Source organism: Pseudomonas sp. S36 (assembly GCF_016647875.1).
Taxonomy (GTDB): domain Bacteria; phylum Pseudomonadota; class Gammaproteobacteria; order Pseudomonadales; family Pseudomonadaceae; genus Aquipseudomonas; species Aquipseudomonas parafulva.
This window is the reverse complement of the sequence record NZ_JACVVG010000028.1, coordinates 1-56388: the sequence shown is the minus strand read 5'-3', so window position 1 is coordinate 56388 and position 56388 is coordinate 1. Positions and strand designations below refer to the sequence as shown.

Here is a 56388-nt window from a genome sequence, read left to right as displayed (position 1 = left end):
TGTCCACTGGGTGGCTATGTTGCCGTAGACGTGGGTGCGGTCCTTGTCCTGTGGCGCCAGTTCGGTGAGGTCGGTGCGGTATTCGCTGAAGCGCTGGGCAACGCCCAGGTCGGCCTTGAGCAGGGTGGTGTCGAAGGTCCAGTTGAGGGCTTCGATGTTGGTGTCCCGCCACATGCCGTCATCGCTGCGCAAGCGCTGGCGGCCCAGGCGCAGTTGCTCGCCGGGGTAGGCGGTGAGGCCGCTGTAGCCTACCCAGAACTCACGCATGGCCAGGTAGCTTTTGTCTGGCTGACGGCTGTCTTCAGCCGTGTCGGTGGTGGTGCCGTCGTCGTTCTGGCGCAGGGTGTCGGTTTCAATGGTGTCGGTAGCGGTGACCGCCTGGCCCATGGCGTAGGCGCTCCAGTTGCCGCGCTCGCCGTACACCCAAGGGCGCAGGTCCAGGCCCAGGCCATTGACGTCGCCACCGGGGCGGGTGCCCAGGTCGCGGTCGTCTTCGGACTGGCCAGTGACTTTCACTTCCAGGCCGAAATTCTTGTCGGCGGTCAGCTGCGCCAGGGTGGGGCAGGACCACAGCAGGGCGAAGCTCAGGCCGATGCCGGCTTTCATGAAGGCATTGAGCGTCATAGCGAATCCTCGGCGTCTTCGTCTTGTTCATCGCCCTGCAGGGCCTGGAGGGCCAGAATGCTGTTGGCGCCTTGCGCCATGGCACTGCGGGCCTGGGTTTCCTGGGCGAGCGTGTGCTGGGCCTGGTCGCGCTGCTCGCGCGTGAGCTGCTGGTCGAGTTGCTGCAGCAGCTCGGCAGACTGCGGCGTAGGGTTGGCCTGGGCCAGTTGGGCGAACACCCAGGCGTCGGCGGGCTGCGGGCGTACGCCGTGGCCTTCGCTGAACAACTGGGCCAGGGCATAGTCGGCGCTGTTCTGCCCGCCGCGGGCGGCGGCCAGCAGGTTGTCCAGTGCCTTCTGCGGCTCGACGTTGCCCAGGTAGCCGCGGCGGTACAGCTGGCCCAGGTAGTAACGGGCGCTGGTCTCACCGGCCTCGGCGGCCGCTTGCAGGTGCTGTTCGGCCTTGGCCGCGTCGGCGGGTACGCGGTTGCCTTCGTAGTACAGGCGGCCCAGCAGCAGGTCGGCGCGAGGTTGCTGCGCATCACGGCCTTTTTCGAGGTAAGCCAGCAAGTGGTCGGTATCGCCCAGCTCTGGGAAGTCGTACAGCAACTGCGCCAGGCTCACCCAGGACGCCGGGTTGGCCGGGGCGATGTGTTCGAGCAGCGCCTGGGCGGCTTTCTCGTCGGTCTGGCCAAGGCTGCGATCAGCCAGCACCCGGGCCACGCTGTCTACCCGGGTGCCCGGTACGGCGCCGCGGGCGTAAGCCGACTTGAGTTGCTTGAGCAGGGCGGCCTGCTGCTCGGCCTGGCCGCGTTTCTGGTAGACGGTCGCCAGTTCCACATAACAGCTGTCGGCAGTGGCCAATGCGGCCTTGCACAGCTGTTCTACCTCGTCCAAGTGCTGGTCGTAGGTGCCCTGGGTACGGTACAGCAGCACCTGGGCCACGCCTGCCTCCGGGTAACCGTCGGCGCGCCACTGGTCGATCTGTTTCTGCGCATTGATGCTGGGGAAGCTTTGCGGGTACACCAGGTACAGCATCGCCAGCGGGATCAGGGTGTTGCCCTGGCCCTGGCGGGCGGCGAGCTTGAGCAGGGTTTGCGCCTCTTCGCGTTCGGCCTGGGTGCTGCCGGGCTTTGCCACCAGCAGGCGGCCCAGGCGCGCCTGGGCACGGGGCGAGGTGGCTGCGGCAGCGCGGTAGGTCGCCTCGGCCTGTTCGAGTTGCGCCGGGTTGCCGGTGGCCACCTTGATGTCGGCCAGCCCCACCTGGGCATCGCTGTAGCCTAGGTTTGCCAGGGCCTGGTAATTGCGCTCGGCCAGTGCGGTGTCCCCGCGCTTGAGGGCTTCGTTGGCCAGGCGCTGGTCGGGCAGGCCCGCGCAGCCGGCCAGGGTCACGGCCAGGGCGAGCGTGCACCAGGTGAAGGGGCGAGGGCACAGCCCTTGCAACGGCGGCATGCAGTTCATCACGCGTTCCCCTTACAACCCACGGGCTTGAGCGCTGTCGAACAGCCCGTTCAACGAGGGCCCACGGTCGCTGCTGACCGCCACCGGGCGCCCGGCCAGTTCTGCCGGCAAGCCGCTGTCGGGTTTGATCTGCACGCGGATGTCGGCAGCCAGGTCTTCGCTGTTCAGGCTGCTGCTGCCGACGATCTGGCCAGTTCGCACCTGGTCTTCACCGGCGACCTGGAAGTTGACCCGAGTGCCTGGCTTCACCTCGTCGAACTGGCGGTAGCTGAAGCGTGCTTCCACGGTCGGGGTGGTGGTGCGCGGGATCAGCTGGAAGATCGGCTGGCCCTTGGCGGCGTACTGGCCGTCGTCCACCCACTGGCGGGCGACCACACAGTCGCAGGGGCTGGTGAGGGTGCCGGACAGCTGCTTGCCGAACAGCTCTTCGATCTTGGCCGGTTCCAGCTGTGCGTCGTCCAGGCTGCCCTTGAGCATGTCCAGCATGCTGGTGGTGAAGCTGGCCAGGGGCGCACCCTTGCCGATCTGCCCGCCGGCCTGCACCAGGCTGTTGACGGTGCCGTCACGGGGCATGGTGATGGTGGTGGCGGGCACGGCGACCACGCCGGCTTCGGCGCGGCTGACGAAGTACATGCCGTACAGCGACTTGGCGACAAAGCCAAAGGCGGCGATGCCCACCACGAACACACCCAGGGTCACACTGACCGCCTTGAAGCGGCCAAAAGGGGTCAGGCCGCTGCCGCTGTCCTTCTGCTTGCGCGCCTTGGTGAAGTTGTCGCGTTGCAGGGTGCTGAGCACGTCGCCCAGGGTGATCAGCTCACCGGACAGGTGGCTGGTGATGAGGTGGCGCAAGGTGGCGATATCGCGGGGCTCCAGGTTCTGGAACTGCGCGCCGGTGCGGCCGTCGCCTGCGTTGTAGGCACGTACCTGGAACTCGATGTCCATCGACAAGCCGAGGTTGTCGACCGTGAACTGCAGCCGCCCGCGCAGCACCTCGCCCACGGCCAGCGGCTGCTGGGTATGGAAGCTCAGGCCACCCGCGGACAGGTCCTCGACCTTGACTTCGTGGGGCTGGCGCTGGGCATCGAGGAAACGCAGTTTGGCTGGGATGCGGACCCGGGCATGCTGGCGCTGGGCTTCGGACTCATGCACGACGTTGACGTTCACGGCGGTATTCATGGGGCTCTGTTCCTGTAAGTTCCGATCCGGGTTGGGTCACACGACCATGAACAGCACAGCGACGAAGATGCTGGCGGCCGAGAAGGTCATGGCCCGCGAGGACCAGGTGTTGAACCATTGTTGAAAGCTGGCGAGGTCACGCTTGAGGGCAGTGGGCTGGCGCGTCCACGACTGCTTGTCGAGGCGGAAGAACACGTAGATCTTCATCAGCGCGCCGATGATCTGGTTGTAATAGAGGATCAGCGGGTAGGCCGGGCCCACGCTGTGGCCTGAGCACAGCAGCATGATGGTGAGGATCAGCCGGGTGATGCCGATCCACAGCAGGTACACCAGCAAGAAGGCCAGGCCGAACTTGAGGCTGGCGATCACCGCTACGGTCAGGCCCAGCAGACTGGTCCACATCGACACCCGCTGGTCGAACAGCACGATGCCGGTGAACAGGCCCAGCCGGCGCAGGCCCAGGCCCAGTGCGCGGGAGTTCTGCCGCAGGTTGTTGCCGTACCAGCGGTACATCAGCTTGCGGCTGGCCTTGAAGAAGCTCTTTTCCGGCGGGTGTTCAACCGTGTTGATGGCTGCGTCCGGCACATAGAAGGTGTCGTAGCCCAGGCGCATCAGGCTGAACCAGCTGGATTTGTCGTCACCGGTCAGGAACTTGAAACGGCCCAGGCGCCAGTGCATCAGCGAGTCGCTTTCCACGTCGGCGATGAACTCGGGGTCGGTCACCACGCTGGCGCGGAACATCGACATGCGCCCGGTCATGGTCAGCACGCGCTTGGACAGGGCCATGGAGCACATGTTGATGTGGCGCTGGGCGAAGCGCAGCTTGTGCCATTCACTCATGATGTAGCCGCCGCGTACTTCGCAGAACTCGTTGGTGGTCAGGCCACCGACGTTGGGGTAGAGCTTGAACCAGGGCACGGTCTTGCGTACCACGCCGTCGGCCAGCACGGTGTCGCCATCGATCACCGCCACCACGGCATTTTCGTCCGGCAGCATGCGCGAGATGGCGCGAAAACCGTAGGCCAGGCCATCCCGTTTGCCGGTACCGGCAATGCGCACGATGTCCAGGGTGACGTGAGGCGGCGGGTTGTACTTGGCCCACAGGCTCTTCACCAGCAGTTCATCGGACATCTCCACCAGCGAGCACACCACGGTGGTAGGGAAGCCGCAGTTGATCGCTTCACGGATCACCGAGCTGTACACCTGGGCGGTGGTCAGCGCTTCGATGCGAAAGCTGGTGACCATCAGGTACACATGCGAGGGGGCGGCGGCCTTGCCCATGCGGTGCACCTTGCGGCGCAGGTACGGGTACACCCCGTAGAGAAAGATCATGCCGCGGATGAAATGGGTGGCGCCCATGGAGTAGCGCCAGATGCCGACTGCGCCGACCAGGAAGATGAAGTGCTTGGACTGCGCGTCGAAGATGTCGGCTGGCAGGGCCAGGGCGATCAGCATGAGCAGGCTCATGTAGAGCAGCCAGCCGGCGCACTGCAACAGCACTGTCTGAAGCCTTTGCATGTTCAGCATCCGTGGAGAATTCAGAAGTAGAGGCGGCGCGGGGAGGTGCCCGCGTCGCCTGGCCGGGCCGTTACCAGCAGATGCCTTCGGTACGGCCTTGGGCGCTGGTTGGCTTGCTCATGAAGCCCACCAGGTCGATCACCTGTTTGCCCGCCGGTGCCTTTTGAGCCAGGGCGCGGAACTGCTCGTCACGGTTGCCCAGCACGATGATGTCGGCGTTGTCGATCACCTTCTGGAAGTCGGCGTTGAGCAGCGAGGACACGTGCGGGATCTTCGACTCGATGTACTCCTTGTTGGCCCCGTGGACGCGGGCGTACTGCACGTTCTCGTCATAGATATCGAGCTGGTAGCCTTTGCCGATCAGGCGTTCGGCCAGTTCCACCAGTGGGCTTTCGCGCAGGTCGTCGGTGCCTGCCTTGAAGCTCAGGCCCAGCAGGGCGACCTTGCGCTTGTCGTGGCTTTCGATCATGTCGAAGGCGTTCTGCACCTGGGATTCGTTGCTGCGCATCAGCGAGTCCAGCAGCGGCGCCTTCACGTCCAGGCTGGCGGCGCGGTAGGTGAGGGCGCGCACGTCCTTGGGCAGGCACGAGCCGCCGAAGGCGAAGCCAGGGCGCATGTAGTACTGGGACAGGTTGAGCGCCTTGTCCTGGCACACCACTTCCATCACTTCGCGGCCATCCACGCCCACGGCCTTGGCAATGTTGCCGATCTCGTTGGCGAACGTGACCTTGGTGGCATGCCACACATTGCAGGTGTACTTGATCATCTCGGCCACTTCGACCGACTTGCGGATGACCGGGGCGTCCAGCTCCTCGTACAGGGCCTGCAGCACGTCGCCGCTGGCGCTGTCCAGTTCACCGATGACGGTCATGGGCGGCTGGTCATAGTCCTTGATGGCGGTGCTTTCACGCAGGAACTCCGGGTTCACCGCCACGCCGAAGTCGATGCCGGCGCGTTTGCCCGAGCAGTCCTCCAGAATCGGGATGACCACGTTCTTCACGGTGCCCGGCAACACGGTGCTGCGGACCACGATGGTATGGCGGCTGGCCTTTTCACGCAGCACATAGCCGATTTCACGGCACACCGACTCGATGTACTCCAGGCCCAGGTCGCCGTTTTTCTTGCTCGGCGTACCCACGCAGATCATCGACACGTCAGTGGCGCGGATGGCTTCGGCAAAGTCGGTGGTGCCGCGCAGGCGGCCATTGGCGATACCCTGTTGCAGCAGCGTTTCCAGGCCCGGCTCGACGATGGGCGACTTGCCGTGATTGATCAGGTCGATCTTGGTAGCGGACACGTCCACACCGATCACTTCATGGCCACGTGCCGTGAGGCAGCCTGCACAGACTGCACCTACATAACCCAAACCAAAGATGCTGATACGCATCGCTATCACCTCATGTGTTTATCATGCCGACACTGTTCGCCAGCGTCGAACTGGGTTGATCAACCGCAATTTCTGGGCGCAAGGGGGCGTGGCAGATGCACACTTCGCCAAGCGCAGATAAAGTAAGTTGTTCAGCGCATTTGAAGATGCACTGCAAGTAGGCAGCATTAAGCCGTTAATTAAAAACAGGCCCTGATCTGTCGTCGTCTTTATTGCAGTGCGCTACCTGGCGCGCTGCAGTGCTTGTTCTTTCAAGTAGAAAAAACCTTTGAAATCAACCACGTGGACGATGTGTTGGGCGCGTTTCTCCTGCATGAACAGCCGTTGCGAACACGGTCGCCTGGCCGGTCAGAAGTTTCAGGTTGAGGCGTCAAAGCCTGCCTGCTCATCTGTACGTCATTTCTCACAACCCGGGGGCATGAAAATCGTTACGGCGTTATGAGCGGCCTCAGGAAGTTAAGTTCCGCGATGGGATTGATTGGCATGAAGGATCTTTCAGATATCGATCTTCATCAGGTGGTTTCAATTTGATAGCACTGTTCGATTGGACCCCCGTATAGACGGGGTGAAATTGTATCGAGATGTATTTTTGCCAGTATCGGTATCTTTTTAATAAAAAAATTGCAAAAAGGGTTAAGCGGTATGATGGCGTTATGAAATTTTCACAGTGATGTTTATTTTTTGGCGTCAAATTTCTGTAGCGCTGACGCAGGTTTAGCGGTGCGCTTGCATATCCTGTTACGACTGAAGACCCTTCGGGCGCTAAGGTTTTTATCGCGATGGCCGTCAACCACACTGGACGTCGTCGAGGATGACTGTGTACGAAGGAGCGTCTCAGGCAGCCCGTGGCCATTGCCATGACGGCGTCTCATCCATAACCACAGGGAAGAGACGAGGCTTCATACCGATGAAAACATTTACCCGAACCCTTTGTGGGGCGGCCGCATTGCTTGCGGCGAGTACAGCGCTTGCCGGGCCACCGGTCGAAGTGACCTTCAGGAACCTTGGCACTGAGCCGGTGAAGCTTCAGCTGACGAATGCCAATGAGACGAGTACGTACCAGATTGCGGTACCCACGCCCGCTCAGGAAGTACAGCCTGGGTCCTCCATAACCTTCAGAGTGCAACGATTGGTCAGCCCCGATACGAATGGCGCCATGCTCCGTTATTCGGTGGGGCGTAAGGTGTGTGCATTCAGCACCACGTTCGTGATGATGATGTCAGGAGGGGTCAAGCAACCCAAGTGGAACAAGACCGCAACGCCCACTGGCGGTGCAACTTGCACCGCAGTGAATTCTGGGTTCAGCGCTAACTATTCATGGAGGGCTGAGTTCACTATGAAGTAGTCAAGTCGCGTTGCATCGCTCGTGTATAGCGATCATGAGTGATGCAACTGCGCAGGCTTGTATTACATCAGGATTGAATCATCAGCCAGATTGGATCTATGTCAAAGATAAGCGATGTTAGTGCTGCGTCAGGCGTCCCCTTGCTCAATTTCAAAGCACTTCCCCGCTCCCGTGAAGTGTCAAGTCAACGTATGGGTAGTTTCAGTAACGAGGCTGACTCAAAACTTGCTTTGTCTGCGCTATCTCGTCAGCTCGCCGGCGCTGCAGAGCGTGCTGCGGTCAGGGACAGTCAGTTAAGCCGCCAAGAGTTGGCAACGTTGGGCGCGCGGATTCAGATGGATCTCGGCGGGGTCGGCTACAGGTTGACTAAACCTTTTCATGACGCCTTTGTACCGGATACTGACGATCAGGAACGCTTGGCGCGGGCTGAGCAAGCGACCGCTTTCGTAAACGGGCGAGGCGATAATCCCTTCAAAGCATTGACCCTCGAACAGCTGGCGCTGATTGGCTACGATGAGGGAGGGGATTTTACATATAACGAGCGGCTTGCAGCCAGCAGAGAACTGGGGCATCGCTATTCACTATGGTCAAGCGCTATTGTCGAAAAAGCGCGTGCTGAATATGAAAGCACGGGTTATCAGGATGAAACCATTCGTGAAGTTATTGCTTATTACAAAGCCTTGCCTCCCATCATGGAGGCAGGCTTCGGTAACTATGAAATCGACTTAACGCTGCTGATCGGCAAAACAGACCAGCGACAAGGCAGCGAAGACGATCCGCTGATCGAAATGATCTTGAAAACGGTGCGTAAACTCGAAGATGAGGCTGAAAAAGCGCATCCGCCGATTGATCCATCGATCAAGCCCGGAGGCCCCGCATGAGCGCCATCGTGAGCCTCACAGAGGTGAGCCGCTTCCATGCCGGGTTGCCCGTGCTCAAGGACGTCAACCTTGTTGTTCCAAGTGGGCAAACGTGCGCCATTGTCGGCCCATCCGGTTCAGGCAAAAGTACGCTGCTGAACCTGATCGGTCTGCTGGACAGGCCGTGCTCTGGCCGTGTGCAGTTGGTGGGTAATGACATGACAGGGGCCAGCGCCGACCAGTGCGCTGTCGTGCGCAATCGTCTGATCGGGTTCGTCTTCCAGAGCTTTAACCTGCTGCCGCGTCTGTCCGCCCTGGATAACGTCGCGCTGCCGCTTTCCTACCGTGGGTTGCGCTTGCCAGCAGCCCGGGTGCTCGCCCAGAACCAGCTGGAAGCGGTAGGTATTGGCGAGCTTGGCCCGCAACGATCTGCCGAGCTATCGGGTGGCCAGCGCTAGCGTGTTGCCATCGCCCGGGCTCTGGTAACCGAGCCCTCGTTATTGGTGGCGGACGAGCCTACCGGCAGCCTGGATACAGGACCTGCCTACCGTTCATGAAGGCCAGCAGGCCCGGGTCACAGTCGCCGGGCAGGTTTTCCAAGGCCGGGTTGCCCATATTGCACAGCTGCCCAGAACCGAGGGGGCGCAAGACGCCTGGTACGACCTGGTGGCGGACATCGATCTGCCTTCGCTGGAGCCCGGCAGACCTCTGCGCTTGGGCATGAGTGCCCAGGTTGAAGTGCTGGTTTCGAGCAAGGACCGGGTATGGGTAGTGCCACCCGATGCCGTTGAGCAAGACAAGGCAGGGCTGAGTTACGTGTGGTTCCGTGAGCACCCCAACCAGTTGCCGAGCAAGGTGCCGGTGAGCATTGGCTCGATATGGCCACAGGGGTTGGAAGTGGCCGGGCTGAGGTCAGGGTACGTGCGACTGCCCTGACACCAGCCCGCTCGCAACCGGGCTCACTCGCCTGGCTGATCCCGCAAAAACACCAGATGATCCGCTTTCGACTGCTCGGCACTGTAGTAGTACCCCTGCACATCGAACTGCTTGAGCTGCGCTGGGTCGCTGATGCGCTCTTCGATGGCGAAGCGGGTCATCATGCCGCGGGCTTTCTTGGCGTAGAAGCTGATGATCTTGTATTGGCCGTTCTTCAGGTCCTTGAAGTCGACGTTGATCACCCGGGCGTTCAACGCGCTGCGTTTGACTGCACTGAAATACTCGTTGCTGGCCAGGTTCAGCAGCACGTCGTCGCCCTGTTCGGCCAGGGCCTGGTTCAGCCATTCGCTGATGCGGGTGCCCCAGAAGGCATACAGGTCCTTGCCGCGGGCGTTGGCCAGCTTGGTGCCCATCTCCAGGCGGTAGGGTTGCATCAGGTCCAGCGGGCGCAGCAGGCCGTACAGGCCCGAGAGCATGCGCAAGTGGCCCTGGGCGAACGTGAAGTCGTCCTCGCCCAGGGTTTCGGCAGCCAGCCCGGTGTACACGTCGCCCTTGAAGGCCAGCAACGCCTGCTTGGCGTTCTGTGGGGTGAAGTGCGGCGTCCAGCTGCCGAAGCGGGCGGCGTTCAGGCCGGCAAGCTTGTCGGAGAGATGCATCAGTTCGCTGATCTGCGCCGGGCTCAGTTCGCGCAGCTGCCCGATCAGTTCCTGCGAGTCGTCGAGGTAAGCGGGCAGGGTGAAACGCTCGGTCACCGGCGGGGTGTCGTAGTCGAGGGTCTTGGCGGGGGAAATCACCGTCAGCATCGGGTCGGCTCCTGGCATCGTTGACCGTGAATTCTACGGGCTGGGCGTGGCAAGTCCAAACTATGGCGACGATAGTGGGCGCTCATGGACCGTGCAGGCGCTATAGTGCCTGTTTTGCCATTGGGGAGCCTTGGACCGTGCGCATAGCCTCAGCCCTGCTGGCCGCGCTGCTGAGCGTGGCCGTGCACGCCGCGCCCAGCGACCAGGTGAGCCTGGACCGCAGCCTGTGGCCCGAGCAGTTGGACAGCCCGGTGCTGTTCGACGTGGCGTCGCGTGCCGAGATACTGTCGTTTGCCCAGGTGCTGCATGAAAGCGAGCTGCTCGACGATGCGGCGCTGGCGGCGCGGCTGGGGCTGCGCCAGATCAACCTGCACAAGGTGCGCCTGGTGCGGGCGCGCATGTGGCAGCGCCTGTGGAGCGGTTACCAGCAGGCCCAGCGCAGTTGCGAGCAGGATGCCTCGTTCTGCTACGCCGTCACCTCCATGGCAGAACTGCGCACGCAAGCCGCTACCTTCGCTGCCGATGTTGGCGCGTTCTACACCGGCTGGGTCGAACCCAGCCACCGCTTCCATGTGCGCTACCTGGACGAGCAGCTGCGCAAGGCGGCGTTGATGCCGCAAACCAGCAGTGAGGTGGAGCGGCTGTCACCGGCCGAGCGCAACGGCGACGAACTGAACGACCGGCTGTTTCTGCTCACCTTCGTCGGTGGGCCGGGGCCGGTGGGTGGCAGTACCGATACGTTGGCCGACTACCTGCGCGGGCAGAAGCTGGAAGGGACTTTTTTCGTCCTGGGCAACCGTTTGCAGCAACGTCGCGAGGGCACCTCGCTCGACGCCCTGCGCACGTTGTATGACGGGCAGTGCGTAGGTATTCAGGGCTGGGAGTACAGGTCCCACGCGCAGTGGAATGGCTGGCAGGACTCGCTCAGGCGCAGCCAGGGGCGGGTGCAGGCAGACCTGCCTGAGCAATACGTGCCATTGTTCAGGCCCCCCTATGGCCAGCGCAGGGCGGATGGGGACGCGTTCATGGCCAGCCAGCAACTGCGCGTGTCACTGTGGGACATCGACGCCCAGGATGACGGTGCGCTGGATGCCCAGACCTCGGCCCAGCGAGTGCTGACCTTGATGCTGCTGTGGCGCAAGGGGGTGATCCAGTTTCACGATGCCCTGCCCAAAGCCCAGCCGGCCGTGCAATGGCTGCTGGAGCACACCGCACAGAGCGGCATCGGCTGGCAGGGCTGCAAGGAATATGCTTATGCACAATGAGCAATCTGACTTCTGACTGTAGACCCGCCTGGCCGCCCCGCCAAGGGCAGTTCGTCAATCGGAAAAATAAACTTCAAAAACGCGTAAAAATGCTTTTTCCGGTCATGCCTTTTGCGGTATGAAGAAACCAGACAGCCGATTCCTGCAGCACAGGTGGCGTCATACAGGCTCACCTGGCCAGGTTCGCTTCCCGCCCGTAACAACGCGGATACGGGGAGACCGGCAGTCACTTTGCGGCGTAACAGACCGCGCCGTGTGGCTTCGACATAAGGTGACCGAGTATGGATGACCAAGGACGCACCCCTTCCTCCAGCAAGCCAATCCTCTATGTGCTCGATACCAACGTCCTGATTCACGACCCTAACGCATTACTCAACTTCGAGGAGCATCACGTCGCCATCCCGATGACGGTGCTGGAGGAACTCGACAAGCTCAAGGCCGGCAAACAGAGCATCGCCGCCGAATGCCGCCAGGCCATCCGCCTGATCGACCAGACCCTGGGGGACGCCTCACCCAGCGTTGTCGAGCAGGGTGTACCCATCCAGCGTGGCAAGAGCGGGCCCAAGGGCTTCTTGTCCATTCTGATGACCCCGCGCAACGAGCCTAATCGCCTGCTGCCGGAAACCCTCAACGACAACATCATCATCAACCAGCTGCTGGAAGTGCGGGCGCGGCGCACCGACCTGGACGTGGTGCTGGTCACCAAAGACATCAACATGCGCTTGAAGGCCCGCGCCTGTGGCATTGCGGCCGAAGACTACAGCACCGACCAGTTGGTAGACGACGTGTCGCTGCTGTCCAAGGGGTACCACTCGGTCACAGGTTCGTTCTGGGACCGGGTGAACAAGGTGGATACGCGCCAGGAACGTGGCCGTACCTGGCACCGTGTGCAACTGGCCGAGAACCTGCCGGCGGTGCACGTCAACGAGTTCATCATCGACGAGCAGGGCTTCGTTGGCTGGATCAAAGGCATCCGTGAAAACGAACTGCTGCTGCTCGACCTGCACCAGGAGCCGCTGCTGCACCAAGAAGCCTGGGGCCTGAAGCCACGGGATATTCACCAGAGCCTGGCGTTGTTCGCCCTGCTGGACCCAGACATCCACCTGGTCAACCTGACCGGCGCTGCGGGCTCGGGCAAGACCATCCTGGCACTGGCTGCCGCCATCGAGCAGACCATGGTCAGCAAGCGCTACCGGCGCATCATCGCCACCCGCAGCGTGCAGGGGCTGGACCAGGAGATCGGCTTCCTGCCGGGAACCGAGGCCGAGAAGATGGAGCCTTGGCTGGGTGCGATCACCGACAACCTCGAAGCCTTGCACATGGATGACGAAAGCACCCATGGCAGCGTGGAGTACATCCTCGAGCGGGTACCGTTGCAATTCAAGTCGCTGAACTACATCCGTGGGCGCAGCTTCCAGCAGAGCCTGATCCTCATCGATGAATGCCAGAACCTCACCCCGCACCAGATGAAAACCATCATCACCCGTGCCGGTGCCGGCTCCAAGGTGGTGTGCCTGGGTAACCTGGCGCAGATCGACACACCTTACCTGTCCGCCACCAGCTCGGGCCTTACCTACCTCACCGAGCGCTTCAAGGACTTCCCCCACGGCGTGCACATCACCCTGCAGGGTGTGCCGCGGTCGGTGCTGGCCGAGTACGCCGAGTCGCACATGTAATATTGGCGTTCTACGTTGCAAGCCTGCTTCTACAGGCTTGCAACTGCTGCTACGAGCCAGCTGTTATCTCATGCTGCAGGTAATAGGCATGTAAAAGAACAGCGCTGATTAATGTTATCAAGCCTGTTGTCATGATAACGCTGGCGGTACTTGTTACTCCTGCTAACCATGCTCCTGCAGCAGGAAGGACAACAAATAGGGAAATTGAACAGCTTCTTGCAGTGGAAAACGCCGTACCTAAAATATTGCTGGGACAGGTGAGCTGAAGAGTCGAAGTGAAACCTTGAGAGGTTAGTCCATAAGCAAAGCCAGCAATCAAAAAAAGAACTGGAAATGAATAATTTCCAAATAACGCATAGTTAAGACCCGCAGTGCCTACGGTTAATAAACAAACGCCAAAAATAGAAGAGGCGACAGTTGCGCAAAGTAGAGTGTGTCGTCGATATAGTTTCGGGAAAGCGAACCCAGCTATTATCCCGCCTAGTGCCGTCGCGCTTACAGCTTGACCGAACGATGTAGAGCTAAGGCTGAGTTCTCTCATGAAAAGACTTAAAAGAGAATCATAGGTCCCCAATGCGGCTGACTGAATTAACATACATAAAAGAAATGCTTGAGCGGTCGTATGAGACACAAAAAAATCAATCACCTCGCGTAGGCTGGATTTTTGCCTAGTGGTGTTGCATTTTTTTGTGTGAGCTGAGTTTGGCTTCAATAGCCACACGAATACTAAGCCGTTAATACTTGTTAGTCCGGAAATTAAAAATCCGTAAGTGCTATTGCTCATGCTAATAGATAGCCCAGCGGCAAGTGGTGCTACTATTTTTATGGTTTGATCAGTGATGCTTACTAATGATGTATTTTTTATTACGCTTTCAGGGGGAAGGAGCCTGGTTGTAAGTACGATTTCAGCTGGAGTGGATCCGAGGTTTGATAGCCCTTTTAGGGCAATAAAGGCCAAGAAAAATTCCAGGCTGTAGGCTTGAAATAGAAAAATTGCGATCACGGCTCTCACACAAAAGCTAACTGCGACAATTGCATGTGGCGAATAGCGATCAGGTAATGATCCAATATATGGGCCTAATATTAAAGAAGGTAGGCCATAAAGTGCCGCTGCAAGCGCTAACGTTTCGGCTTGCGCATCAAATATGAAAGTCAGCGTTGAAAATATCAAAATAAAGTCAAGCCAAACTGTCGCGGAGCTACAAAATCGTATGCCATACAGGTAAAAATATTGTCTAATTCTTATGCTCTCCATCCTCTTTACCCCATCCTCGTGTACATAGTGTCATCAATCACAAATGTCAAAATCTCGTTATCAGTGCAAAATTTTTCCAAATCAGAGCGATTGTTAATGAAGCCTGTTCCACTGAAATTGAGTGATGTGTTACACAAAACTCCGGCGCCACTGACTTCTTTGAAAGCCGTTAACAGGCTATATAGTAAAGGATTGTCGTCATGTGCAACGGTTTGAACGCGTGCAGTGCCGTCAGAATGGGTGATAGCTTGAAGCTTAGGATTAATTACTCTGTAGAATGACAACATAAATTTGCTGGTTTCGCAGTTCTCGAAATGCTGGGGCGCATCTTGTTCTAAGCATATCGGTGCTATAGGACGATAGTTTTCTCTTTTTTTTATTTTGTTCAATTTATGTGTGGTTGTTTTGCAGAATGGAGATGCCAAGATTGAGCGATTGCCAAGTGCTCTTGGGCCAATTTCACAGCGTCCTTGCACCCAACAAATTATTTCACCTTTGAGGATCTTTTTGCAGATAATGTGGAGTTGTAGTGGACACGAAGTGTAGTTAGAGCTTGCAGTAAGTTCACGTTGATGTGAGAAGGGTTGGCCAGAGTAAACACTCCAATCTAAGCCGCACCGTCCAGTCATAAGCTTCTGAGCTAGTGCGGCCGCTCCGATAGCTACGCCAGTGTCATTAGTGCAAGGGGGAACGAATACATCTGTAAATAAACCGCTTTCTTCCCATTTTCTGTTCCAGTCACAGTTCAGTCCACATCCGCCTGAGATCAATAATGGAACACGCTTGTTTATATGTCTGAGTATTTTTGACTTAATATGCTCGAATAGGTTGTTCGATATTTTTTTTGCAAGATCGCAGAAGGGTTGCGTGTGGGGGCCGATATTGTAATACGTTGAATTTGCAAGGTCGGCTTTGCAAAATGTATCTATCGGGGAAGAGGCGTTAATAAGGTAGTCGAGAATTTCCTGTTCTTCGTTGCTCGTCGGTGAGTTTTGTCCAAGACCAGCAAGCGCCATCATTTTTCCTGCGTCGCCCAAGCGGCAATAACCGTTGGGGAGATTGAAAAGAGGGTCTGCTATACCAAATGCGAATGAATACCTTAAGCCAGGACTTTGAGTGATATTTTGGAGTAACTCTACATGTAGGTTTTTATTAATGTAGTAGAGGTTGCCAATGTACCCTTCTAATAGAAGGACATAGCAATCGCTTATGTCTGCGTATTTTGAAAGTGCGTAGGAGCATACTATGTGTGAGAGTTCATGGCTGCAGTATACCCATGTCTTGTAGTTATTATACTCAACGTTGTAATTTAGCCCAAGATATCCGCCATCAATCGGAGTGTTTCGAGGGTCATGCCCTTTTGCCCAGCCACTAATGGCGATGGCGTCATAATCATTGTTGATTGATATAAGAGTTTTTAGAAGATCGCTTGGTGAGTTGGCAGAGTACCTTGGATTACTATCCTTTTCAGCTTCGTGACTAAATAAGAGTTTGTTATTTTCAATTAGGCAAATCTGACCGTCATGACCGAGGTTATAACTTACGATTTTCATGTGTATTCCTTGGTTTGACCCAAAATAAGTACATGTTAGAAAATGCTGTGGGGTTTAGCGATTCAAATGCTTGCCATTTCCGAAGTAATTCTCTAGGTTCTTTCCCGCTATTGAATTTTGTATAGGCGGGGGCGCAAGTAAAATGGTTGTCGAAACCGCAGAAGTCTAGATTATGTGTGCGTAGTAGGTCGTAGATTCTTTTGGGTGTATAATTATACTCGTGAGGATTGAATAATAGATCCATACACCCTTGGTGAGAGTAAAAGTCTCTCGACCAGAGGATGCTCTCAAATTCGTCGGAAGATTGAGTGATCGCTAACCTCCTTATTTCTAGAATGTTGTTTGGAGAATATGCAATTTTGTGCATGATGCATTTTTTCTTCAATGTATCGATGGGTGCTCTGGCTACCTTACTGTAGAGGCCTAACTTTAAAATTCCGTTTTTGCGTAGCACCATCAATAAAGACTTTATGGCTCTGCAAGGTTGTCTAAGATGGTGTAAAACTCCAATGCATTCGATTATGTGAAATTTTATTTTCAGATCCGTTACGTCAAATATACTGCTATGAATAAAAGTGACATTATCAACATTATGCTTCTGTTTCATAATGTTGGCATATTGTAGGCTTGGGAAACTTATGTCTATTCCAATTATTTGAGCGTCCGGATAGTTAAGGGCCACCTGTATTGCATGGCGGCCTGTGCCACAACCTGCAACGAGTATTTTGATTTTGAGTGAAGGACTATTTGTGTTGGTTAACCCCGTTTGAGCGAAGTAGTTATCAATTGTGCTGGGTGAGTGATGTGGCAAGTATCTCCATTTTGGGTAGGGGTTGGATTCGTAAAAAGATCTTAGGGGGTCTCTCGAAGTGGCATGGGTAAGCTTATTAAGCGAATTATTCTGCCTTCTTGGCTTTCGGATAAATATTTTTGATGAGCTTTGGCTGCCTGAGATGATTTGGCGAATTTCAGATCCGTCGCTGTTGAATGCGTGTTGAGATAATAGATGTTGAGAGTCAATAACTGCGGACAGCCAGGCTTTATGTTTTTTATCGAGATCTGGCAAGTGTTTTTTTGAGCGTTCGAGTAAATTCTCAAGTACAGGGTTTGTTATGATGTGTTTAGTTAAAAACTTGAATGCGAGTTTATGTTTGGATAGGTGTTTCACTAGTTGGGATGGCCAATGGGGCTGTGTTATGTCTATTGTAGAGCTTGTTACTATGTTTTTATAATAAATATATAGGAGCAATTCGTGGTCGATTTTTTCAATGTTAGAAATTTTCTCTAGCGTCGATAGCGTTTGTCTGTTACCCGAGGCTGCGTCGGTATTGGAAAGTAAGTCGAGATAATTTACGGCGGTCTCATACGTTGTTGTGCTTTCTGCTTCTATAGTTTTTTCGTATGCCCAGAGGCCCAAACGGGTTTCTTTAATGGAATGGCAGGCGCGTGCTAGATTTCCGTAATATGTATGATCATTTATTGTTTTGTCTTTCAGTTGCGAACACGCTCTTCTGTATAGTTCAATGGATTTTTCTGTTTCTCCTAATTTCTCGTAGAGTACGCCAAGATTATTAAGTGTCTTTATGTTTTTATTGTCGAGGTCTAGGCTTTTGTTGTAGGCGGTTGCCGCGAGACTAAGTTGTTGTTTGTTGAAAAGCTGGTCACCTATTTTTCGTGCAGCTTCGGAGGCCTCACGACGCTGTTGCGTGTAATCCATATGAGCACTCCTAGATTAGCTTCTGCATATTTGGAGATATGGGGTCGGAGAAACCAGGGCCGCCAGCCATTACGAAGAGGGAGTGTTCGTTAATGCCGTCAACTTTCAAAAGCTCATTGAGCATATTGTCAATGAAATACCCGCTTATCCAAGTGTTTAACTTGTACGCAGTTGCGGATAAGTTAAATGTCTGAGAAAGATGGCCGACCTCCAGTAGAGCTGAACGGTATGCTCTTGAGTGAGGATATTTCCACCAGAGCTTGTCAAATCTCGACGTCATCGCAATAAGAAAGGATGCCTCTGTTGCAAATGTTTGATGGCATAGTGTTTTACTGAGTTCGATAACTTCATTATTGATCAGGGATAGTGCGTGGTCTTGTGGTCTATAATGATATACACCTTTCTTAAGGCCATGTACATTAAGAGCAATTAGATAGGCCTCTGTAGCTTGTAAGCATCCGGCGCTGGGCGATGAGCGTCTATAGCCAATCGTTCTTATCCCGCGTGCAGCTAATGCTTTTTCATGTATGTCTCCATGAAATTTTCCAAAAGTGGAAAATAATAAGTCAGAAACAATGCTGATGTCGGTTTCTAAGTTTTTGAAGTGACGACTAGTTTTTCTATTTTTCAATACGCTTAGTAATGGGGTCTCTAGTTCATATAGACAGGGTGCTGGTAACCTCGTTATAGGCCCAGCCCGTTCTATGTGAATCGCAGGCATATTGCCTGCGATACTCTCGCAAAAGTCAACGTAAGCAGCCTCAGGGTTCTCTAGCTCATTAGATAGGTCACATGGGAAGTTATGTTTTGTACCCAAGTGGAATATCTTTGCAATATCGTCCCATCCCCACTGTGAATGTGCTTCATCAATGTCTTTGTTTGTCGTTACTAGCTCTAGTATGCCGGCGTCGATAAGTTCATTGTCAATGTCGTCGACAGCGGCTCTGTATCCTGTCAATGTTGTTATTTCATGAATTCTATCTAGGTACTTTGTGTCGTATATTTGATACTGCTCGCCATTAGTTAAATTCCATAGTGCGAAAACACCTTTTTTGACGGTGAATACGATATCTTCGTTGAGTTTATAATTCATGATTATCTCGAATTTGTGTTTAATAGTCCTGGGCAGGCAAGCGCTGCCCAGGATGTAGAGTTAATCTACCAATGCTTTTGCTTGATCAAAGCGCGCCACAAGAATGTGGTAGGCATTATTGGACAGCGCGCTTAGATGGCTCTGTAAGCTAATTTTTTTCATTCTTATTTCCTCGTTGTGGTTGTTGAAGTCGTTGTGACTTCGGGAGTAAGAATATTTTCCATGTGGTAAAAGTCAACAGTGCGTGAATGTAGGAAATTTATATATGTTATGTAGGATATTTCTTCGGAATTAAATGCTTTGATATCAGGAGGTTAAATGCTTTCCTTATGCATAACGATGTTCTGGGAGAAAAAATTTTTATCGAAAATACGCCCCCTTCCGGAGGAACAATTTTTTCTGCCAAAACTTGACCCACAGGTTTAAGCTTTAGCTTCCCTTCACAGGAGCAGAGCAGTGCTGACACATCTTGATTCCCAGGGGCGGGCCAACATGGTCGACGTCACTGAAAAAGCCGTGACCGAGCGTGAGGCCACCGCCGAGGCGCGGGTGCGCATGCTGCCGCAAACCTTGCAGATGATCGTGGATGGCGCACACCCCAAGGGTGATGTGTTTGCCGTGGCGCGCATCGCCGGCATTCAGGCGGCGAAGAAGACCAGTGACCTGATCCCGTTGTGCCACCCATTGATGCTGACCAGCGTGAAGGTGGAGCTTGATGCCGAGGGTGAGGATGCGGTTAAGATCGTCGCCCGCTGCAAGCTGGCCGGGCAGACCGGTGTGGAGATGGAAGCGCTGACGGCGGCCAGTGTCGCGGCACTGACCCTTTATGACATGTGCAAAGCCGTAGACAAGGGTATGGTCATCGAACAGGTGCGCCTGCTGGAAAAGCTCGGCGGCAAAAGTGGCCATTACAAGGTGCAAGGCTGATGAACGTAAAGGTGATGTATTTCGCCCGTTACCGCGAACGTCTGGGGGTGGACGCGGAGCGTGTCGAAGGTGCATTCGCGGTGCTCGACGATGTGCGTCAGGCGCTGGTGGCCAGGGGCGCGCCGTACGGCGTGCTGGGCGAGCAGAACCTGATGTGTGCACGCAATGAAGAACTGTGCAAACTCGATGAGCCGCTGGAAGAGGGCGATGAAGTGGCGTTCTTCCCGCCGGTAACAGGAGGCTGAACATGGCTGTGCGCGTTCAGGAGGCTGCATTCGACCCGGGGCTGGAAGTCAATGCCATGCACGCGGCCAACGCGGGTGTGGGGGCGGTTGTCGCTTTTGTCGGCTACGTGCGGGATTTCAACGAAGGGCGCGAGGTGGCGGGGATGTTTCTTGAACATTACCCGGGCATGACCGAGAAGGCCCTGGCCAAGATTGCCGCCGAGGCCCAGCAGCGCTGGCCGCTGTTGAAGGTCGAAGTGCTGCACCGCATCGGTGGGCTGGAGCCGGGCGAGCCCATTGTGTTCGTGGGGGTGGCCAGCGCTCACCGGCAGGCCGCGTTCGATGCCTGCAACTTCATCATGGATTACCTGAAAACCCGGGCGCCGTTCTGGAAGAAGGAAATGACCGGGGACGGCCCGTGCTGGGTCGAGGGCAGGCAGAGTGACCAGGATGCGGCGGGGCGCTGGTAGCCCTGTGTTGGGTGGCCGGGGCTATGCCCCGGTTCGCGGGTAAACCCGCTCCCACAGTGAATTGAGCCAACTTTCAGATCTTGTGGAGACAGTTGCCCCCACCTGGTCATGCACCCTACCTGTTGTGGCAGGTTCCCACAGTGAATTAACCCAACTTTCAGATCTTGTGGAAGACAGTTGCCCCCACCTGGTTATGCACCCTACCTGTTGGGGCAGGCTCCCACAGTGGATTGAGCCAACTTTCAGATCTTGTGGAAAACAGTTGCTCCCACTTGGTCATGCACCCTATCTGCTGGAGCAGGCGCCCTACCTGTGGGAGCGGCGGTGCGGCGATCCGATTTACCCGCGAAGAGGCCGGTACAGGTCAGTGATGCTTGCGCGGCACGGGCTGCAGCAGTTCATCTGGCGGCATCTCGCACTTGATCTTGCGGCCCAGCAGTTCTTCGATCGCCGGCAACTGGTACGAGTCATCCTCCCCGGCAAAGCTGATCGACACACCGCTGGTGCCTGCACGGCCAGTACGGCCGATACGGTGCACGTAGTCGTCCGGGTCTTCGGGCAAGGTGAAGTTGATCACGTGGCTGATGCCGTCGATGTGAATACCCCGCCCGGCCACATCGGTGGCAACCAGCACGGTGATGCGCCCTTCACGGAAGTTTTCCAGCGTGCGGATACGCTTGTGCTGGGGCACGTCGCCTGAAAGCTGTGCGGCATTGATGCCGTCACGCACCAGTTTTTCCTCGATGCGCCGCACTTCGTCCTTGCGGTTGGCGAACACCATCACCCGTTCCCACTGGTTTTGGGTAACCAGGTTGTACAGCAGCTTGTACTTGTCGCTGCCCGCCACCGCATACACATGCTGCTCGACCGTTTCGCTGGCGACGTTCTCGGGCTCGATTTCGACGATGGCCGGGTCGGTCGTCCACTGCTTGGCCAGGTTCATCACGTCGTCGGTGAAGGTGGCCGAGAACAGCAAGGTCTGGCGTTCGCTCTTGGGCGGGGTCTGGCGGATGATCTGCCGTACCTGGGGGATGAAGCCCATGTCCAGCATGCGGTCCGCTTCGTCCAGCACCATCACCTCGACCATGTCCAGGTGCACCTCGCCGCGCTGGTTGAAGTCCAGCAGCCGGCCTGGGGTGGCCACCAGAATGTCGCAGTGCCGGGCTTCCAGCGCCTTCAGTTGCTTGTCGAAGTCCATGCCACCGACGAAGCTCATCACGTTCAGGCCGGTGTACTTGGTGAGGGCCGCAGCGTCCTTGGCGATCTGTACTACCAGCTCGCGGGTAGGCGCGATGATCAGCGCACGGGGTTCGCCCATGTAGCGTTCTTTGGGCGGTGGGGTCTGCTGCAACTGGGAAATGATCGAAATCAGAAACGCTGCCGTCTTGCCCGTACCAGTCTGGGCCCTGCCGATCGCGTCCTGCCCACGCAGGGTGTAACCCAGCACCTGTGCCTGGATCGGCGTGCAGTACGGGAAGCCCAGGTCGTGGATGGCGTGCATCAGTTCGTTGGACAGCTTGAAGTCATGGAAGCGGGTTTTGCCTTCCTGCGGCTCGACCACGAAGTCTTCCGGCTTCCACAGGCTGGCCTGCGGCTTGGGCTTGCGCTCGCGGCGCGGTTTTTCTTTTGCCGGCGTTGCCGCCGCAGGCGCGGTTGCCACCGGCTGGCTGGCCTTGGGGGCAGGTTTGGCGCGCGGGGGCTTGGATGGGGTTACTGGACGGGCCTCGGAAACGGGCGCGGGCGATGCAACGCTGGCAGCAGGCGCGACAGCCTGCGGGGCGTCGTATCCTTTGCCGAATATTTTTTTAAGTGCCTTGAGCACGGTCGTCTCGTCAACTGGTTAAGGAATGTACGCCGGGCAGTGTAATGCAAGAACCCTGCGCGGCGTAGTGGAACTGACGCACAACTACAGGCGGCGTGGCTTATTGAAGTTGCCTGGCCAGCCAGTGGTAGATGTCGTTCAGCTCTTCGACCACCACCTCGTGCTCCATGGGGTACTCCTGCCAGGTTGCGGCAATGCCCCAGGTATTGAGGTATTCGAAGGCGGTACGGCCCATCGACGGGATCACCACCGGGTCATGCACGCCGTGCAGGCACAGCGCCGGGGTGCGCTGCTGGCAGGCACTGAGCTGATGCCCTTCACTGAACGTGGGCGCGTAGGTAGACAGTGCCAGCACCCCGCCCAGGGCCTCCTGCCACTTTATATAGGCGGTGTGCAGCACCACCGCGCCGCCCTGGGAGAAACCGGCCAGGAAGATGCGTGACAGGCTGACGCCCTTTGCCTGCTCGGCCTTGATCAGCGCGATGACCTGGTCGGCCGACGCGTCAAGCTGCGCCTCGTCGATGGCGCGGGCCGGGCTCATGGCCTTGATGTCGTACCAGCTGGGCATGGCGTAGCCGCCGTTGATGGTGACCGGCTGGGTCGGCGCCTGGGGCATGATGAAGCGCGTGCTGTTCAGCCGCTCCTGCATGAATTCAGCCACAGGTAGGAAGTCGTAACGGTCGGCCCCCAGGCCGTGCAACCAGATCACACAGGCATCTGCGGTGGTCTGGGGTTCCAGGATCAGTGGGTCGGTCATTGCTGCTCCGAAAGTGTGCGGTTGGGCGGTTAGCGTGCATGAATATAAAGCGCGTGTGCAGCGCGCGAGAACGAGAATGTCGCAACGCTGAAACTTTACCCACTTGACTCTGGCTTAATCGCTCCAGCCAAGCGAACTGGTACGCGCTTTGCAATTCCATCTGTGATGCAAAGGGTAGGCCGGGAACGGTAACACCCTCTGTAAGCGAAGGCTGTCACAGAACAGCCCATTGCGCCAATTGACCCAATAACAAGCCAATACGGGTCGGATGCGCCTCAAAAGGGTGCGGTGCAATTCCGGCTCGATACAACAAGAGCGATGTGGAGGTAGTGAATGAAGATGTTGAAAACCACCCTGGCAGTCCTGACCGCTGCCGCCGCGCTGGGCGCCGTGAGCACTGCCCAGGCCGGCGCCACCCTCGATGCGGTTAAAAAGAAGGGCTTCGTCCAGTGTGGCGTGAGTGACGGCTTGCCTGGCTTCTCGGTACCGGATGCCCAGGGCAAGATCATCGGCATCGATGCCGACGTCTGCCGCGCCGTAGCGGCGGCGGTGTTCGGCGACGCGACCAAGGTCAAGTTCAGCCAGCTCAACGCCAAGGAACGCTTCACCGCCCTGCAGTCGGGCGAAGTCGACGTGCTGTCGCGCAACACCACCTGGACCAGTTCGCGCGATGCCGGCATGGGCCTGGTGTTCACCGGTGTCACCTACTACGACGGCGTCGGTTTCCTGGTCAACAAGAAGCTGGGTGTTTCCAGCGCCAAGGAACTCGATGGCGCTACCATCTGCATCCAGGCAGGTACCACCACCGAACTGAACGTGTCGGACTTCTTCCGCGCCAACAACCTGAAATACACCCCGATCACCTTCGACACCTCTGACGAAAGCGCCAAGTCGCTGGAGTCGGGCCGTTGCGACGTACTGACCTCTGACAAGTCGCAGCTGTTCGCCCAGCGTTCCAAGCTGGCCGCACCCACCGAGTATGTAGTGCTGCCAGAAACCATCTCCAAGGAGCCCTTGGGCCCGGTGGTGCGCAAAGGCGACGAAGAGTGGTTCAGCATCGTCAAGTGGACGCTGTTCGCCATGCTCAACGCCGAAGAGGCGGGCATCACCTCCAAAAACGTCGAAGCCGAAGCCAAGGGCACCAAGAACCCTGACGTGGCCCGCCTGCTGGGTGGCGACGGTGAATACGGCAAGGACCTCAAGCTGCCCAAAGACTGGGTAGTGCAGATCGTCAAGCAAGTCGGCAACTACGGCGAAGTGTTCGAGAAGAACCTGGGCCAGAGCACCGACCTGAAGATCGACCGTGGCATGAACGCCCTGTGGAACAACGGCGGCATCCAGTACGCGCCACCTGTGCGCTGATGGTTGCACCCTGCGGCGGCATCCTGCCGCCGCAGGCAGTTCGGCACCCTCTCTTCCGGGGCATTTCATGCAAAATCGAATCGGCGCACAAAAGGGTTTATCCCTGAGCGATCCACGTGTGCGTGCGTGGCTGTTCCAGATCCTCACCATCGTCTTCGTGGTAGGTCTGGGCTGGTACCTGTTTCACAACACGCAAACCAACCTGCAACACCGCGGCATTACCTCTGGCTTCGACTTCCTCGACCGCAGTGCCGGCTTCGGCATCGCCCAGCACCTGATCCCCTACGTGGAATCGGACAGCTACGCCCGGGTATTCGTCATCGGCTTGCTCAACACCCTGCTGGTGACACTGATCGGCGTGGTGCTGGCCACCATTCTTGGCTTCATCATCGGTGTGGCACGGTTGTCGCCGAACTGGATGATCAACAAGCTGGCGACGGTGTATGTGGAAACCTTCCGCAACATCCCGCCGCTGCTGCAGATCCTGTTCTGGTACTTCGCGGTGTTTCTCACGCTGCCGGGGCCCAGGGGCAGCATCAACATCGACGACACCTTCTTCATCAGCAACCGTGGCCTGAACATGCCGGGGGCCTCCGTGGCCGAGGGCTTCTGGCCATTCGTCATCGCCGTTGCCCTGGCTGTGCTGGCCGTGGTGGTGATGGTGCGGCGGGCCAACCGGCGTTTCGAAGAAACAGGTGAGCCCTTTCACAAGTTCTGGGTGGGCCTGGCCTTGCTCGTGGTCATTCCCGGTGCCTGCGTGCTGCTGTTCGGCAGCCCCGTGCAGTGGGAAGTGCCGCAGTTGAAAGGCTTCAACTTCGTGGGTGGCTGGGTGCTGATCCCCGAGCTGCTGGCATTGACCCTGGCGCTGACCATCTACACCGCCGCGTTCATTGCCGAGATCGTGCGTTCGGGTATCCGTTCGGTGAGCCACGGCCAGACCGAAGCTGCAAGGTCGCTGGGCCTGCGCGAAGGGCCGACCCTGCGCAAGGTGATCATCCCCCAGGCACTGCGGGTGATCATTCCGCCGCTCACCAGCCAGTACCTGAACCTGGCCAAGAACTCGTCGCTGGCGGCCGGTATCGGCTACCCGGAAATGGTCTCGCTGTTTGCCGGCACGGTGTTGAACCAGACCGGCCAGGCCATTGAGGTGATCGCCATCACCATGAGTGTCTATCTCGCCATCAGCATCAGCATTTCGCTGTTGATGAACTGGTACAACAAGCGCATTGCGCTGATCGAGCGGTGAGGATACGCCTGTGAATGCCCATGTTTTCAAACCTGACATGCCGCCACCGGTAAAAACCGTCGGCGTGCTCGCCTGGATGCGTGCCAACCTGTTTTCCAGCTGGCTCAACACACTGCTCACCCTGTTCGCCGTGTATCTGCTGTGGCTGATCGTGCCGCCGTTGCTGCAATGGGCGCTGATCGATGCCAACTGGGTGGGTACCACCCGCGCCGATTGCACCAAGGAGGGCGCCTGCTGGGTGTTCGTGCAGCAGCGCTTTGGCCAGTTCATGTACGGCTACTACCCTGCCGAGTTGCGCTGGCGGGTGGACCTGACCGTGTGGCTGGCGGTACTCGGCGCGGCACCGTTGTTCATCAGCCGCTTCCCGCGCAAGGCGGTGTACGGTCTGGGCTTCCTGGTGCTGTACCCGGTGCTGGCCTATACCCTGCTGCACGGCGGCTACCTGGGCCTGGACACGGTGGCTACCAGCCAGTGGGGCGGGCTGATGCTGACCCTGGTCATCGCCACGGTCGGCATCGTCGGTGCCCTGCCCCTGGGCATTGTACTGGCGCTGGGCAGGCGCTCGCGCATGCCGGCGGTGAAGGTGGTGTGTGTGACCTTCATCGAGTTCTGGCGCGGCGTGCCACTGATCACCGTGCTGTTCATGTCGTCCGTGATGCTGCCGTTGTTCCTGCCCGAGGGCATGAGCTTCGACAAGCTGCTGCGGGCCATGATCGGTGTGATTCTGTTCCAGTCGGCGTATATCGCCGAGGTGGTGCGCGGTGGCTTGCAGGCCATTCCCAAAGGCCAGTACGAGGCTGCGGCGGCCATGGGCCTGGGTTACTGGCGCTCGATGGGCCTGGTGATCCTGCCCCAGGCACTGAAGCTGGTGATCCCCGGCATCGTCAACACCTTCATTGCCCTGTTCAAGGACACCAGCCTGGTGATCATCATCGGCCTGTTCGACCTGCTCAACAGCGTCAAGCAAGCAGCTGCCGACCCGGCCTGGCTGGGTATGGCCACCGAGGGCTACGTGTTCGCGGCCCTGGTGTTCTGGATTTTCTGTTTCGGTATGTCCCGCTACTCCATGCATCTGGAGCGCAAGCTGGACACTGGCCACAAGCGTTAGGAGTTTCGAAATGAGTGAAGCGATCAAGCAGCCTGCTGGCCCCGAAGGCATCATCCAGATGCAGGGCGTGAACAAGTGGTATGGCCAGTTCCATGTGCTCAAGGACATCAACCTGAACGTGCGCCAGGGCGAGCGCATCGTGCTGTGCGGGCCGTCGGGTTCGGGCAAGTCCACCACCATCCGCTGCCTCAACCGCCTGGAGGAACACCAGCAGGGGCGCATTGTGGTCGACGGGGTAGAGCTGACCAACGACCTGAAGCAGATCGAGGCCATCCGCCGCGAGGTGGGCATGGTGTTCCAGCACTTCAACCTGTTCCCGCACCTGAGCATCCTGGAAAACTGCACCCTGGCGCCCATGTGGGTACGCAAGATGCCGCGGCGCAAGGCCGAGGAAATCGCCATGCACTACCTGGAGCGGGTACGCATTCCGGAGCAGGCGCACAAATTCCCGGGGCAGTTGTCCGGTGGCCAGCAGCAGCGGGTGGCCATTGCCCGTGCCCTGTGCATGAAGCCCAAGATCATGCTGTTCGACGAACCGACTTCGGCGCTGGACCCGGAAATGGTCAAGGAAGTGCTCGATACCATGGTAGGGCTGGCTGAAGACGGCATGACCATGCTGTGCGTTACCCACGAGATGGGCTTTGCCCGCACCGTGGCCAACCGGGTGATCTTCATGGACAAGGGGGAGATTGTGGAGCAGGCCGCGCCGGATGATTTCTTCGACCGGCCGCGCAGTGACCGTACCCGGTTGTTCCTGAGCCAGATCTTGCATTGATGCAGGCAGGGGCTGCTTTGCAGCCCCCTCTACAGGCTATTTCTCTTCCTGTTTGGCCACTGGCGCCGGCGGCGGCCTCAGGCCTACTTCGGCCACCAGCTTCAGCTGCTGCCCATTGCGCATCACCTCGATGGTGATCTTCTCGTTGGGCTTGATGCGCGCCACCTGGTTCATCGACTTGCGCCCGTCACCGGCCGGTTCGCCGTTGATGCTCAGAATCACGTCACCCAGCTGCAACCCGGCCCTGGCCGCCGGCCCCTCGCGGAATATACCCGCGACCACGATGCCTGGCCGGTCTTTCATGCCGAACGATTCGGCCAGTTCGGTGCTCAGTGGCTGCACTTCGATACCCAACCAGCCACGGATCACCTGGCCGTGCTCGACGATGGACTTCATCACTTCCAGCGCCAGCTTCACCGGGATGGCAAAACCGATGCCCTGGGAGCCGCCAGACTTGGAGAAGATCGCGGTGTTGATGCCGATCAGGTTGCCATTGGCATCCACCAGTGCACCGCCGGAGTTACCCGGGTTGATCGCCGCGTCGGTCTGGATGAAGTCTTCGTAGTTGTTCAGCCCCAGCTGGTTGCGCCCGGTGGCGCTGATGATGCCCATGGTCACCGTCTGGCCTACGCCGAACGGGTTGCCGATGGCCAGCGACACATCGCCGATACGGATGGTGTCGGAGCGGCCGATGGTAATGGCCGGCAGTTTCTTCAGGTCGATCTTCAGCACCGCCAGGTCGGTTTCCGGGTCGCTGCCGATAACCCGGGCGAGTGTTTCGCGGCCATCTTTCAGGGCCACGACGATCTGGTCGGCACCGCTGGTGACGTGGTTGTTGGTGAGCAGGTAACCCTCGGGGCTCATGATGACTGCCGAGCCCAGGCTGGACTCCCAACGCCGCTGCTTGGGCAGGTTGTCCCCGAAGAAGCGGCGGAACTGCGGGTCTTCGAACAATGGGTGCGAGCTCTTGTTCACCACCTTGGTGGTGTACAGGTTGACCACCGCGGGGGCGGCCAGGGTCACGGCATCAGCGTAGGAAACCGGGCCCTGGACCACGCGCGTGGTCTGAGGCGCCTGTTGCAGGTTGACATCCTGGCTGGGCAGGCCGACCCACTCGGGGAAACGCTGGATGATCAGCACGGCAATGAGCACACCGGTGAGCAGGGGCCAGCCAAAGTAACGCAACGCCTTGAACATGAACGAGTCCTGGATAGAGCAGGGGGCCAGCGGCCACCGAGTGGGGCATGCAGGGGTACGTGAACCGCACGCGCAGGCACCGGTTCCCCCGGTGCCGACGACGGCCCATAATGGCCGGCATTATACGGGCGTTCAGCCGGCGTTGTGCCTGTGGGATGCGCAGATTTCGAGGAGAATTTAATGGCCGTCGCTCTCAATACCCTGGTCGAGGAAGCCGAGCGCTTTCTGGGCAGCAGCAAGGTCCAGGACTATTGCCCCAACGGCCTGCAGGTCGAAGGCCGGCCCCAGGTTGGCCGTATCGTCAGCGGCGTCACTGCCAGCCAGGCGTTGCTGGACGCGGCCGTGGAGGCGCAGGCTGACCTGGTGCTGGTGCACCACGGCTACTTCTGGAAGGGCGAAAACCCCTGCATCACCGGGATTCGTCAGCGACGCCTGAAAACCCTGCTGAACCATGACATCAGCCTGCTGGCGTTCCACCTGCCGCTGGACCTGCACCCCGAGGTGGGTAACAACGTGCAGCTGGCGCGCCAGCTGGATATCACTGTCGAAGGCGCACTGGACCCGGCCAACCCCAAGGTGGTTGGGCTGGTCGGGTCACTGGCAGAACCCATGACCGCTCGCGACTTTGCCCGTCGGGTGCAGGAGGTGCTGGGCCGTGAACCGCTGCTGGTGGAGGGCGAGCAGATGATTCGCCGGGTAGGCTGGTGCACCGGGGGCGGGCAGGGCTACATCGACGATGCCATTGCCGCAGGGGTGGACCTGTACCTGACCGGTGAGGCTTCGGAGCAGACGTACCACAGTGCCCGCGAGAATGGGGTCAGCTTCATTGCCGCCGGGCACCACGCCACCGAGCGGTATGGCGTGCAGGCGCTGGGCGATTACCTGGCGCGGCGGTTTGCCGTGGAGCACCTGTTCATCGATTGCCCGAACCCCATCTGACCCGGGCGGCCTCATCGCCAGCAAGCTCGCCCCCACAGGGATCGCACAGCATTCAAGGCCCGTGTCAGCCCTGTGGGAGCGGGTTAACCCGCGAAGGGCCTGGCCTGCAACGCCCAAACCCCCAGTCATATGGTTAGACGCTTTCGATCTAGCCAGCCGCCTAAATAGAAGCATCTGCTGTGATAGAGTGGCTCGCTCGAACACGGCCCGCTGGCCGTCCATAAGATCGTTTTTCGTGAGTAGCCATGGTCGACAAACTGACGCACTTGAAACAGCTGGAGGCGGAAAGCATCCACATCATCCGCGAGGTGGCCGCCGAGTTCGACAACCCGGTGATGCTGTACTCGATCGGCAAGGATTCCGCCGTGATGCTGCACCTGGCGCGCAAGGCTTTCTTCCCGGGCAAGCTGCCGTTCCCGGTGATGCACGTCGACACCCGCTGGAAGTTCCAGGAAATGTACCGCTTCCGCGACAAGATGGTCGAGGAAATGGGCCTGGAACTGATCACCCACGTCAACCCTGAAGGGGTGGCGCAGGGCATCAACCCATTCACCCATGGCAGTTCCAAGCACACCGACATCATGAAGACCCAGGGCCTGAAGCAGGCACTGGACAAGCACGGCTTCGATGCCGCCTTCGGTGGTGCGCGCCGCGACGAAGAGAAGTCGCGGGCCAAGGAGCGCGTATATTCGTTCCGCGACAGCAAGCACCGCTGGGACCCGAAAAACCAGCGCCCCGAGCTGTGGAACGTGTACAACGGCAAGGTCAACAAGGGCGAGTCGATCCGCGTCTTCCCGCTGTCGAACTGGACCGAGCTGGACATCTGGCAGTACATCTACCTCGAAGGCATCCCGATCGTGCCGCTGTACTTCGCCGCCGAGCGTGAAGTGATCGAAAAGAACGGTACCCTGATCATGATCGACGACGAGCGCATCCTCGAACACCTCTCCGAGGAAGAAAAGGCCCGCATCGTCAAGAAGAAGGTGCGTTTCCGTACCCTTGGCTGCTACCCGCTCACGGGCGCTGTCGAGTCGGAAGCCGAGACGCTCACCGACATCATTCAGGAAATGCTCCTGACGCGCACTTCCGAGCGCCAAGGCCGGGTCATCGACCACGATGGCGCCGGCTCCATGGAAGACAAGAAACGCCAAGGGTATTTTTAAGCTTCAAGTTACAAGCGGCAAGCTGCAAGACAGAAGCAGAGCGCGTAGCGTTTGAGCCTTGTGGGTTGCCGCCTGCATTGCGGGCGGCCCGGAGCGCTCGTAATGGATTTTGAGAAGCTGGCAGTTTGGCAACGGAGTAAGCGTCTGGCCATTGAGTTGTACCGGACACTGGCTGGGTGTCGTGATTATGGATTCAAGGATCAGATCACGCGGTCGGCACTTTCCATCCCGTCCAATATTGCCGAGGGCATGGAGCGGCGCGGGAGCAGAGAGAAGGTTTGGTATCTCAGCGTTGCGAAAGCGTCCTGCGGGGAGTTGCGTACGCAGCTGATGATCGGTGGTGAGATAGGTTACATCGACGCTGGGCTGGCTACCGGCTGGATTAACGAAGCCCGCGAGCTCTCCCGAATGCTAAGTGGGTTGATCAACAGAATTTCTAACTAGTTGTACGCCGACAAGCTTGCCGCTTGAAGCTGACAGCTTGGAGCTTGAATGAAATGAGTCACCAATCCGATTTGATCAGCGAGGACATCCTCGCTTACCTGGCCCAGCACGAGCGTAAGGAACTGCTGCGTTTCCTCACCTGCGGCAACGTGGATGACGGCAAGAGCACCCTGATCGGGCGCCTGCTGCACGACTCGAAGATGATCTACGAGGACCACCTCGAGGCCATCACCCGTGATTCGAAAAAGTCTGGCACCACCGGCGAGGAAGTCGACCTGGCGCTGCTGGTGGACGGCCTGCAGGCCGAGCGGGAGCAGGGCATCACCATCGATGTGGCCTACCGCTACTTCTCCACTGCCAAGCGCAAGTTCATCATCGCCGACACCCCGGGCCACGAGCAGTACACCCGCAACATGGCCACCGGCGCGTCCACCTGCGACCTGGCGATCATTCTGGTTGATGCCCGCTATGGCGTGCAGACCCAAACCCGCCGCCACAGCTACATCGCGTCGCTGCTGGGCATCAAGCACATTGTGGTCGCGGTCAACAAGATGGACCTCAAGGGCTTTGACGAGCAGGTGTTCGAGTCGATCAAGGCCGACTACCTGGCGTTCGCCGAAGCAATCAACCTGACGCCAAGCAGCCTGCACTTCGTGCCGATGTCCGCGCTCAAGGGCGACAACGTGGTCAACCACAGCGAGCGTTCGCCGTGGTATGCCGGCCCGACGCTGATGGAAATCCTGGAAACCGTTGAAGTGTCGGCTGACCGCAACTTCACCGACCTGCGCTTCCCGGTGCAGTACGTGAACCGGCCGAACCTGAACTTCCGTGGCTTCGCCGGTACCCTGGCCAGCGGCGTGGTGCACAAGGGCGACGAGGTCGTGGTGCTGCCATCGGGCAAGAGCAGCCGCGTGAAATCCATTGTTACCTACGAAGGTGAACTGGAAAGCGCAGGCCCTGGCCAGGCGGTAACGCTGACCATGGAAGACGAGATCGATATCTCCCGTGGCGACCTGCTGGTGCATGCCGACAACGTGCCCCCGGTAACCGACCAGTTCGACGCCATGCTGGTGTGGATGGCCGAAGAGCCGATGCTGCCGGGCAAGAAGTACGACATCAAGCGTGCCACCAGCTACGTGCCTGGCTCGGTTGCCAGCATCGCCCACAAGGTGGATGTGAACACCCTGGAGAAGGGCAGTGCCAGCGCGCTGCAACTGAACGAGATCGGCCAGGTCAAGGTGGCCCTGGATGCGTCTATTGCCCTGGATGGCTATGACAGCAACCGCACCACCGGTGCCTTCATCGTCATCGACCGCCTGACTAACGGCACCGTTGGCGCGGGCATGATCATCGCGCCCCCTGTGCTGCCCCACGGCAATACCGGCCAGCACGGCAAACTGGCGCACGTGTCCACCGAGGAACGTGCGCTGCGCTTCGGCCAGCAGCCTGCCACCGTGCTGTTCAGTGGCTTGTCCGGTGCCGGCAAGAGCACCCTGGCCTATGCGGTGGAGCGCAAGCTGTTCGACATGGGCCGGGCGGTGTATGTGCTCGATGGCCAGAACCTGCGCCATGACCTGAACAAGGGCCTGCCACAGGACCGCGCCGGGCGTACTGAAAACTGGCGCCGCGCTGCCCATGTGGCGCGTCAGTTCAACGAAGCCGGGCTGCTGACGTTGGCAGCGTTCGTGGCCCCTGATGCCGAAGGCCGTGAGCAGGCCAAGGCGCTGATCGGCAAAGACCGCCTGGTGACGGTGTACGTTCAGGCCTCGCCGCTGGCGTGCCGCGAGCGTGACCCACAGGGGCTTTACGCAGCCGGCGGCGACAACATCCCGGGTGAGAGCTTCCCGTTCGATGTGCCGCTGGATGCAGACGTGGTGATCGATACCCAGGCCACCAGCGTGGACGAAGGCGTCAAGTTGGTGCTGGACGCGCTTCGCCAGCGTGGTGCGATCTGACGGCGTTTGACGGTTAGGCTGGGGCGAGCTGCGCTCGCTCTGGCAGAACTGCAAGTAATCGTTGAGCCAGCAGGGACCTGTGGGAGCGGCTTCAGCCGCGAACACCGGCGAAGCCGGTGCCCTGCACCGCGCTGTCTGCTTCGCGGGTAAACCCGCTCCCACAGGGGAGCGGGCTTGCTTGCGAAATCAATGCTCTGCGCGAAAGCGCAGCTCGCGATCTTCCAGCTGTACCCAGCTCTCCGGCCCCGCCAATATCTCCTCCTCGCTCAGCAAGCATCCATCCAGCGCCACCCTCAGCGCATCAACGTCCAGCCCCTGGCCGATGAACACGATTTCCTGCCGGCAATCGCCCACGTTCTCATCCCATTTACTCATGATCGCCTGGCGCCGATAGGCTTCCAGCGGCCACTGTGCCTGCTCGACAAAGCGCCACCAGCGCCCGCTGTATTCCCACTCGAACCGCCCACCGCTCAACGCGAGCATGCCGATTTCGAAAAACCGGCTGGCCGACCAGAAATAGCCCTTGCAGCGCAGCAGGTGCCCGTGTGCCCACGGCTGTTCGAACAACGCCCGCAGCCGTTGCGGATGGAAGGGCGCGCGCTCACGGTACACCCATGACGTGATGCCGTAGGTTTCCGATTCCGGTTCCGGCTGTGCCTCACGGTCCATCTGCTGCATCCAGCCCGGCGACTGCGCCAGGCTCGGCAGGTCGAACAGGTGCGTACCCAGGACGTTGGCCAGGTCCGTTTCGCCGCGCACCATCGGCACGATGCGCGCACGCGGGTTCAACTGGCGCAGCATGGCCTCCAGCGCCGGGTAGCGCTGGGGTTCCAGCAGGTCGAGTTTGTTCACCAGAATGACGTCGGCATACTCCACCTGCTCTACCAGCAGGTCGCCCAGCGGCCGCTGCCCGGGCTCACCCCCGGCCGGCGCCGCGGCACCGAGCAAACCTTCGAAGCTGCTGGCGTCGACCACCGTGGCCAGCGTGTCCAGGCGGGCCAACTCACTCAGGCTGAACCCGTCGCGGTCGAGAAAGGCGAAGGTTTCGGCCACCGGCATGGGCTCGGAGATCCCCGTGGATTCGATCAGCAGGTAGTCATAGCAGTCGGCCCTGGCCAGCGCGCTTACCTGCTCCAGCAGGTCGGCGCGCAGGGTGCAGCAGATACAGCCGTTGGTCATCTCCACCAGCCGGTCGCTGCCACGCTCCAGGGTGACGTTACGCCCAACGTTCTCAGCGTCTATGTTCACCTCGCTCATGTCGTTGACGATGACCGCCACCCGCAACCCCTCGCGGTTATGCAGGATATGGTTGAGCAGGGTGGTCTTGCCTGCGCCGAGAAAACCCGACAGCACGGTCACGGGCAGCCGAAGGGGGTTGTCGGCTGCACGGCTCATGCCGGCTGCACCGGGTCCAGGTAGCTCTCGAACAGGTCGACCACCACACGCCCGTCGTCTGCCGCCTCGCCCCACAGGTCCCGCACCTCGAACTGCACGTGGTAGGTGGGTTGCAGCGCCGCCGAGCGGTCACCGTGGCCGATGCTGTCGGGGAACGGCCAGCGTTCGCGGGTGCGGTGCAGCACCACACCTTCCTTGCCCCGCACGTAGGCGGGGCAACGCACGTGGCCGGCGAAGCGCTCGTCACGTACCCGTACCCGCTGGCCCACCTCGAACGGCGGGCGGTCGGTGATGGCCACCCGCCCCTTGCTGTGGGGCGGGTTGGCCAATTTGAACGGTGAGCCCAGGGCTTCGTCCAGCGCCTCCTGGGTGATGGCCTGCGCCTCCACCAGCAGCGAGGCGGTGGCGATGACATAGCGTTCGTAATAGGTGGTGCCCACATGCTGGCGCACATCCAGGCGCTCCACGGCATGGCGGGCCTCGTCGATGCTGAACAGGCCCAGGTGGTCACTGGCCACGAACATCAGGCTGTACGCCAAGTGCTCCCAGTCTTCCTTGAAGACCGGTTTGTAGCTGAGGGTGTCGATGCGGTGGGCGACCTTGCCGAAGCCCTGAAAACCGCCGAGATCGTGAAATCCGTCCATTGCGCTTTACCTGTGTGGAATGGGAAAAAGGTGCGCCTAGCGCACCACGGGCAGGGCGACGCCGATCAGCACATCCTTGGTGACCAGGCGGCGCAGCGCCTCTTCATCCAGGTGCTCGCTGCCGGCCGGGCGCTGGGGCAGTACCAGGTAGCGGCTCTCGGCACTGGTGTCCCACACACAGACCTGCATGTCGGGCGGCAGCTCGGTGCCGAGTTCGCGCAATACCGTGCGGCCTTCGCGCACCAGGCGGGCGCGGAATTCGAAGCTCTTGTACCACTCAGGTGGCAGGCCGAGCACCGGCCAGTTGGTGCACGAGCAGAGGCTGCAGACGATCACGTTCTTGACCGTGGGGGTGTCTTCCAGGGCCACGATGTACTCGCCCTGGGGGCCGGTGTAGCCGTACTCGGCGCAGGCGGCGGTGCCGTCTTCCAGCAACAGGCGGCGGTAATCTTCATCGACCCAGGCACGGGCGACCACCCGCGCGCCATTGGCCGGGTCCCACTGGTTCTCCATCAGGTCGGTGAGCTGTTCGATGTAGCCGTCGGGCACCATGCCCTTGTCCTGCATCACTTTCAGCAGCGCCCGGGCACGCTGGCCCGGTGTCGAGGTGTCGGTGGTTGGCACTGATGTGCTCATGATGGTGGGCTCCTGATCAGGCATTGCGGTCAAAGGGTTCGCCAGTCGACGCTGGCTTCGAAGGCGCTGGCGGCCTGGTACAGCAGGCCCTCGGCGTAGTGCTTGCCCACCAGCATCAGGCCCACCGGCAGGCCGTCCACGTTCCCGCACGGGATGGACATGGCCGGGTGGCCGGTGATGTCCTGGGCGCTGGTGTTGCCGATCATCTCCAGCGCCCGGGCTACGTATTCGCTGATCGAACAGCCTGCCGGCGGGTGGGGTTGGGCGATGATCGGCACGGTTGGCAGCACCAGCAGGTCGTAGCGCTGCAGCGCCTGGTCATACCCTGCGCGGGCCAGGCGGGCAATGTTCTGGGCCTTGGCGTAGTAGCGCCCGTGGTACCGCTCCAGGCCGTACTGGCCCACCAGCATGCACAGCTTCAGTGAGGGCGACAGCACATCAGCCTGGTTGCGCCAGCCGGCCTGTCTGTCCAGCAACGCCACGTCGTACAAGCCCTTCCAGTTGAACCCGGCGCCGTTGGCGTGCATCAGCTGGTGGGTCAGGCCCTCGCAACCGATGGGGTGCCACAGCGCGCCGGCCAGCCGATGTTCGGCGACGGATACCGGTTCCACCACCGCGCCCAGTGCGCTCAGGCGTTCGATGGCGGCGTGCACGGTGTCGCGTACCCGTGGGTCCAGGTTGTCCAGCTCGAAACCTTCCTGGAGGACGCCGATGCGCAGGCCACTGACGCCGCGGTCCAGATACTGGGTGTAGTGGTCCACCTGCGGCGCGGCCTGGCGCGGGTCCAGGCCGTCGGCACCGGCCAGCACCTCCAGCATCAGCGCGTTGTCGCGCACATTGGCGGTGATGGGGCCAGCGTGGTCGATGGTCGCCTCGATGGCCATGATGCCGGTGTAGGGCACCAGGCCGTGGGTGGGCTTCATGCCGTAGGTACCGCAGAAGGCCGACGGAATGCGAATGGAACCCCCCTGGTCACCGCCAATGGCCATGTCCACCTGGCCAGCGGCGACCAGCGCCGCACTGCCCGAGGACGAGCCCCCGGACGCATAACCGTGACGGTGCGGGTTGTGTACCGGGGCAGGGTCGGACGTGTGGCTGCCGCCGGAGATGCAGTAGTGCTCGCAGGTCGCCTTGCCGACGATGGTGGCCCCGGCCTCCAGCAGGCGCGTCACCACGGTGGCGTCGAACCCCGGCACGAACCCTTCCAGGGGGGCGGCGCCGTTCATCATCGGCACACCGGCCAGGGCGATGTTGTCCTTCAGGGCCACACTGCGCCCGGCCAGCTTGCCATCGCTGGCACCATTGATTTCGGTGCGCTGATACCAGGCATTCAGCGGGTTTTCGGCGCCGGTCGGGCGATGGCTGGTGCGCGGCTTGCCAGCTGTGACCGGGGTGTAGTCGGGCAACTCGTCGATCAGGTCATAGGCATCGAAGCTGCCTTGCATCAGTGCCAGGTACTCCGTGGCCTGTTCGGGGCTCAGTTGCATGTGCAGACGTTGGGCGAGGTCTTGTACCTGTGTTGCGGTGGGGCGGACGATGGCCATGGGGCATTCCTTTCAGGTATTGGGTGATGAATGCGGGGTACGCTGCCTCAGAAGATGTGTGCATAGCGCAGGTTGATGCGCAGGTTCTCCTTGGGCCCGTTGTCCACCGACAGGTCGCGCCCCAGTTGCAGTTGCAGCTGGTCCTGCGCAGTGACGAAGCGCGTGGCGGTCAGGCGCAGGTTGGTGGTGCCCAGGCGGTTGTCCTGGTCCACACGCTCGACCTCGGTTTCGCCGCCCCAGGTGCGGCCGACGCCAACGGCAAAGGTGGTGGCCGTGTCCGGCATGTAGCGGGCCATGATCTGTGCAGCGTAGGACACGTCCTGCTCCAGTTTCTGGCCAGCTGGCCCGTAATCGTCGTTGTCGCCATACCAGGTGGCGCCACCGACCAGGTCCACTGCCCAGTGGGCGTCGAAGTGCTTGATGTAGGCGCCCTGCAGTTCGAACTTCCACCGGTTTTCGCCGATGTTCAGTGGGTCATCGCGGTCGTAGTTGCCCGTCGGCACGAACAGGTACGGGGTCAGGCTGAGGGTGTCCCGGGCTTCGTTGAGCCGTAGCTTGAACGGCGCAGCCAGGATCAAGTCGCCGATACCGTCGGCATTGCCCAGGGGCGACGCATCGCCGCTGCTGGACACATGGCCGAAGGGCAGCAGGAATTGTGGGTCGACGGTCACCGTGTCACTCAAGGCGATGACGTGCAGCAAGCGCAGAATGCCCACGTCCGACCTGAGCTTGAAGTCCGAGCTTATCTTGTGGCCCTGGGCGTAGGCCGCGTTGGTGGTGGAGTGCTGGTAGTACAGCGCACCGATGGTGGCGCCCACCGGGTACTGTTCGTAGTCCCCGGGTGCCACTTCCACGGCCTGGGCTGCGGCGGCTGGCAGCAGCGCGCCCAAGGTAAGCAGGCGCAACTTGTTCATGCCGGGCGCCCTCATGATGCGTGCGCCTGGTGCGGGCAGCCGGTAGCGGCAGGTAGCGCATCGCGCATCATGCCGGTATGCGGGTGGCAGTTGATGTACTCGAACAGCTGCTGGCGGCCATCGCTCACGGACACCTCATGGTACAAGCGCAGTTTTTCCAGGCCGCTTGCCACGCGGAAGAAGGTGACGAAGATGCGCAGGTGGGTGGGGTGCGATTCCGCCCAGCGCTCGAGCTTTTCCACCGACCGCCAGTGGCCGATGTTGTAGCTTGAGTCGAGCAGGTTGCCCTGCAGGTCGATATTGCGTACGAAGCGGTTGCTGTAGCAGCCCAGTGGCGCCCCCTGGTCACGCAAGAAATCCATGCCTGCCTGCAGGGTGGGAAGGATCTCGTCAAGGTACAGCGAGCGTTCCTCGGCCTCGGCCTCCACCCAGTCCTGCCCGGAGCGGATTAACGCGATGTTGTCATGGCCGCGCACCACCACCCGGCCGCCTTTGGCAGGGTCACCACTGACGATGCGCAATTCGCCGTCGGGCAGCATCCAGTCGGTCTGCGACACCGGGAAACGGTCGCGCATGGAGCCCCAGTAGCCATGTTCCTCGATCTCGCCGCTGGTGCTGTCCATTACCGCGCCCACACCCGGCAACCGGTCCTGGAAGGCATACAGCGTTTCGAACTGTTCCGCCCGTGGGGCGATGATCTCGCGGAAATACCCCAGCCCATCCTGCAGCCGCGCTTCGGCGGCCCACCACTGGGCCACTTCCGGTGAGTTCAGCCAGCGGCCATAGGCGGCCGGGTCTTTCCAGTAGCCGACCACCATCAGGTTGTCGTAGCCACTGTTGTCGGTGTGGTGGGTCAGGTCATGGTTCAGCGGGCCATCGGCCAGGCTGAAGCTCGCCACGATCTGGCCCATGGCCTGCAGCGCGGCGGGCTGGTGTTGCTGGCCCTGGTACTGCACGCCCAGGTAAGCCATCACCACCTGCTGCATGTGCTCGCCGGCGCGGGCCACCCACATGGGGAAGGGCGGTTGGTAGTCGTCGGGCACACGGCGGGACAGGCTTCTTGGGCACTTGAGGTGCTTGTCGATCGCGGATTCCATAGGCTGCTCCTTTCTTCTTGATGTTCATCAGGCCGCACGCAATGGCCTTGGAGGGCACCGGGGAAATGGCCGGTGTTGCCTAAACGTTATGCAGCGCAAGGCCCACCCGCTTTGTTCGGCGTGACAACCGATTGGCTGGAAAGGACAGGTTCACGCCAAGGCGGCAGGCGTGTTCGAGGGTGGTGCCGGGGGCGCGCCACGTGCGCCATTGGGGGGCACTTACTGGGGCATGCTGCTGCCCCGGCAGCGTGGGGCGGCGGTTACCGGGCTGGCGTGGAACTTGCTGAAAAATCGGTTGGCGAGTTGCCCGCGACTCTCCCGATTCATGACGCAGTCCGCCTTGTGAGGTAAGTGCCATGCCTGTGCCCAGCCACTACTCGACCGTCGCAGTGGAAGCGCCACGTCGTTTCGATTACTGGAAGGATGTGGTCTGCCAGCATTGCCTCAAGGCCGACAGCCAACCCGCGTCGCAGAGCGATTTCGAAGGCATGCTGGCGGTGAAGGGCATCGGTGCGCTCGAGCTCTATACCCTGTCCTCACCCCTGCATCACTGGGCGCGCAAACCGGGTCACGTGCGCAGCGATCCGAATGACGACCTGTGGCTGGCATTCACCCCAAAAGGCTTCGGGCAATTCGAGCAAGGTGGGCGACAGGCTGCGTTTTCTGCCGAGGACGTGTTTCTTTACGACGCAGACCAGTGTTTCCGTTTCAGCCTGGGTGGTACCGAAAACCACCTGCTGCGTATCCCCCGGGCGTGGCTGGCTACCCGTGTACCGGCCATCGAGCAACGCACCGGCATGCTGCTGGATCAGCGGCGACCAGGCGTCTTGCCATTGCGGGCAATGATTCAGCAGGCAGCCAGCCACGGTACGGTTGGCAGCGACGTGCTCAGCGAGCGCTACGCCGACACCTTGCTCGATCTGCTGGTATTGAGCCTTGAGTGGCAGGACCTGACCGTCACCCAGCACGAACTCGACCTGCATGGCCGGGTCATGCACTACATCCGCCAGCACCTGGCCGACCCCGACCTCAACCTGGAGCGCCTGGCCCAGGCGCATCATGTGTCGACGCGCACCGTTACCCGGGCCTTCGCCCGCCACCAGAAAACCCCGGCGGCGGCCATCTGGAAAGAGCGCCTGGATGCCAGCCGCACTGCGTTGGAGCGCGGCCGAGTCAAGAGCATTTCCCAGGCGGCGCTGGATTATGGCTTCAGCGATTTTTCCCATTACAGCCACGCGTTTCGCAAGGCATTTGGTGTGGCGCCGTGCACGTTACTGAACCGAGGGAGCAAGGAGTCGGCGCAGTAAGTCAGGTGGCGAAGGCTGGGAGGGGCGCCACCTTGTTTGCTTGACTCAGACGGGTTACTGCAAATCGCTGAACAGTGGGAGTTGGTTGAAAGTGCGCCAGGCCACAAGGGTTGCCAACACCTGCTCAGGGGTTTGCTCATCGTCGGGATCGTGGGGATAGATGAGGTCTGAGCCGTCGGGGTGGTCCACAACCTCGATGAAATGTTCGAGCAGCGCGTCTTGGTACGCTGACGTTCCAGCAGCGGACGTTATCGTTTGGATCAACGTCAGGAATTCGGCTGCGGTGTAGTCGACCAGGCGTTTGGGCGGGAGTTGCTCCACTGGCGCGGCGCGGCCGCAACACCTTGCATCGTGGTCATGGCATTGCGTTTCAGGGCCGTGGTTGCAAAGTTCGTAGGACCTTGAGCCTTCAAGGGTTTGATGAAACGGCGCACGGGGCGGCCAACCTTTTTTCATGCGATTTAACTGGTAAGCCCCGAACTGTTTGGAGCAGGTCGCGTCATTGGCATAGGTACTCCACAAGGCAGACTTGAAATCGCCAAATGTTTCGAACTGTTGGCCACGGAGTTTGGCCTTGATCTGTTCTGGTAGAAGTGTATTCATGCTGAACTCGCTGGGAACGCAATTGCTTTTTTTTAACTGTTGTCGAGAGTGCGCGAGCAGTATTCAGAAAATGGCGCAGGGAGGGAATGCTTTCCGAGGCTGATTGAGCGTGGGGGAACTCCGATGCGGGTGTAGGATTTTTTACTGGGGTTCGAGATCACGTTTGGTAGGCCCTGGACAACCAGGGCCTCATGACCTCAAGGAGTTTTGAAGCCTTCCTTTCCATTGGCTAATCGCCAGGCTTTGACAATCTCCAGTACTTCGCTAGGTTCTCCGACATTGCTGCTAACAGGTCTGAAGAATAGGTCGCTGCCACTGGGATGCTCGGTGATGCGCTCAAAATGTTCCATCAGTGGAATGAGTACTCGGTCTGGCTCATCTTCAATTGCGCGGTGGATCTCCATCAATAAGTCGTTAAATTCTTCTTCCGTATAGTCTTGATAATTCTCTTTCAAGATCATGGCTTCTTCCCATAGTGAGTAATATTATGTGAGCGAGGTGTCAAGACTACTATATTGTTCATGTCATACACGCCTCCTTTTTCACTGATTGGAATCACATGGTGCAACTCATAAGATCGTTTGCTTTTGTATTCATCTTGCTTTTCCACCCAGGGTGAATAGCCGTGCTTTTTCATGCGACGAAGTTCTTGAAGGTTGAAATGTTTGGACAAATCTGGGTCATTAGCTACCTCCTTCCAAAAGCGTCTTCTAAACGCGTCGAAATTCTTGAATTCCCTACCTCTTAGTTTATCCGCGATCTGAGCCGGGATTGGAGCACCTTCCGGGCGTCTTGCATCCTGGCGCCAAGTTTCGGAGGGGACGGCGCCTGTTCCCACAGATGTACCCGGCTCGTACCTCGGACTTTTCAGCACCACCAACAGCGGCGGCAGACCCGAATCCGCGGGGAACGTGACAATCAGCCGTTCCTGATCCAGCAGGTCTAGGGCGGGGTAACTTTCCGCTTCGGGGGTAACGGGGTTCAGGCTGGACCCTGTGTAAACAATGACCCCTTCTGGTACCTGTGGGAAACCGGTGGGGCCGCCCAACCCAGCCCCGGGTGGACCAGCCGGCGTCCAGGTCAAAGTGCGCTGCGGGTTCTCCAGCGCCACACTGTAGACGCCGCGTGCGCTATCCCATCTGGCGGCGCGGACAGGGACCGAACCGCCACCAGCTGTTATGTGCAACCTGAGGTCGGTACCCTCTTCGCTGCCCGATAGCAGGTATGGAAGGTCCAGCTGCGGTGCCGACAAGGCAAGGGCCTCGAGGTCTGGACCCTCTGGCGGCGCCAGGTCTCTCAGCGGGATGCCGATCAGGTATTGCCGTTCGCTGTTGCCCAGCGTGGATGGCCATGCCAGAGACATGGTCGCGACGAGCGCCGTAGTGCCGGTGGCCAGAACGCTGGCTATCGCTGTGCGTATTGCGGCTTGCAGGCCTGCATAGGCGGTTGACAGGTTGCCGAACGAGGCTGGCCCGATCGGCAGTACCAATGGCAACGAAGCAGCATCACGGCCGGGGTAAGCATATGTTCGGCGCAAGCGTTCTTCATGCTGCTGCTTGCGCAGTGCCTCAGCCTGCTGCTTGGCTTCGTCTGCACGGCGTTCAGCTGCCAGTTTTCGCGCAGCTTTTTTTGCCTGTCGCTCGGCGAGAGCTTCTTTACCCTTACGTTCAGCTTCAAGCCGCCGGGCTGCGCTGGCGGCCCTTGCGGCCTCTCTGGCCTGCTGAGCCTGCTCCCTGCGCAAGCGGAGCGCTTCGGCTTTTTCGGCTGCTTCTCTGGCTTTGCGTTCCGCTAGCGCTTTTCGTTGGGCCTTTTTTGCCAGTCGCTCTTCCCTGGGGCGTTCGGCTGCCTGAATCTCCCCAGGTACCCATTTGTGTATGAAGGCTTGCTCTTTTGCCCTGAGATCTGCCTGAGCTTTTCGCCTGGATGCTTGCGCTTCGGCCTGCTGCTGAGCGGCTTGCTCCGCAGCGGCCTGTGCCTGAAGCAGAGCGCTTTGTTCGATTGTATGTTTTGCCAACAGCTGCTCGGCGGCTTGTGTACGTTCAAGCAGGTTTTGCGTGGCGCTTGCATAACGCTCCAGAAAACGTATGGATTCGGTGAGCGACACTGCCAGGTGGTAGTCCTTCCACAAAGGGCCGGCCCGACGGTTGCGTTGTTCGTCTACAAGGTGCTGCAAGGCTTCCGTTTGCGGCTTGGACAACGGGCCTGTGATGTTGGGGTTGGAGGAAGAAAAGGCAGGGATGGCCAGGCGTTTGGCGGCGATCAGCGCGTGCGTGGCGGCGAGATGCGCGGCGAGGTTGTCGGTCAGCTGATGCTGCCCTTCCAGTCCGACGGCATTGACTATTTCGTGTTGAAGAAAACTCGGCAGGCCGTCGAATTGGATGGCTCTTTCCACGTGGATCTGGCCAAGCCTTCTGGTCACGATTTCAGGCAGGTTGACGCCGGGCTCTTCAAGCTCGATACGGTCCAGCGCGGCAGCCAGTGGTGCAAGATCCGCCGCATGCGCTGCCAGCGCGCTTGCTTTCAGATGCAACCTGTAAGAGCCATCGGCAGACCTGTTCAACCTTGAGTACAGCTCGTTGGCGAACGCCTCCCCCCTTTCTGTAAATACGCCGGGGTCATAGATCCGGGTCATCATCGAGTCTGTGCGCTTGTAGAAAGATGGCGCCCCGTAGAAGCTCACAGCATCCGGCAAGTCCTGCAAATAGCCCCTGCGCGTTTCGCGTATCAGTTCCGTAAGCCGTCTTTGTTCCTCCTTCAACTGGCCGAGCGCGGTGGTTGCAGAGGCTCTTGCGGCCTCGGTTATGCTCGATCTCTGCTGTGCTATTTGTGCGGGCAATTGCTGAATGGACGCGGCATACCTGGCGTCATGGTCTTGCTCGATGCCCTTGCGCTCGATATCGAGCACGCGGCTGGGGGCTATTTCGTGGGTGTCTATGACTCGAGGTGGGCTGGTGCCACGTGGGCGCCCTGCATCCAAGCCCCAGCCACCGAAACCAAATCCACCGCCTCCGCTGATCGGGGCCAGTGGCATCCGGTCGGGGGCGGTGTCGCTGATCCAAAGCGCCTCGGTCAAGTACAGCGGGGGGTATACGTAAGTGGGTTCAAGTACGACGGGGTTGTTTTCGGCCATGTAGTCAGCTCCTGATCGCTACATGGCCAGCTTTTCGTAAGGCAACTTTCGCAGATATCGGCTGCCGGGTGATCAATCGGTAAGACACTTCCCTCGCGGTGGAAGGGCGCTTCTAGCGACGGTTCTCCCATACCGGAACCACGCGCCGCTCCTTCACCGCCTTGTAGGAAAAACTCGAATAGATCTCCTTCACCCCCGGCAGGCGCTGCAGCACCTCACGGGCAAATTCGCCGAAGGACTCCAGGTCGCTGGCCACGATTTCCAGCAAAAAATCGTACCGCCCGGAAATGTTATGGCAGGCGACAATCTCGGGTATCTCCATCAGCCGCTGCTCGAACGCCAGCGCCATGGGCTTGGTGTGGGAATCCATCATGATGCTGACGAAGGCGGTTACCCCGAACCCTAGCGACTTGGGTGAAAGCATGGCCTGGTAGCCGGTGATGTAGCCGTTCTCCTCCAGCAGCTTGACCCTGCGCCAGCAGGGCGAGGTAGTCAGCGATACGAGGTCGGCGAGTTCGGCGACCGTCAGGCGGGCATTGTTCTGCAAGGCGGCGAGCAGGGCGCGGTCGATGCGGTCCAGGGGTGCAGGCATGTTTTGCCCTCAGGTATTCAGGTTTATTGTTTTTGTTCCAAGGCAGCGTAGTTAGGCTGGCGATTTTGGAAAAATTCTTGGGTTGCGCTGGCATAAGCTTAGAACAACCTACAAGAGGCAGTTGCCATGCGCGGCTCCGACAACAACACCGGTTTTTCTACGCGGGCGATCCATTACGGGTACGACCCCTTGACCCAGGGCGGTGCCTTGGTGCCGCCTGTCTACCAAACTGCCACCTATGCCTTCCCTACGGTTGAGTACGGTGCTGCGTGCTTTGCCGGGGACCAGGCCGGGCATTTCTACAGCCGTATTTCCAACCCTACCCTGGCCCTGCTGGAGCAGCGCATGGCCTCCTTGGAGGGCGGCGAAGCGGGGCTGGCGCTGGCTTCGGGCATGGGTGCCATCACCTCGACGATGTGGACGCTGCTGCGCCCGGGCGACGAGTTGATTGTCGGGCGCACGCTGTATGGCTGCACGTTCGCCTTTCTGCACCATGGCATCGGCGAGTTCGGGGTAAAGGTTCACCACGTGGACCTGAACGATGCGGCGGCATTGAAGGCGGCGCTCAACGACCGCACGCGCATGATCTACTTCGAGACGCCAGCCAACCCGACCATGCAACTGGTAGACATCGCGGCGGTTGCCGAGGCCGTACGCGGGCGGGATGTGCGGGTGGTGGTCGACAACACCTACTGTACCCCTTACCTGCAACGCCCGCTGGAACTCGGTGCCGACCTGGTGGTGCATTCGGCCACCAAGTACCTGAGCGGTCACGGTGACATTACTGCGGGGCTGGTGGTGGGGCGCCAGGCCTTGATCGACCGCATCCGCCTGGAAGGGCTCAAGGACATGACCGGGGCGGTGCTGTCGCCCCATGACGCGGCGCTGCTGATGCGCGGTATCAAGACCCTGGCGCTGCGCATGGACCGCCACTGCGCCAATGCCGGGCAGGTGGCGCAGTACCTCGCGGCCCAGCCGCAGGTCGAACTGATCTATTACCCGGGGCTGCCAACGTTTGCCCAGTATGCGTTGGCCAACCGCCAGATGCGCTTGCCCGGTGGCATGATCGCTTTCGAGCTCAAGGGCGGTATCGACGCCGGGCGGCGGTTCATGAATGCCTTGCAGCTGTTTGCACGGGCCGTGAGCCTGGGGGATGCCGAGTCGTTGGCCCAGCACCCGGCGAGCATGACCCACTCCAGCTACACGCCCCAGGAGCGGGCGCATCACGGCATTTCCGAAGGGCTGGTGCGTTTGTCGGTAGGGCTGGAGGACGTGGAGGACTTGTTGGCGGATGTGCAGCAGGCCCTGCGCGCATGTGCCTAGGCTGGGGTAGCCGCGCGCGCCAGCCACAAAAAAGGCCTCTTGCGAGGCCTTCATTGCGTTCAGCGGTTTAATGCTTGAGCCCGTAGCTCTCGTCCAGCATGCCTGGCGAGTTCGGCGTCTTGGGCGCGTAGTCGCGGGGCACTTCGGCCGTGTCCTTCGGTGGGGTCAGGCGGTCACGGTGCCCGTGGGCGCCTTCCGAATGCAGTGCGGCCAGCAGGCGTTGGCGGGTCAGCTCGTCCAGGGCCAGGTGGTTGGCACCGTCGGCCAGGTGATCCTGCACATCCTGGTAGCTCTGGTTCAGCTTCTTCACCAGCACCGCTGTGCTGTTGAAATGGGTAACTACCTGGTTCTGGTAGCTGTCGAAACGCTGCTGGATGTCATCCAGCTGGCGCTGTGTGCTGCTGGGGGCGGCATTGGGCAACAGGCGGGCCACGACGAAACCTACGACCACGCCAATGACCAGGGCCAGGGTCGGCAACAACCAAACAAGGAGCGAGAGTTCCACGAGTCCTTCCTCTATAAACGGCTTTGCTTTACGTTAACGGCTCAGACCTGCGCTGTATACCGCGAGCGATCGCAAATCAGAACAGAATTCCTCACCTAGACGAATCGACCTCTCCCAAGGTCACGGAGTAGTGCCTTGCTTGTCCGCGAAACCGCCTTGTTCATCGACGGCCCCAGTGGCCCGCTCGAAGCCCTGTACCTGGACGTTGCCGATGCCCGTGGCGCGGTGCTGATCTGCCATCCCAACCCGGTCCAGGGCGGCACCATGCTCAACAAGGTGGTCTCGACGCTGCAACGCACCGCCCGCGATGCCGGCTATGTGACCCTGCGTTTCAACTACCGCGGTGTCGGGCAAAGCGCCGGCACCCATGACATGGGCGCTGGCGAGGTGGCCGATGCACAAGCCGCGGCCGCCTGGCTGCGGGCCACGCACCCTGCGCTGCCAGTGGTGTTGATGGGCTTCTCGTTCGGCGGCTTCGTGGCCACCAGCCTGGCCGGCCGCCTGGAAGCCGACGGCGTGACGTTGCAGCACCTGTTCATGATTGCCCCGGCGGTGATGCGCCTGACCGCAGCGTTCCCGCTGCCGAAGCAGTGCCCGATCACGGTGGTGCAGCCCGACGCGGATGAGGTGGTGGCCCCGCAGCTGGTTTACGATTGGTCCCACAACCTGTCGCGCCCCCATGAGCTGCTGAAAGTGGCAGAATGCGGACACTTCTTCCATGGCAAGCTGACCGATCTGAAGGATCTGCTGCTGCCACGCCTTTCGAACTGAGCCAAGCCTGAATAAGCGAACACCCATGACCACGCGCATCCTTACCGGTATCACCACCACCGGCACTCCGCACCTGGGCAACTATGCCGGTGCCATCCGCCCGGCGATTCGTGCCAGCCAGCAGCCCGGCGCCGACTCGTTCTATTTCCTGGCCGACTACCACGCGCTGATCAAGTGCGACGACCCGCTGCGCATTCAGCGCTCGCGCCTTGAAATCGCCGCCACCTGGCTGGCCGGTGGCCTGGACCCGAACACGGTGACCTTCTACCGCCAGTCCGACATCCCGGAGATCCCCGAGCTGACCTGGCTGCTGACCTGCGTTGCCGCCAAGGGCTTGCTCAACCGCGCACATGCCTACAAGGCCTCGGTGGACAAGAACGTGGAAAACGGCGAAGACCCGGATGCCGGCGTTTCCATGGGCCTGTTCAGCTACCCGGTACTGATGGCGGCAGACATCCTGATGTTCAACGCCAACAAGGTGCCGGTGGGCCGTGACCAGATCCAGCACGTGGAAATGGCCCGCGACATCGGCCAGCGCTTCAACCACCTGTTCGGCCAGGGTCAGGACTTCTTCGCCCTGCCAGAGGCCGTGATCGAGGAAAGTGTTGCGACCCTGCCGGGCCTGGATGGGCGCAAGATGTCCAAGAGCTACGACAACACTATCCCGCTGTTCACCAGCGCCAAGGACATGAAGGATGCGATCTCGCGCATCGTCACCGACTCGCGCGCCCCTGGCGAGGCGAAAGACCCGGACAACGCGCACCTGTTCACCCTGTTCCAGGCGTTCTCCACGCCAGCACAATGCGCCGAGTTCCGCGCGGAGCTGGAGCAAGGCCTGGGCTGGGGTGAAGCAAAACAGCGCCTGTTCCAATTGCTGGACGGCCAGTTGGCCGAAAAGCGCGAGTACTACCACCAGTTGATCGCCCGCCCGGCCGACCTGGAAGACATCCTGTTGGCGGGTGCTGCCAAGGCGCGCAAAATCGCCACCCCGTTCCTTGAGCAACTGCGCGAAGCGGTAGGACTGCGCTCGTTCCGCAGCAGCGTACAGGCTACCGCCGACGTGAAGAAAAAGGCCGCCAAAAGTGCCCGCTTCGTCAGCTTCCGTGACGAAGACGGCAGCTTCCGCTTCCGCCTGTTGGCCGCCGATGGTGAGCAACTGCTGCTGTCGCGCAGTTTTGCCGACGGCAAGAGCGCCGGGGCTGTAAGCAAACAGCTGCAGCAGGGTGGCGAGGCCGATGTACGCGCCGAGGGCCTGGGCTTTGGCCTGTGGTTGAACGGCGAGCACGTTGCCGACGGGCCGCAGTGCAGCAGCGTCGAGGCCCGTGATGCGGCCATCGAAAGCCTGCGTGCAGCCCTGCAGCCGCAACAAGGCTGAATGTAGGAAATGCGCTCGGGCTGAGGCATTTCGCCGCAAGTCTGATTGCCATTAAGCGGGCCGGTCGCTACAGTGACGGCCCGTTTTTTGTTGCCTCGCTAACGAATCATGACTCCCTTAGAACGCTATCAAGCAGATCTGAAACGTCCCGACTTCTTCCATGACGCGGCGCAGGAAAATGCGGTGCGTCACCTGCAGCGCCTGTACGACGACCTGGTGCATGCACAGAACAACAAGCCGGGCATGTTCGGCAAACTGTTTGGCAAAAAGGAGCAGACCCCGGTCAAGGGCCTGTACTTCTGGGGTGGGGTAGGGCGAGGCAAGACCTACCTGGTCGATACCTTCTACGAGGCGCTGCCGTTCAAGCAGAAGATGCGCACGCACTTCCACCGCTTCATGAAGCGGGTGCACGAGGAAATGAAAACCCTCAAGGGCGAGAAGAACCCGCTGACCATTATTGCCAAGCGCTTCAGCGAAGAGGCCAAGGTCATCTGCTTCGACGAATTCTTCGTGTCGGATATCACCGATGCCATGATCCTCGGCACCTTGATGGAAGAACTGTTCAAGAACGGTGTATCGCTGGTGGCCACGTCCAACATCGTGCCGGACGGCCTCTACAAGGATGGCCTGCAACGTGCGCGCTTCCTGCCGGCCATTGCCATGATCAAGCAGTACACCGACGTGGTGAACGTCGACAGCGGGGTCGACTACCGCCTGCGCCACCTGGAGCAGGCTGAGCTGTTCCACCACCCGCTCGATGAAGCCGCTCAGCAGAGCATGCGCGCCAGCTTCAAGGCGCTGACGCCTGAGTGCACCCAGGCGGTGGAAAACGATGTACTGATGATCGAAAACCGCCCGATCCACGCGCTGCGCACCTGCGACGACGTGGCCTGGTTCGACTTCCGCGCCCTGTGCGACGGGCCGCGCAGCCAGAACGACTACATCGAACTGGGCAAGATCTTCCATGCCGTGTTGCTGAGCAATGTGGAGCAGATGGGCGTCGCCACCGACGACATCGCCCGCCGCTTCATCAACATGGTGGACGAGTTCTACGACCGCAACGTCAAGCTGATCATCTCAGCCGAGGTGGAGCTCAAAGACCTGTACACGGGCGGGCGCCTGAGCTTCGAGTTCCAGCGCACGCTCAGCCGGCTGCTGGAAATGCAGTCCCACGAGTTCCTGTCCCGCCCCCACAGGCCCTAGCGGGCAGCGGCAAGCTGCAAGCTGCAAGCTGCAAGAAAAAGCCACAGCAGCGCGTACACCGCACTGGCTTTAGCTTGCAGCTTGCCGCTGCAGGCGGCCCCTAGGCCTCCTGCATGAATTGCTGGCGATACTGGTTGGGTGACAGTTCGGTGTGCTGGCGGAACAGCCGCGCGAAGAAACTGGCATCGTCGTAGCCGACCTCGTAACTGATGGTCTTGATGCTCTTGCGGGTGCTGGACAACAACCCCTTGGCTGTCTCGATCCGCAGGCGTTGCAGGTAATGCAGCGGCTTGTCGCCTGTGGCGCCCTGGAAGCGGCGCATGAAATTGCGGATGCTCATGCCGTGGTTGCGGGCCACGTCCTCGAAGCGGAACTTGTCTGCGAAATGCTCTTCGAGCCAGTGCTGGATCTGCAGGATGATCAGGTCCTGGTGCAGCTTCTGGCCGCCGAAGCCCATGCGCCCCGGCGAGTAGTTGCGCTGCACCTCGTAAAGGATGTCGCGGGATACCGCACGTGCTACGTTGGCCCCGCAGAAACGCTCGATCAGGTAGATGTACAGGTCGCACGCCGATGTAGCGCCGCCGGCACAATACAGGTTGTCGGCATCGGTCAGGTGCTTGTCCTGGTTCAGGCGGATCTTCGGAAAGCGTTCGGCGAAGCTGGCGAAGAATCGCCAGTAGGTGGTGGCCTCCTTGCCATCCAGCAGGCCGGACTCGGCCAGCCAGAACACCCCGCTTGCCTCTGCGCACAGCACCGCGCCGCGGGCATGTTGTGCCCGTAGCCACGGCAATACCTGGGGGTAGCGTTGCAGCAGGTTGTCGAAATCGTCCCAGAAGGCCGGCAGGATGATCACATCCGCATCTTCCAACCCACCGTCCACGGGCAATTGCACATTGCTGAAACTTTCCACGGGCAGGCCGTCAGGGCTGACCAGGTGAATCTCGAACATGGGCTGCAAGCCCAGGCCCAGCTGCTTGCTGTAACGCAGGCTGGCGAGGTGGAAGAAGTCCTTGGCCTGCATCAAGGTGGAAGCGAATACCTTGTCAATGGCCAGGATGCTGACGCGCCTCAGCGACGCGGGGGGTTGGGTAAACATCATTGTCATTGTTCTTATAGGGGGGAGTGGTCAATCACTGGCTGGATCGTCTTATTTTTTTCGGCCAGCGGCAAGGGGGGGCAACTGCAAGCTGCCAGCGGCAAGCAGCAAGCTGTACGCCGCTTGCTGCTTGCTAGGCGGCTGTGGCTCAAGGTGCCGGGTTGGGTTGGTCCTGGTGGATGGCCTCGATTGCGGCCAAGAGTTCGTCGCTCAGGGTCAGTGACAGGCTGGCCAGGTTGCTGTCCAGCTGCTCCAGGCTGGTGGCACCGATGATGTTGCTGGTCACGAAGGGTTGGCGGGTGACGAAGGCCAGGGCCATCTGCGCCGGGTCCAGGCCGTGCTCGCGGGCCAGTTGCACGTAACGGCTGCAGGCATGGGTGGTCTGCGGGTTGGAGTAGCGGGCGAAGCGGCTGAACAGGGTCAGGCGCGCATTTTGCGGCCGGGCACCGTGCTCGTACTTGCCTGACAGCATGCCGAAGGCCAGGGGCGAGTAGGCCAGCAGGCCGCACTGTTCACGGATCGCGACCTCAGCCAGCCCCACCTCGAAGCTGCGGTTGAGCAGGTTGTAGGGGTTCTGGATCGAAACCGCGCGTGGCCAGCCCCGGCTCTCGGCCAACTGCAGGAACTTCATGGTGCCCCACGGCGTTTCGTTGGACAGGCCGATGTGGCGGATCTTGCCCGCGCGCACCTGCTCGTCCAGCACCTCGAGGGTTTCTTCCAGCGGCGTGAAGTGGTCCTGGGGCAGGTGCTGGTAGCCCAGCTTGCCGAAGAAGTTGGTGCTGCGCTCGGGCCAGTGCAACTGGTACAGGTCGATGCGGTCTGTTTGCAGGCGCTTGAGGCTCTCGTCCAGGGCCGCGACGATGTGCTGGCGGTTATGCCTGAGCTGGCCATCGCGGATGTGGCTGATGCCATTGCCGGGGCCCGCCACCTTGCTGGCCAGCACCCAGTCGTCACGGTCACCCTGGCTGGCAAACCAGTTGCCGATGACGCGCTCGGTGGCCGCGTAGGTTTCGGGGCGCGGCGGCACCGGGTACATTTCGGCGGTGTCGATGAAGTTGATGCCGGCGGCCTTGGCGCGGCCAATCTGGGCAAAGGCCTCGGCCTGATCGTTCTGTTCGCCCCAGGTCATGGTGCCCAGGCACAGGGCGCTGACGTTGAGGTCGGTACGGCCGAGCTGGCGGTATTCCATCGGTTGCATACTCCTTCAGAAAGTTTGTTCATCAAAGCAGGTTGAAATTTTTCGCGCAATCTGGATAATTCAGCGCCTCTCCGTGTGGCGGAAGTGATGCACCACCACGCAGGAAGAACCCCGTCGAACATTGGCGTGCCTGACCCGAGCCCCCAAAAGCGTCAGCGTTCGGCTGCGCGCTTGCCCTTGGCAAGCCGTGCACTATCCAGTAAGATTCGCCGTCTATTTTTCGCTGGGCGGCCTCTGAGGCTTTAGAGAATGAAAACTTTTACTGCTAAACCGGAAACAGTAAAGCGCGAGTGGTTCGTAGTCGACGCCGCTGGCCAGACCCTGGGTCGTCTGGCTACCGAAATCGCTAGCCGTCTGCGTGGCAAACACAAGCCAGAATACACTCCTCACGTTGACACCGGCGACTACATCGTCGTCATCAACGCCGAGCAGATTCGTGTAACGGGTGCCAAGTCTTCCGACAAAATGTACTACTCCCACTCCGGTTTCCCGGGCGGCATCAAGGAAATCAACTTCGAGAAGTTGATCGCCAAGGCCCCTGAGCGTGTTATCGAAACCGCGGTCAAAGGCATGCTGCCTAAGAACCCGCTGGGTCGCGACATGTACCGTAAGCTGAAAGTGTACGCGGGTGCAGCTCACCCACACACTGCTCAGCAGCCTCAAGAACTGAAGATCTAACGGGATAGTTCATTATGTCGGCGACTCAAAATTACGGCACTGGCCGTCGCAAGACCGCAACCGCTCGCGTATTCCTGCGTCCGGGTACTGGTAACATCTCCATCAACAACCGTTCTCTGGACGTGTTCTTCGGTCGTGAAACCGCTCGCATGGTTGTTCGTCAGCCACTCGAGCTGACCGAAAGCGTCGAGAAGTTCGACATTTACGTCACCGTTTCCGGTGGTGGTGTCAGCGGTCAGGCCGGTGCGATCCGTCACGGTATCACCCGCGCCCTGATGGAATACGACGAAACCCTGCGTGGCGCTCTGCGTCGTGCTGGCTACGTCACCCGCGACGCTCGTGAAGTCGAGCGTAAGAAAGTGGGTCTGCGTAAAGCGCGTAAGCGTCCTCAGTACTCCAAGCGTTAATATCGCTTCGGCAGTCGAAGAAAGCCCGGTTCCTTGGAACCGGGCTTTTTTTTTCGCCTGAACTAACCTGTCAGCATGTCGGTGACCGCTTGTCGCATAGACGCAGATCAAGCAAAGCGTGGGTTGTCCCCCTGCACCGGGGTAATCACCTTGTCAGTGTGTGGATTTGTTTCTTACCATGGCGGCCAATTTTTAGCGCACTGACACAACCTAAGTACGAGCCTGGTTCAACAGGCCAAGCAAGCTGATGGGAGAGGACTGAATGAGCAATGACGGCGTCAACGCAGGCCGGCGCCGCTTCCTCGTAGCCGCGACATCCGTGGTCGGGGCAGCGGGAGCAGTGGGGGCTGCGGTACCGTTCGTGGGGTCATGGTTCCCCAGCGCCAAGGCGAAAGCCGCAGGTGCACCGGTAAAGGTAAATATCGCCAAGGTTGAGCCAGGGCAGCAAATGGTCGCCGAATGGCGAGGCCAGCCAGTATTCATCGTGCGGCGAACGGACGAGATCCTCGGCAATCTGAAAAAAATTACCGGCGAGTTGTCCGACCCGGATTCCAAAGCCTCGGTGCAGCCGACCTACGTCGACCCGCAAGTGCGCTCCATCAAGCCTGAAATTCTCATCCTGGTAGGGCTGTGTACGCACCTGGGCTGCTCCCCCACCTTCCGTCCCGAAGTTGCACCCGCCGATCTGGGCCCCAAGTGGGTCGGTGGCTACTTCTGCCCCTGCCACGGTTCCCACTACGACCTCGCCGGGCGTGTTTACAAGTCACAGCCTGCCCCTCTTAACCTGCCAGTGCCGCCGCACTCCTATGAGTCGGATGAAATCGTCGTCATTGGCGTCGACCAGGAGAATGCATGATGAGCAAATTCATGGACTGGGTCGACGCACGCTTCCCCGCCACCAAGATGTGGGAAGAACACCTCAGCAAGTACTACGCGCCCAAGAACTTCAACTTCCTGTACTTCTTCGGTTCCCTGGCGCTGCTGGTGCTGGTCAACCAGATCGTGACCGGTGTGTGGCTGACCATGAGCTTTACACCGTCGGCCGAGGAGGCGTTTGCCTCGGTCGAGTACATCATGCGCGATGTGGAATACGGCTGGATTCTGCGTTACCTGCACTCCACCGGGGCGTCGGCGTTCTTCATCGTGGTGTACCTGCACATGTTCCGCGGCCTGCTCTACGGCTCTTACCAGAAGCCCAGAGAGCTGGTCTGGCTGTTCGGCATGCTGATCTACCTGGCGCTGATGGCGGAGGCCTTCATGGGCTACCTGCTGCCCTGGGGCCAGATGTCGTACTGGGGCGCACAGGTGATCATCTCGCTGTTTGGCGCCATTCCGGTGATCGGCGATGACCTCACCCAGTGGATTCGTGGTGACTACCTGATCTCCGGCATCACCCTGAACCGCTTCTTCGCCCTGCATGTGGTTGCATTGCCCATCGTCATCCTGGGCCTGGTGGTGCTGCATATCCTGGCGCTGCACGAGGTGGGCTCGAACAACCCCGATGGCGTCGACATCAAGAAGCACAAGGATGAAAACGGTATTCCGCTGGATGGCATTCCGTTCCACCCTTACTACACCGTGAAAGACATCGTAGGCGTGGTGGTGTTCTTGTTCGTATTCTGCTCCGTGGTGTTCTTCTTCCCGGAAATGGGCGGTTACTTCCTGGAAAAACCCAACTTCGAGCAAGCCAACGCCTTCAAGACGCCCGAACACATTGCCCCAGTCTGGTACTTCACACCGTTCTACGCCATTCTGCGCGCGGTGCCTGACAAGCTGATGGGTGTCATCGCCATGGGTGCCGCCATCGCCGTGTTGTTCGTACTGCCCTGGCTCGACCGCAGCCCGGTGCGCTCCATGCGCTACAAAGGCTGGATCAGCAAGCTCTTCCTGCTGGTGTTCTGTGTTGCCTTCGTGATCCTGGGTGTCCTGGGCGTACTGGCACCGACCCCGGGGCGTACCTTGTTGTCGCAGGTGTGCACGGTGTTGTACTTCGCCTACTTCCTGCTGATGCCGTTCTACACAAGGCTCGAGAAGACCAAACCGGTTCCGGAAAGGGTGACTGGCTGATGAAAAAGTTGATTGCAGTATTTTTGCTGGCCGTGATGCCTGCCATTGGATTCGCCGCTGAACACGGGGTAGAGCTGGACAAGGTCGATATCGACCTGGCTGACAAGGCCGCCATGCAGGACGGTGCACGCACCTTCGCCAACTATTGCATGGGTTGCCACAGTGCCAAGTTCCAGCGTTATGAGCGGGTGGCCGACGACCTGGGCATCCCGCACGATGTGATGCTCGACAACCTGGTGTTCACCGGTGCCAAGATTGGTGACCACATGCAGATCGGCATGAAGCCCGCTGATGCCAAGACCTGGTTCGGTGCGGCACCACCCGACCTGACCCTGGTGGCGCGGGTGCGTGGTACCGACTGGCTGTACAGCTACCTGCGGGCCTTCTACGAGGATCCGTCGCGCCCTTACGGGGTGAACAACAAGGTGTTCCCCAACGTTGGCATGCCCAACGTGCTGGTTGGCCTGCAGGGCAATCAGGTCATCGGTTGCAAGCAGGTGCAGACGGTGGTGGATGGGAAGAAACAATTTGATCCATTGACCGGCAGCCCTTTGACCCATGAGGCCTGCGACCAGCTGACCATCACGCCGAATTCCGGTACCCTGACGACCGAGCAGTTCGACGAGAAGGTCAAGAACCTGGTGACCTTCTTGGCCTATTCGGCCAACCCGGTCAAACTGGAAAGCCAGCGCATCGGTACCTACGTGTTGCTGTACCTGGCTTTCTTCTTCGTATTCGCCTATTTGCTCAAGCGTGAATACTGGAAGGACGTGCACTGATCACGCAGTAGTTTCTGGTTGTTGAACGCGCCCCCCGGCCCCCCCGGACGAAGGGCGGGGGGGGGGGGGGGGGGTTGTTTTGTTT

51 protein-coding genes and 1 pseudogene (1 of these 52 only partly in view) are annotated in these 56388 nt (G+C 59.8%); 26 read left to right on the top strand and 26 right to left on the bottom strand.

The window, feature by feature from the left end:
* From IAE36_RS16245 to IAE36_RS16225, 5 genes are all read right to left on the bottom strand, one after another.
* Nucleotides 1-624: the beginning of an alginate export family protein gene (locus IAE36_RS16245; protein ID WP_028635237.1), read on the bottom strand. Its footprint begins 852 nt before the window's first position; the window shows 624 of its 1476 coding nt (coding positions 1-624); its start codon is at nucleotides 622-624; its stop codon lies beyond the left edge, outside the window.
* Nucleotides 621-2054, bottom strand: coding sequence for an alginate biosynthesis TPR repeat lipoprotein AlgK (gene algK / locus IAE36_RS16240; protein ID WP_201213466.1), 1434 nt, complete (start codon nucleotides 2052-2054; stop codon nucleotides 621-623). Before algK ends, IAE36_RS16245 begins: the two co-directional genes overlap by 4 nt.
* Before the next feature lie 21 nt (nucleotides 2055-2075).
* Complete coding sequence (locus tag IAE36_RS16235) at nucleotides 2076-3242, bottom strand: alginate biosynthesis protein Alg44 (RefSeq protein ID WP_201213441.1); 1167 nt, start codon at nucleotides 3240-3242, stop codon at nucleotides 2076-2078.
* A gap of 36 nt (nucleotides 3243-3278) precedes the next feature.
* The gene (locus IAE36_RS16230) at nucleotides 3279-4760 is read right to left on the bottom strand and encodes a glycosyltransferase family 2 protein (RefSeq protein ID WP_201213439.1); all 1482 of its coding nucleotides are present in this window, start codon (nucleotides 4758-4760) and stop codon (nucleotides 3279-3281) included.
* A 70-nt stretch (nucleotides 4761-4830) separates the two neighbouring features.
* Entirely contained in the window at nucleotides 4831-6147 is a 1317-nt protein-coding gene (locus IAE36_RS16225; RefSeq protein ID WP_028635233.1) for a nucleotide sugar dehydrogenase, read from the bottom strand.
* 1485 nt (nucleotides 6148-7632) lie between these two features.
* On the opposite strand from IAE36_RS16225, the gene IAE36_RS16220 reads away from it, so the two are divergent.
* From IAE36_RS16220 to IAE36_RS16210, 3 genes and pseudogenes are all read left to right on the top strand, one after another.
* Nucleotides 7633-8373, top strand: coding sequence for a hypothetical protein (locus tag IAE36_RS16220; protein WP_201213437.1), 741 nt, complete (start codon nucleotides 7633-7635; stop codon nucleotides 8371-8373).
* Nucleotides 8370-8897, top strand: a pseudogene (locus tag IAE36_RS16215) (ABC transporter ATP-binding protein); the annotation flags it as partial. The gene IAE36_RS16220 and the pseudogene IAE36_RS16215, both read left to right, overlap by 4 nt.
* 121 nt (nucleotides 8898-9018) lie before the next feature.
* Complete coding sequence (locus tag IAE36_RS16210; RefSeq protein ID WP_154660100.1) at nucleotides 9019-9288, top strand: hypothetical protein; 270 nt, start codon at nucleotides 9019-9021, stop codon at nucleotides 9286-9288.
* Between the two features lie 23 nt (nucleotides 9289-9311).
* On the opposite strand, the gene yaaA is transcribed toward IAE36_RS16210, so the two are convergent.
* Nucleotides 9312-10091: a peroxide stress protein YaaA gene (gene yaaA / locus IAE36_RS16205; RefSeq protein WP_201165054.1), complete on the bottom strand. Its 780-nt coding sequence runs from the start codon at nucleotides 10089-10091 to the stop codon at nucleotides 9312-9314.
* Nucleotides 10092-10228: 137 nt separating this feature from the next.
* Between yaaA and IAE36_RS16200 the strand changes: the two genes are divergently transcribed.
* Nucleotides 10229-11356: a polysaccharide deacetylase family protein gene (locus tag IAE36_RS16200; RefSeq protein ID WP_201213435.1), complete on the top strand. Its 1128-nt coding sequence runs from the start codon at nucleotides 10229-10231 to the stop codon at nucleotides 11354-11356.
* 281 nt (nucleotides 11357-11637) lie between these two features.
* Entirely contained in the window at nucleotides 11638-13032 is a 1395-nt protein-coding gene (locus IAE36_RS16195) for a PhoH family protein (protein WP_028635229.1), read from the top strand.
* Between the two features lie 49 nt (nucleotides 13033-13081).
* On the opposite strand, the gene IAE36_RS16190 is transcribed toward IAE36_RS16195, so the two are convergent.
* Genes IAE36_RS16190 through IAE36_RS16175 form a run of 4 tightly spaced genes read right to left on the bottom strand, consistent with a single transcriptional unit; the run spans nucleotide 13082 to nucleotide 18650 of the window.
* Complete coding sequence (locus tag IAE36_RS16190; protein ID WP_201213433.1) at nucleotides 13082-14287, bottom strand: MFS transporter; 1206 nt, start codon at nucleotides 14285-14287, stop codon at nucleotides 13082-13084.
* A 5-nt stretch (nucleotides 14288-14292) separates the two neighbouring features.
* Nucleotides 14293-15840 carry a carbamoyltransferase C-terminal domain-containing protein gene (locus tag IAE36_RS16185; RefSeq protein WP_201213431.1) on the bottom strand — a complete coding sequence of 516 codons (1548 nt, stop codon included), beginning with the start codon at nucleotides 15838-15840 and terminating at the stop codon, nucleotides 14293-14295.
* Nucleotides 15821-17557, bottom strand: a complete 1737-nt coding sequence (locus IAE36_RS16180) for a methyltransferase domain-containing protein (protein ID WP_201213429.1) — start codon at nucleotides 17555-17557, stop codon at nucleotides 15821-15823. The genes IAE36_RS16185 and IAE36_RS16180 overlap by 20 nt, the downstream gene beginning before the upstream one ends.
* Before the next feature lie 10 nt (nucleotides 17558-17567).
* Nucleotides 17568-18650 (bottom strand): SagB/ThcOx family dehydrogenase, encoded by a 1083-nt coding sequence (locus tag IAE36_RS16175; RefSeq protein WP_201213427.1) that lies wholly within the window; start codon nucleotides 18648-18650, stop codon nucleotides 17568-17570.
* Nucleotides 18651-19106: 456 nt separating this feature from the next.
* Between IAE36_RS16175 and moaC the strand changes: the two genes are divergently transcribed.
* From moaC to moaE, 3 genes are read left to right on the top strand one after another with little or no spacing between them, the layout of a single operon-like run.
* On the top strand, nucleotides 19107-19577 hold the full coding sequence (moaC, locus tag IAE36_RS16170; RefSeq protein WP_028635228.1) for a cyclic pyranopterin monophosphate synthase MoaC: 471 nt from the start codon (nucleotides 19107-19109) through the stop codon (nucleotides 19575-19577).
* Entirely contained in the window at nucleotides 19577-19822 is a 246-nt protein-coding gene (locus tag IAE36_RS16165) for a MoaD/ThiS family protein (RefSeq protein ID WP_201213426.1), read from the top strand. Before moaC ends, IAE36_RS16165 begins: the two co-directional genes overlap by 1 nt.
* Before the next feature lie 2 nt (nucleotides 19823-19824).
* Nucleotides 19825-20271, top strand: a complete 447-nt coding sequence (gene moaE, locus IAE36_RS16160) for a molybdopterin synthase catalytic subunit MoaE (protein ID WP_201213424.1) — start codon at nucleotides 19825-19827, stop codon at nucleotides 20269-20271.
* 364 nt (nucleotides 20272-20635) lie between these two features.
* Here the strand turns inward: moaE and rhlB are convergent, their stop codons facing one another.
* The gene (rhlB, locus tag IAE36_RS16155; protein ID WP_201213422.1) at nucleotides 20636-22093 is read right to left on the bottom strand and encodes an ATP-dependent RNA helicase RhlB; all 1458 of its coding nucleotides are present in this window, start codon (nucleotides 22091-22093) and stop codon (nucleotides 20636-20638) included.
* A 100-nt stretch (nucleotides 22094-22193) separates the two neighbouring features.
* On the bottom strand, nucleotides 22194-22850 hold the full coding sequence (locus IAE36_RS16150; protein WP_028635224.1) for an alpha/beta hydrolase: 657 nt from the start codon (nucleotides 22848-22850) through the stop codon (nucleotides 22194-22196).
* A 333-nt stretch (nucleotides 22851-23183) separates the two neighbouring features.
* Between IAE36_RS16150 and IAE36_RS16145 the strand changes: the two genes are divergently transcribed.
* From IAE36_RS16145 to IAE36_RS16130, 4 genes are all read left to right on the top strand, one after another.
* Nucleotides 23184-24212 carry an amino acid ABC transporter substrate-binding protein gene (locus IAE36_RS16145; protein ID WP_028635223.1) on the top strand — a complete coding sequence of 343 codons (1029 nt, stop codon included), beginning with the start codon at nucleotides 23184-23186 and terminating at the stop codon, nucleotides 24210-24212.
* 67 nt (nucleotides 24213-24279) lie between these two features.
* Nucleotides 24280-25458: an amino acid ABC transporter permease gene (locus IAE36_RS16140; protein WP_201213421.1), complete on the top strand. Its 1179-nt coding sequence runs from the start codon at nucleotides 24280-24282 to the stop codon at nucleotides 25456-25458.
* Between the two features lie 10 nt (nucleotides 25459-25468).
* A complete protein-coding gene (locus IAE36_RS16135) occupies nucleotides 25469-26566 on the top strand; it encodes an amino acid ABC transporter permease (RefSeq protein ID WP_028635221.1) in 1098 nt (365 codons plus the stop codon).
* A 10-nt stretch (nucleotides 26567-26576) separates the two neighbouring features.
* Nucleotides 26577-27341 (top strand): amino acid ABC transporter ATP-binding protein, encoded by a 765-nt coding sequence (locus IAE36_RS16130; protein ID WP_028635220.1) that lies wholly within the window; start codon nucleotides 26577-26579, stop codon nucleotides 27339-27341.
* A 36-nt stretch (nucleotides 27342-27377) separates the two neighbouring features.
* On the opposite strand, the gene algW is transcribed toward IAE36_RS16130, so the two are convergent.
* Complete coding sequence (gene algW / locus IAE36_RS16125) at nucleotides 27378-28538, bottom strand: Do family serine endopeptidase AlgW (protein WP_028635219.1); 1161 nt, start codon at nucleotides 28536-28538, stop codon at nucleotides 27378-27380.
* 180 nt (nucleotides 28539-28718) lie between these two features.
* Between algW and IAE36_RS16120 the strand changes: the two genes are divergently transcribed.
* From IAE36_RS16120 to cysN, 4 genes are all read left to right on the top strand, one after another.
* Entirely contained in the window at nucleotides 28719-29477 is a 759-nt protein-coding gene (locus IAE36_RS16120; protein WP_060483249.1) for a Nif3-like dinuclear metal center hexameric protein, read from the top strand.
* A 245-nt stretch (nucleotides 29478-29722) separates the two neighbouring features.
* Nucleotides 29723-30640 (top strand): sulfate adenylyltransferase subunit CysD, encoded by a 918-nt coding sequence (gene cysD / locus IAE36_RS16115; RefSeq protein WP_028635217.1) that lies wholly within the window; start codon nucleotides 29723-29725, stop codon nucleotides 30638-30640.
* 102 nt (nucleotides 30641-30742) lie between these two features.
* Nucleotides 30743-31084 (top strand): four helix bundle protein, encoded by a 342-nt coding sequence (locus tag IAE36_RS16110; RefSeq protein WP_201213420.1) that lies wholly within the window; start codon nucleotides 30743-30745, stop codon nucleotides 31082-31084.
* A 53-nt stretch (nucleotides 31085-31137) separates the two neighbouring features.
* Nucleotides 31138-33039 (top strand): sulfate adenylyltransferase subunit CysN, encoded by a 1902-nt coding sequence (cysN, locus tag IAE36_RS16105; protein ID WP_201213419.1) that lies wholly within the window; start codon nucleotides 31138-31140, stop codon nucleotides 33037-33039.
* Between the two features lie 186 nt (nucleotides 33040-33225).
* Here cysN and IAE36_RS16100 read toward each other — a convergent pair whose 3' ends face one another.
* The 6 genes from IAE36_RS16100 to oxdA are packed head-to-tail and all read right to left on the bottom strand — an operon-like array spanning nucleotide 33226 to nucleotide 39269.
* Nucleotides 33226-34434: a GTP-binding protein gene (locus tag IAE36_RS16100; RefSeq protein WP_201213418.1), complete on the bottom strand. Its 1209-nt coding sequence runs from the start codon at nucleotides 34432-34434 to the stop codon at nucleotides 33226-33228.
* A complete protein-coding gene (nthB, locus tag IAE36_RS16095; protein WP_201165316.1) occupies nucleotides 34431-35078 on the bottom strand; it encodes a nitrile hydratase subunit beta in 648 nt (215 codons plus the stop codon). The genes IAE36_RS16100 and nthB overlap by 4 nt, the downstream gene beginning before the upstream one ends.
* A gap of 36 nt (nucleotides 35079-35114) precedes the next feature.
* Complete coding sequence (nthA, locus tag IAE36_RS16090) at nucleotides 35115-35714, bottom strand: nitrile hydratase subunit alpha (protein WP_028635212.1); 600 nt, start codon at nucleotides 35712-35714, stop codon at nucleotides 35115-35117.
* Between the two features lie 29 nt (nucleotides 35715-35743).
* Entirely contained in the window at nucleotides 35744-37258 is a 1515-nt protein-coding gene (locus IAE36_RS16085; RefSeq protein WP_201213417.1) for an amidase, read from the bottom strand.
* 47 nt (nucleotides 37259-37305) lie between these two features.
* Nucleotides 37306-38172: a transporter gene (locus IAE36_RS16080; protein WP_060483253.1), complete on the bottom strand. Its 867-nt coding sequence runs from the start codon at nucleotides 38170-38172 to the stop codon at nucleotides 37306-37308.
* An 11-nt stretch (nucleotides 38173-38183) separates the two neighbouring features.
* Complete coding sequence (gene oxdA, locus IAE36_RS16075) at nucleotides 38184-39269, bottom strand: aliphatic aldoxime dehydratase (RefSeq protein ID WP_028635209.1); 1086 nt, start codon at nucleotides 39267-39269, stop codon at nucleotides 38184-38186.
* A gap of 356 nt (nucleotides 39270-39625) precedes the next feature.
* Here oxdA and IAE36_RS16070 point away from each other — a divergent pair, with 356 nt between their 5' ends.
* A complete protein-coding gene (locus IAE36_RS16070) occupies nucleotides 39626-40576 on the top strand; it encodes a helix-turn-helix domain-containing protein (protein ID WP_201213416.1) in 951 nt (316 codons plus the stop codon).
* A gap of 54 nt (nucleotides 40577-40630) precedes the next feature.
* Here the strand turns inward: IAE36_RS16070 and IAE36_RS16065 are convergent, their stop codons facing one another.
* From IAE36_RS16065 to IAE36_RS16050, 4 genes are all read right to left on the bottom strand, one after another.
* On the bottom strand, nucleotides 40631-41179 hold the full coding sequence (locus IAE36_RS16065) for a bacteriocin immunity protein (RefSeq protein ID WP_236408974.1): 549 nt from the start codon (nucleotides 41177-41179) through the stop codon (nucleotides 40631-40633).
* A gap of 197 nt (nucleotides 41180-41376) precedes the next feature.
* The gene (locus tag IAE36_RS16060; protein WP_201213414.1) at nucleotides 41377-41640 is read right to left on the bottom strand and encodes a bacteriocin immunity protein; all 264 of its coding nucleotides are present in this window, start codon (nucleotides 41638-41640) and stop codon (nucleotides 41377-41379) included.
* The gene (locus tag IAE36_RS16055) at nucleotides 41637-44309 is read right to left on the bottom strand and encodes an S-type pyocin domain-containing protein (RefSeq protein WP_236408973.1); all 2673 of its coding nucleotides are present in this window, start codon (nucleotides 44307-44309) and stop codon (nucleotides 41637-41639) included. The genes IAE36_RS16060 and IAE36_RS16055 overlap by 4 nt, the downstream gene beginning before the upstream one ends.
* A 112-nt stretch (nucleotides 44310-44421) precedes the next feature.
* The gene (locus IAE36_RS16050) at nucleotides 44422-44901 is read right to left on the bottom strand and encodes an Lrp/AsnC family transcriptional regulator (RefSeq protein ID WP_201165307.1); all 480 of its coding nucleotides are present in this window, start codon (nucleotides 44899-44901) and stop codon (nucleotides 44422-44424) included.
* Nucleotides 44902-45027: 126 nt separating this feature from the next.
* Between IAE36_RS16050 and IAE36_RS16045 the strand changes: the two genes are divergently transcribed.
* On the top strand, nucleotides 45028-46224 hold the full coding sequence (locus IAE36_RS16045; protein WP_201213412.1) for a methionine gamma-lyase: 1197 nt from the start codon (nucleotides 45028-45030) through the stop codon (nucleotides 46222-46224).
* A gap of 67 nt (nucleotides 46225-46291) precedes the next feature.
* Here IAE36_RS16045 and IAE36_RS16040 read toward each other — a convergent pair whose 3' ends face one another.
* Entirely contained in the window at nucleotides 46292-46729 is a 438-nt protein-coding gene (locus IAE36_RS16040) for a YhcB family protein (protein ID WP_028635205.1), read from the bottom strand.
* A gap of 135 nt (nucleotides 46730-46864) precedes the next feature.
* Between IAE36_RS16040 and IAE36_RS16035 the strand changes: the two genes are divergently transcribed.
* The 3 genes from IAE36_RS16035 to zapE all read left to right on the top strand — a co-directional run bounded on the left by IAE36_RS16035 (nucleotide 46865) and on the right by zapE (nucleotide 50078).
* Nucleotides 46865-47500 (top strand): alpha/beta hydrolase, encoded by a 636-nt coding sequence (locus tag IAE36_RS16035; RefSeq protein ID WP_201213410.1) that lies wholly within the window; start codon nucleotides 46865-46867, stop codon nucleotides 47498-47500.
* A 25-nt stretch (nucleotides 47501-47525) separates the two neighbouring features.
* Nucleotides 47526-48875, top strand: a complete 1350-nt coding sequence (locus tag IAE36_RS16030) for a tryptophan--tRNA ligase (protein ID WP_201213408.1) — start codon at nucleotides 47526-47528, stop codon at nucleotides 48873-48875.
* A 108-nt stretch (nucleotides 48876-48983) separates the two neighbouring features.
* A complete protein-coding gene (gene zapE, locus IAE36_RS16025; protein ID WP_201213406.1) occupies nucleotides 48984-50078 on the top strand; it encodes a cell division protein ZapE in 1095 nt (364 codons plus the stop codon).
* 100 nt (nucleotides 50079-50178) lie between these two features.
* Here zapE and IAE36_RS16020 read toward each other — a convergent pair whose 3' ends face one another.
* Together IAE36_RS16020 and IAE36_RS16015 are read right to left on the bottom strand one after the other, a co-directional pair.
* Complete coding sequence (locus tag IAE36_RS16020; RefSeq protein WP_174435890.1) at nucleotides 50179-51099, bottom strand: GlxA family transcriptional regulator; 921 nt, start codon at nucleotides 51097-51099, stop codon at nucleotides 50179-50181.
* Nucleotides 51100-51322: 223 nt separating this feature from the next.
* Nucleotides 51323-52363: an NADP(H)-dependent aldo-keto reductase gene (locus IAE36_RS16015; protein WP_201213404.1), complete on the bottom strand. Its 1041-nt coding sequence runs from the start codon at nucleotides 52361-52363 to the stop codon at nucleotides 51323-51325.
* 258 nt (nucleotides 52364-52621) lie between these two features.
* On the opposite strand from IAE36_RS16015, the gene rplM reads away from it, so the two are divergent.
* The 5 genes from rplM (at nucleotide 52622) to IAE36_RS15990 (ending at nucleotide 56303) form a co-directional block, all read left to right on the top strand.
* Nucleotides 52622-53050 carry a 50S ribosomal protein L13 gene (rplM, locus tag IAE36_RS16010; protein WP_008097538.1) on the top strand — a complete coding sequence of 143 codons (429 nt, stop codon included), beginning with the start codon at nucleotides 52622-52624 and terminating at the stop codon, nucleotides 53048-53050.
* A gap of 14 nt (nucleotides 53051-53064) precedes the next feature.
* Nucleotides 53065-53457 (top strand): 30S ribosomal protein S9, encoded by a 393-nt coding sequence (rpsI, locus tag IAE36_RS16005; RefSeq protein ID WP_003251821.1) that lies wholly within the window; start codon nucleotides 53065-53067, stop codon nucleotides 53455-53457.
* Between the two features lie 262 nt (nucleotides 53458-53719).
* Nucleotides 53720-54313: a ubiquinol-cytochrome c reductase iron-sulfur subunit gene (gene petA, locus IAE36_RS16000; protein ID WP_028635199.1), complete on the top strand. Its 594-nt coding sequence runs from the start codon at nucleotides 53720-53722 to the stop codon at nucleotides 54311-54313.
* Nucleotides 54313-55524, top strand: coding sequence for a cytochrome b (locus IAE36_RS15995; protein WP_028635198.1), 1212 nt, complete (start codon nucleotides 54313-54315; stop codon nucleotides 55522-55524). Before petA ends, IAE36_RS15995 begins: the two co-directional genes overlap by 1 nt.
* Entirely contained in the window at nucleotides 55524-56303 is a 780-nt protein-coding gene (locus IAE36_RS15990; RefSeq protein WP_201165301.1) for a cytochrome c1, read from the top strand. Before IAE36_RS15995 ends, IAE36_RS15990 begins: the two co-directional genes overlap by 1 nt.
* Nucleotides 56304-56388 lie beyond the last annotated feature (85 nt).

Bases quoted from the DNA above. Each gene is read 5' to 3' on its own strand.
- algK (WP_201213466.1), bottom strand. From the start codon at position 2,054: ATGCCGCCGTTGCAAGGGCTGTGCCCTCGCCCCTTCACCTGGTGCACG.
- IAE36_RS16235 (WP_201213441.1), bottom strand. From the start codon at position 3,242: ATGAATACCGCCGTGAACGTCAACGTCGTGCATGAGTCCGAAGCCCAG.
- IAE36_RS16230 (WP_201213439.1), bottom strand. From the start codon at position 4,760: ATGCAAAGGCTTCAGACAGTGCTGTTGCAGTGCGCCGGCTGGCTGCTC.
- IAE36_RS16225 (WP_028635233.1), bottom strand. From the start codon at position 6,147: ATGCGTATCAGCATCTTTGGTTTGGGTTATGTAGGTGCAGTCTGTGCA.
- yaaA (WP_201165054.1), bottom strand. From the start codon at position 10,091: ATGCTGACGGTGATTTCCCCCGCCAAGACCCTCGACTACGACACCCCG.
- IAE36_RS16195 (WP_028635229.1), top strand. From the start codon at position 11,638: ATGGATGACCAAGGACGCACCCCTTCCTCCAGCAAGCCAATCCTCTAT.
- IAE36_RS16190 (WP_201213433.1), bottom strand. From the start codon at position 14,287: ATGGAGAGCATAAGAATTAGACAATATTTTTACCTGTATGGCATACGA.
- IAE36_RS16185 (WP_201213431.1), bottom strand. From the start codon at position 15,840: ATGAAAATCGTAAGTTATAACCTCGGTCATGACGGTCAGATTTGCCTA.
- IAE36_RS16180 (WP_201213429.1), bottom strand. From the start codon at position 17,557: ATGGATTACACGCAACAGCGTCGTGAGGCCTCCGAAGCTGCACGAAAA.
- IAE36_RS16175 (WP_201213427.1), bottom strand. From the start codon at position 18,650: ATGAATTATAAACTCAACGAAGATATCGTATTCACCGTCAAAAAAGGT.
- IAE36_RS16165 (WP_201213426.1), top strand. From the start codon at position 19,577: ATGAACGTAAAGGTGATGTATTTCGCCCGTTACCGCGAACGTCTGGGG.
- moaE (WP_201213424.1), top strand. From the start codon at position 19,825: ATGGCTGTGCGCGTTCAGGAGGCTGCATTCGACCCGGGGCTGGAAGTC.
- IAE36_RS16150 (WP_028635224.1), bottom strand. From the start codon at position 22,850: ATGACCGACCCACTGATCCTGGAACCCCAGACCACCGCAGATGCCTGT.
- IAE36_RS16145 (WP_028635223.1), top strand. From the start codon at position 23,184: ATGAAGATGTTGAAAACCACCCTGGCAGTCCTGACCGCTGCCGCCGCG.
- IAE36_RS16140 (WP_201213421.1), top strand. From the start codon at position 24,280: ATGCAAAATCGAATCGGCGCACAAAAGGGTTTATCCCTGAGCGATCCA.
- IAE36_RS16130 (WP_028635220.1), top strand. From the start codon at position 26,577: ATGAGTGAAGCGATCAAGCAGCCTGCTGGCCCCGAAGGCATCATCCAG.
- algW (WP_028635219.1), bottom strand. From the start codon at position 28,538: ATGTTCAAGGCGTTGCGTTACTTTGGCTGGCCCCTGCTCACCGGTGTG.
- IAE36_RS16120 (WP_060483249.1), top strand. From the start codon at position 28,719: ATGGCCGTCGCTCTCAATACCCTGGTCGAGGAAGCCGAGCGCTTTCTG.
- cysD (WP_028635217.1), top strand. From the start codon at position 29,723: ATGGTCGACAAACTGACGCACTTGAAACAGCTGGAGGCGGAAAGCATC.
- IAE36_RS16110 (WP_201213420.1), top strand. From the start codon at position 30,743: ATGGATTTTGAGAAGCTGGCAGTTTGGCAACGGAGTAAGCGTCTGGCC.
- cysN (WP_201213419.1), top strand. From the start codon at position 31,138: ATGAGTCACCAATCCGATTTGATCAGCGAGGACATCCTCGCTTACCTG.
- IAE36_RS16100 (WP_201213418.1), bottom strand. From the start codon at position 34,434: ATGAGCCGTGCAGCCGACAACCCCCTTCGGCTGCCCGTGACCGTGCTG.
- nthB (WP_201165316.1), bottom strand. From the start codon at position 35,078: ATGGACGGATTTCACGATCTCGGCGGTTTTCAGGGCTTCGGCAAGGTC.
- nthA (WP_028635212.1), bottom strand. From the start codon at position 35,714: ATGAGCACATCAGTGCCAACCACCGACACCTCGACACCGGGCCAGCGT.
- IAE36_RS16085 (WP_201213417.1), bottom strand. From the start codon at position 37,258: ATGGCCATCGTCCGCCCCACCGCAACACAGGTACAAGACCTCGCCCAA.
- IAE36_RS16080 (WP_060483253.1), bottom strand. From the start codon at position 38,172: ATGAACAAGTTGCGCCTGCTTACCTTGGGCGCGCTGCTGCCAGCCGCC.
- oxdA (WP_028635209.1), bottom strand. From the start codon at position 39,269: ATGGAATCCGCGATCGACAAGCACCTCAAGTGCCCAAGAAGCCTGTCC.
- IAE36_RS16070 (WP_201213416.1), top strand. From the start codon at position 39,626: ATGCCTGTGCCCAGCCACTACTCGACCGTCGCAGTGGAAGCGCCACGT.
- IAE36_RS16065 (WP_236408974.1), bottom strand. From the start codon at position 41,179: ATGAATACACTTCTACCAGAACAGATCAAGGCCAAACTCCGTGGCCAA.
- IAE36_RS16060 (WP_201213414.1), bottom strand. From the start codon at position 41,640: ATGATCTTGAAAGAGAATTATCAAGACTATACGGAAGAAGAATTTAAC.
- IAE36_RS16055 (WP_236408973.1), bottom strand. From the start codon at position 44,309: ATGGCCGAAAACAACCCCGTCGTACTTGAACCCACTTACGTATACCCC.
- IAE36_RS16050 (WP_201165307.1), bottom strand. From the start codon at position 44,901: ATGCCTGCACCCCTGGACCGCATCGACCGCGCCCTGCTCGCCGCCTTG.
- IAE36_RS16045 (WP_201213412.1), top strand. From the start codon at position 45,028: ATGCGCGGCTCCGACAACAACACCGGTTTTTCTACGCGGGCGATCCAT.
- IAE36_RS16030 (WP_201213408.1), top strand. From the start codon at position 47,526: ATGACCACGCGCATCCTTACCGGTATCACCACCACCGGCACTCCGCAC.
- zapE (WP_201213406.1), top strand. From the start codon at position 48,984: ATGACTCCCTTAGAACGCTATCAAGCAGATCTGAAACGTCCCGACTTC.
- IAE36_RS16020 (WP_174435890.1), bottom strand. From the start codon at position 51,099: ATGCAGGCCAAGGACTTCTTCCACCTCGCCAGCCTGCGTTACAGCAAG.
- IAE36_RS16015 (WP_201213404.1), bottom strand. From the start codon at position 52,363: ATGGAATACCGCCAGCTCGGCCGTACCGACCTCAACGTCAGCGCCCTG.
- rplM (WP_008097538.1), top strand. From the start codon at position 52,622: ATGAAAACTTTTACTGCTAAACCGGAAACAGTAAAGCGCGAGTGGTTC.
- rpsI (WP_003251821.1), top strand. From the start codon at position 53,065: ATGTCGGCGACTCAAAATTACGGCACTGGCCGTCGCAAGACCGCAACC.
- petA (WP_028635199.1), top strand. From the start codon at position 53,720: ATGAGCAATGACGGCGTCAACGCAGGCCGGCGCCGCTTCCTCGTAGCC.
- IAE36_RS15995 (WP_028635198.1), top strand. From the start codon at position 54,313: ATGAGCAAATTCATGGACTGGGTCGACGCACGCTTCCCCGCCACCAAG.
- IAE36_RS15990 (WP_201165301.1), top strand. From the start codon at position 55,524: ATGAAAAAGTTGATTGCAGTATTTTTGCTGGCCGTGATGCCTGCCATT.